General features: G+C 69.7%; 44 protein-coding genes, 7 pseudogenes and 1 riboswitch (2 of these 52 running past the window's edge). Of the genes and pseudogenes, 19 read left to right on the top strand and 32 right to left on the bottom strand.

Annotation, left to right across the window (positions count from 1 at the left end):
* From AAG689_RS00770 to AAG689_RS00740, 7 genes are all read left to right on the top strand, one after another.
* Positions 1-91, top strand: partial view of a PP0621 family protein gene (locus tag AAG689_RS00770; RefSeq protein WP_406624370.1) — the 3' portion only. Its footprint begins 146 nt before the window's first position; 91 of the gene's 237 nt are visible here — the last part of the coding sequence; the start codon falls outside the window, past its left edge; its stop codon occupies positions 89-91.
* Positions 92-102: 11 nt separating this feature from the next.
* Positions 103-1779: a sensor histidine kinase gene (locus tag AAG689_RS00765; protein ID WP_406624369.1), complete on the top strand. Its 1677-nt coding sequence runs from the start codon at positions 103-105 to the stop codon at positions 1777-1779.
* Positions 1779-3251 (top strand): sigma-54-dependent transcriptional regulator, encoded by a 1473-nt coding sequence (locus AAG689_RS00760; RefSeq protein ID WP_406624368.1) that lies wholly within the window; start codon positions 1779-1781, stop codon positions 3249-3251. The genes AAG689_RS00765 and AAG689_RS00760 overlap by 1 nt, the downstream gene beginning before the upstream one ends.
* The gene (gene ampD / locus AAG689_RS00755; RefSeq protein ID WP_406624367.1) at positions 3235-3825 is read left to right on the top strand and encodes a 1,6-anhydro-N-acetylmuramyl-L-alanine amidase AmpD; all 591 of its coding nucleotides are present in this window, start codon (positions 3235-3237) and stop codon (positions 3823-3825) included. The genes AAG689_RS00760 and ampD overlap by 17 nt, the downstream gene beginning before the upstream one ends.
* A 350-nt stretch (positions 3826-4175) precedes the next feature.
* A complete protein-coding gene (locus AAG689_RS00750) occupies positions 4176-7085 on the top strand; it encodes a ribonucleoside-diphosphate reductase subunit alpha (protein ID WP_406624366.1) in 2910 nt (969 codons plus the stop codon).
* A 142-nt stretch (positions 7086-7227) separates the two neighbouring features.
* The gene (locus tag AAG689_RS00745; RefSeq protein ID WP_020230863.1) at positions 7228-8421 is read left to right on the top strand and encodes a ribonucleotide-diphosphate reductase subunit beta; all 1194 of its coding nucleotides are present in this window, start codon (positions 7228-7230) and stop codon (positions 8419-8421) included.
* A 183-nt stretch (positions 8422-8604) separates the two neighbouring features.
* Positions 8605-9231: a histone gene (locus tag AAG689_RS00740; RefSeq protein WP_406624365.1), complete on the top strand. Its 627-nt coding sequence runs from the start codon at positions 8605-8607 to the stop codon at positions 9229-9231.
* A 69-nt stretch (positions 9232-9300) separates the two neighbouring features.
* On the opposite strand, the gene AAG689_RS00735 is transcribed toward AAG689_RS00740, so the two are convergent.
* The 7 genes from AAG689_RS00735 to AAG689_RS00705 all read right to left on the bottom strand — a co-directional run bounded on the left by AAG689_RS00735 (position 9301) and on the right by AAG689_RS00705 (position 15582).
* On the bottom strand, positions 9301-10197 hold the full coding sequence (locus AAG689_RS00735) for a carbohydrate kinase family protein (protein WP_406624364.1): 897 nt from the start codon (positions 10195-10197) through the stop codon (positions 9301-9303).
* 24 nt (positions 10198-10221) lie between these two features.
* A complete protein-coding gene (locus tag AAG689_RS00730; protein WP_406624363.1) occupies positions 10222-11373 on the bottom strand; it encodes a DUF3426 domain-containing protein in 1152 nt (383 codons plus the stop codon).
* A 56-nt stretch (positions 11374-11429) separates the two neighbouring features.
* A complete protein-coding gene (gene prmA / locus AAG689_RS00725) occupies positions 11430-12311 on the bottom strand; it encodes a 50S ribosomal protein L11 methyltransferase (RefSeq protein ID WP_406624362.1) in 882 nt (293 codons plus the stop codon).
* 148 nt (positions 12312-12459) lie between these two features.
* Positions 12460-13809 carry an acetyl-CoA carboxylase biotin carboxylase subunit gene (accC, locus tag AAG689_RS00720; protein ID WP_020230868.1) on the bottom strand — a complete coding sequence of 450 codons (1350 nt, stop codon included), beginning with the start codon at positions 13807-13809 and terminating at the stop codon, positions 12460-12462.
* Between the two features lie 45 nt (positions 13810-13854).
* Positions 13855-14310 (bottom strand): acetyl-CoA carboxylase biotin carboxyl carrier protein, encoded by a 456-nt coding sequence (gene accB / locus AAG689_RS00715; RefSeq protein WP_406624361.1) that lies wholly within the window; start codon positions 14308-14310, stop codon positions 13855-13857.
* Between the two features lie 109 nt (positions 14311-14419).
* On the bottom strand, positions 14420-14974 hold the full coding sequence (locus tag AAG689_RS00710; protein ID WP_406624360.1) for a TlpA family protein disulfide reductase: 555 nt from the start codon (positions 14972-14974) through the stop codon (positions 14420-14422).
* Entirely contained in the window at positions 14971-15582 is a 612-nt protein-coding gene (locus AAG689_RS00705; protein WP_406624359.1) for a hypothetical protein, read from the bottom strand. The genes AAG689_RS00710 and AAG689_RS00705 overlap by 4 nt, the downstream gene beginning before the upstream one ends.
* 194 nt (positions 15583-15776) lie before the next feature.
* Between AAG689_RS00705 and mpl the strand changes: the two are divergent.
* Positions 15777-17176, top strand: a pseudogene (gene mpl / locus AAG689_RS00700) (UDP-N-acetylmuramate:L-alanyl-gamma-D-glutamyl-meso-diaminopimelate ligase).
* A gap of 55 nt (positions 17177-17231) precedes the next feature.
* On the opposite strand, the gene AAG689_RS00695 reads toward mpl, so the two are convergent.
* The 5 genes from AAG689_RS00695 to rodA all read right to left on the bottom strand — a co-directional run bounded on the left by AAG689_RS00695 (position 17232) and on the right by rodA (position 22180).
* A complete protein-coding gene (locus tag AAG689_RS00695) occupies positions 17232-17540 on the bottom strand; it encodes a hypothetical protein (RefSeq protein WP_020230873.1) in 309 nt (102 codons plus the stop codon).
* A gap of 35 nt (positions 17541-17575) precedes the next feature.
* Positions 17576-18691 carry a 3-deoxy-7-phosphoheptulonate synthase gene (locus tag AAG689_RS00690; protein ID WP_406624358.1) on the bottom strand — a complete coding sequence of 372 codons (1116 nt, stop codon included), beginning with the start codon at positions 18689-18691 and terminating at the stop codon, positions 17576-17578.
* 227 nt (positions 18692-18918) lie between these two features.
* Positions 18919-19470 carry a hypothetical protein gene (locus AAG689_RS00685; RefSeq protein WP_406624357.1) on the bottom strand — a complete coding sequence of 184 codons (552 nt, stop codon included), beginning with the start codon at positions 19468-19470 and terminating at the stop codon, positions 18919-18921.
* Positions 19471-19515: 45 nt separating this feature from the next.
* Positions 19516-20976, bottom strand: coding sequence for a metalloprotease TldD (gene tldD / locus AAG689_RS00680; protein ID WP_406624356.1), 1461 nt, complete (start codon positions 20974-20976; stop codon positions 19516-19518).
* Between the two features lie 43 nt (positions 20977-21019).
* Positions 21020-22180, bottom strand: a complete 1161-nt coding sequence (gene rodA / locus AAG689_RS00675; protein WP_406624355.1) for a rod shape-determining protein RodA — start codon at positions 22178-22180, stop codon at positions 21020-21022.
* A gap of 34 nt (positions 22181-22214) precedes the next feature.
* Between rodA and AAG689_RS00670 the strand changes: the two genes are divergently transcribed.
* Positions 22215-22799, top strand: coding sequence for a YqiA/YcfP family alpha/beta fold hydrolase (locus AAG689_RS00670; protein WP_406624354.1), 585 nt, complete (start codon positions 22215-22217; stop codon positions 22797-22799).
* Between the two features lies 1 nt (position 22800).
* On the opposite strand, the gene AAG689_RS00665 is transcribed toward AAG689_RS00670, so the two are convergent.
* Positions 22801-24342: a Wzy polymerase domain-containing protein gene (locus tag AAG689_RS00665; protein WP_406624353.1), complete on the bottom strand. Its 1542-nt coding sequence runs from the start codon at positions 24340-24342 to the stop codon at positions 22801-22803.
* A gap of 67 nt (positions 24343-24409) precedes the next feature.
* On the opposite strand from AAG689_RS00665, the pseudogene AAG689_RS00660 reads away from it, so the two are divergent.
* The 5 genes and pseudogenes from AAG689_RS00660 to ruvC all read left to right on the top strand — a co-directional run bounded on the left by AAG689_RS00660 (position 24410) and on the right by ruvC (position 29659).
* Positions 24410-26469, top strand: a pseudogene (locus AAG689_RS00660) (ribonuclease catalytic domain-containing protein).
* A 94-nt stretch (positions 26470-26563) separates the two neighbouring features.
* The gene (locus AAG689_RS00655) at positions 26564-27418 is read left to right on the top strand and encodes an energy transducer TonB (protein WP_406624352.1); all 855 of its coding nucleotides are present in this window, start codon (positions 26564-26566) and stop codon (positions 27416-27418) included.
* Positions 27419-27440: 22 nt separating this feature from the next.
* A complete protein-coding gene (gene aroE / locus AAG689_RS00650; RefSeq protein ID WP_406626255.1) occupies positions 27441-28244 on the top strand; it encodes a shikimate dehydrogenase in 804 nt (267 codons plus the stop codon).
* Positions 28241-28948 carry a monofunctional biosynthetic peptidoglycan transglycosylase gene (mtgA, locus tag AAG689_RS00645; protein ID WP_406624351.1) on the top strand — a complete coding sequence of 236 codons (708 nt, stop codon included), beginning with the start codon at positions 28241-28243 and terminating at the stop codon, positions 28946-28948. The genes aroE and mtgA overlap by 4 nt, the downstream gene beginning before the upstream one ends.
* 162 nt (positions 28949-29110) lie before the next feature.
* A complete protein-coding gene (ruvC, locus tag AAG689_RS00640) occupies positions 29111-29659 on the top strand; it encodes a crossover junction endodeoxyribonuclease RuvC (RefSeq protein ID WP_034691916.1) in 549 nt (182 codons plus the stop codon).
* Here ruvC and AAG689_RS00635 read toward each other — a convergent pair.
* The 6 genes and pseudogenes from AAG689_RS00635 to AAG689_RS00610 form a co-directional block, all read right to left on the bottom strand.
* Positions 29653-30129 carry an RcnB family protein gene (locus AAG689_RS00635; protein WP_406624350.1) on the bottom strand — a complete coding sequence of 159 codons (477 nt, stop codon included), beginning with the start codon at positions 30127-30129 and terminating at the stop codon, positions 29653-29655. The two genes, ruvC and AAG689_RS00635, sit on opposite strands and share 7 nt — an antisense overlap.
* Before the next feature lie 122 nt (positions 30130-30251).
* Complete coding sequence (locus AAG689_RS00630) at positions 30252-31883, bottom strand: methyl-accepting chemotaxis protein (RefSeq protein WP_406624349.1); 1632 nt, start codon at positions 31881-31883, stop codon at positions 30252-30254.
* A 153-nt stretch (positions 31884-32036) separates the two neighbouring features.
* Positions 32037-33760 (bottom strand): annotated as a pseudogene (locus tag AAG689_RS00625) (acetyl/propionyl/methylcrotonyl-CoA carboxylase subunit alpha).
* Positions 33760-34626, bottom strand: coding sequence for a biotin-dependent carboxyltransferase family protein (locus AAG689_RS00620; protein ID WP_406624348.1), 867 nt, complete (start codon positions 34624-34626; stop codon positions 33760-33762). Before AAG689_RS00620 ends, AAG689_RS00625 begins: the two are co-directional and overlap by 1 nt.
* 232 nt (positions 34627-34858) lie before the next feature.
* Positions 34859-35320, bottom strand: a pseudogene (locus AAG689_RS00615) (allophanate hydrolase subunit 1); the annotation flags it as partial.
* A 73-nt stretch (positions 35321-35393) separates the two neighbouring features.
* Positions 35394-36146 (bottom strand): LamB/YcsF family protein, encoded by a 753-nt coding sequence (locus AAG689_RS00610; protein WP_406624347.1) that lies wholly within the window; start codon positions 36144-36146, stop codon positions 35394-35396.
* A gap of 79 nt (positions 36147-36225) precedes the next feature.
* Between AAG689_RS00610 and AAG689_RS00605 the strand changes: the two genes are divergently transcribed.
* The 5 genes from AAG689_RS00605 (at position 36226) to AAG689_RS00585 (ending at position 41727) form a co-directional block, all read left to right on the top strand.
* Positions 36226-36897, top strand: a complete 672-nt coding sequence (locus AAG689_RS00605; protein ID WP_020230890.1) for a GntR family transcriptional regulator — start codon at positions 36226-36228, stop codon at positions 36895-36897.
* Between the two features lie 245 nt (positions 36898-37142).
* Positions 37143-38126, top strand: a complete 984-nt coding sequence (locus AAG689_RS00600; RefSeq protein WP_406624346.1) for a TRAP transporter substrate-binding protein — start codon at positions 37143-37145, stop codon at positions 38124-38126.
* A gap of 18 nt (positions 38127-38144) precedes the next feature.
* Positions 38145-38651: a TRAP transporter small permease gene (locus AAG689_RS00595; protein ID WP_406624345.1), complete on the top strand. Its 507-nt coding sequence runs from the start codon at positions 38145-38147 to the stop codon at positions 38649-38651.
* Positions 38644-39939, top strand: a complete 1296-nt coding sequence (locus tag AAG689_RS00590) for a TRAP transporter large permease (RefSeq protein ID WP_406624344.1) — start codon at positions 38644-38646, stop codon at positions 39937-39939. Before AAG689_RS00595 ends, AAG689_RS00590 begins: the two co-directional genes overlap by 8 nt.
* A 168-nt stretch (positions 39940-40107) precedes the next feature.
* Positions 40108-41727 carry a methyl-accepting chemotaxis protein gene (locus tag AAG689_RS00585; protein ID WP_406624343.1) on the top strand — a complete coding sequence of 540 codons (1620 nt, stop codon included), beginning with the start codon at positions 40108-40110 and terminating at the stop codon, positions 41725-41727.
* 6 nt (positions 41728-41733) lie between these two features.
* Here AAG689_RS00585 and thiC read toward each other — a convergent pair whose 3' ends face one another.
* From thiC to murF, 13 genes and pseudogenes are all read right to left on the bottom strand, one after another.
* Positions 41734-43578 carry a phosphomethylpyrimidine synthase ThiC gene (thiC, locus tag AAG689_RS00580; protein ID WP_406624342.1) on the bottom strand — a complete coding sequence of 615 codons (1845 nt, stop codon included), beginning with the start codon at positions 43576-43578 and terminating at the stop codon, positions 41734-41736.
* Positions 43579-43658: 80 nt separating this feature from the next.
* A riboswitch (TPP riboswitch) is annotated at positions 43659-43819 on the bottom strand.
* Positions 43820-43823: 4 nt separating this feature from the next.
* Positions 43824-44000 (bottom strand): hypothetical protein, encoded by a 177-nt coding sequence (locus tag AAG689_RS00575; protein WP_406624341.1) that lies wholly within the window; start codon positions 43998-44000, stop codon positions 43824-43826.
* 15 nt (positions 44001-44015) lie between these two features.
* Positions 44016-44939: a UDP-3-O-acyl-N-acetylglucosamine deacetylase gene (lpxC, locus tag AAG689_RS00570; RefSeq protein WP_406624340.1), complete on the bottom strand. Its 924-nt coding sequence runs from the start codon at positions 44937-44939 to the stop codon at positions 44016-44018.
* Between the two features lie 127 nt (positions 44940-45066).
* Complete coding sequence (gene ftsZ, locus AAG689_RS00565) at positions 45067-46290, bottom strand: cell division protein FtsZ (RefSeq protein ID WP_406624339.1); 1224 nt, start codon at positions 46288-46290, stop codon at positions 45067-45069.
* A 159-nt stretch (positions 46291-46449) separates the two neighbouring features.
* Positions 46450-47678 (bottom strand): annotated as a pseudogene (ftsA, locus tag AAG689_RS00560) (cell division protein FtsA).
* A gap of 9 nt (positions 47679-47687) precedes the next feature.
* The gene (locus tag AAG689_RS00555) at positions 47688-48530 is read right to left on the bottom strand and encodes a cell division protein FtsQ/DivIB (RefSeq protein WP_020230900.1); all 843 of its coding nucleotides are present in this window, start codon (positions 48528-48530) and stop codon (positions 47688-47690) included.
* A gap of 9 nt (positions 48531-48539) precedes the next feature.
* Positions 48540-49510, bottom strand: a pseudogene (locus AAG689_RS00550) (D-alanine--D-alanine ligase).
* A complete protein-coding gene (murC, locus tag AAG689_RS00545; RefSeq protein WP_406624338.1) occupies positions 49507-50940 on the bottom strand; it encodes a UDP-N-acetylmuramate--L-alanine ligase in 1434 nt (477 codons plus the stop codon). Before murC ends, AAG689_RS00550 begins: the two are co-directional and overlap by 4 nt.
* The gene (murG, locus tag AAG689_RS00540; protein ID WP_406624337.1) at positions 50937-52001 is read right to left on the bottom strand and encodes an undecaprenyldiphospho-muramoylpentapeptide beta-N-acetylglucosaminyltransferase; all 1065 of its coding nucleotides are present in this window, start codon (positions 51999-52001) and stop codon (positions 50937-50939) included. The genes murC and murG overlap by 4 nt, the downstream gene beginning before the upstream one ends.
* Complete coding sequence (gene ftsW, locus AAG689_RS00535) at positions 51998-53275, bottom strand: putative lipid II flippase FtsW (RefSeq protein ID WP_406624336.1); 1278 nt, start codon at positions 53273-53275, stop codon at positions 51998-52000. The genes murG and ftsW overlap by 4 nt, the downstream gene beginning before the upstream one ends.
* Before the next feature lie 4 nt (positions 53276-53279).
* Positions 53280-55067 (bottom strand): annotated as a pseudogene (murD, locus tag AAG689_RS00530) (UDP-N-acetylmuramoyl-L-alanine--D-glutamate ligase); the annotation flags it as partial.
* The gene (gene mraY / locus AAG689_RS00525) at positions 55064-56242 is read right to left on the bottom strand and encodes a phospho-N-acetylmuramoyl-pentapeptide-transferase (RefSeq protein ID WP_020230906.1); all 1179 of its coding nucleotides are present in this window, start codon (positions 56240-56242) and stop codon (positions 55064-55066) included. The gene mraY and the pseudogene murD, both read right to left, overlap by 4 nt.
* Positions 56233-56896 carry the end of a UDP-N-acetylmuramoyl-tripeptide--D-alanyl-D-alanine ligase gene (gene murF / locus AAG689_RS00520; RefSeq protein WP_406624335.1) on the bottom strand. Its footprint extends 698 nt past the window's final position, so only the last 664 of its 1362 coding nucleotides appear in the window; its start codon lies beyond the right edge, outside the window; its stop codon occupies positions 56233-56235. Before murF ends, mraY begins: the two co-directional genes overlap by 10 nt.

Genomic DNA, 56896 nt, shown 5'->3' with positions numbered 1-56896 from the left:
CGGCCTGCACGTGCCGCAAAGCGAAGCGCTGCGCAAGGGCGCGCGCAGCTACTGCTGCCCGGCCCACCGCGACCAGGGTGCATCGGCGTGAGCGGCCACGCCATGCCTGCAGCCACCGACAACACCCCCTTCCTGCGCCTGTGGACCGGTTTCCTGACGGCACGCGTCATGGTGGCGCTGGCCCTGCTGGCGCTGCAGTTGCTGGGCCTGGCGCTCAACCAGCAGGGCGAGCCCGCGCTGCTGGCCACCAGCTTCGGCTACCTCGTGGCCACTGCAGCGCTGCGCATCCTCGCGCGGCACGCCCCGCCAAACCCGCAGCCCGGCATCCAGTGGCTGCCCTCCATCGGCGTGGACATCCTGCTGGTCAGCAGCCTGCAGTGGCTGCAGCAATCGGGCGCGATGAACTTCACGCCCCTCTTCGGCCTGCCCATCCTGATGGCGGGCGTGCTGGGCACGCTGACCCTGGCGCTGGGCACCACCGCCGGGGTCACGCTGCTGCTGCTGGCCTGGGCCTGGTGGCTGGGCGGGCAAAGCGGCGCGGACAACACCCAGCGCTACCTGCAGACGGCCCTGACCGGCACCGGCTACTTCATCGTCGCCTACCTCGTGCACCAGCTGGCCACCCGGCTGACGAGCGAGCAGCAGGTGGCACACCGCAGCCAGATGGACGCGCGCACCCAGACGGCGGTGAGCGCCCTGGTCATCCAGCACGTGGCCGACGGCGTGCTGGTGCTGGACCGCGCGGGGCTGGTGCGCCTGGCCAACCCTGCGGCGCTGCAGCTGCTGGGCAGCGAGGCGCAGGCCCGCGTGCCCTTCGTGCTGGCGGACGCGCCCGCCTGGAAGCCGCTGGCGGAGCTGGCGCACCATGCATTCGTCCGGGCGCAGCCGCAGACCGCCGACCTGAGCATCCTCCACGAGAGCCAGAGCCCCATGGGGCTGCGCGTGCGCGCCTGGCTCACCGCCGGCGCAGCGGAGGACGGTGAGCCGCTGTGCGTGATGTTCCTGCACGACCTGCGCGAGATGGAAGCGCGGCTGCGCACGGAAAAGCTCGCCGCCATGGGCCGCATGTCGGCGGCGGTCGCGCACGAGATCCGCAACCCGTTGGCGGCCATCGCCCAGGCCAACGAGCTGCTGGACGAGGAACTGACCGACCCCGGCCACAAGCGCCTGTCGCACATGGTGCGGCAGAACGCCGAACGCCTCGTGCGCATCACGGAGGATGTGCTCGATATCGCCCGCGTGCAGCACCAGATCAGCCACAGCGCCTCCACCACCCTGGCGCTGGACGCCATGGTGCTGCAGGCATGGCAGGACTGGCAGTCGCACGACCCCGCGCGGCGCCGGGCGCAGCTGGTGCTGGACGCGGGCGCCGCGCAGGTCGAGTTCGACCCCGAGCACCTGCGGCGCGTGCTGGTGAACCTGCTGGACAACGCCCTGCGCTACATGGGCCCCGAGCCCGATTCGCTCTACATCACCACGCGCGCCACCGCCGCCGGCAAGGCGGGCCTGCAGGTCTGGAGCGACGGCGCCCCGCTGGACAAGTCGGTGGAGCGGCACCTGTTCGAGCCCTTCTTCTCGTCGGAGAGCCGCTCCAGCGGCCTGGGCCTGTACATCTGCCGCGAGCTGTGCCAGCGCCACGGCGCCTCCATCGGCTACCAGCGCATCACCCGGCACCTGGCGCGCGGCCCGGTGCCGGGCAACGCCTTCACCGTCACGTTCCGCGGCACCAGCCGGCCCGCGGACACCACCGCTTCGCTGTTTGACACAATCGTGGTCTGATGTCTGCCTCCGCCACCGCCAATGCCTCCATCCTCGTCGTGGACGACGAGCCCGACCTGCGCACGCTGTACGAGCTGACGCTGCTGCGCGAAGGCTACCGCGTGGAGACCGCCGCCAGCGTGAGCGAGGCGCGCCAGCAGCTGCAGGTGCAGCGCTTCGATGCGGTGATCACCGACATGCGCCTGCCCGACGGCTTCGGCATGGAACTGCTGCGCGACCTGCGCGACCAGCAGCGCCGCGAGCGCTGCGTGGTCATGACCGCCTACGGCTCGGCCGAGAACGCCGTGGAGGCGCTGCGCTCAGGCGCGTTCGACTACCTGACCAAGCCGGTGGACCTGAAGCAGTTCCGCGCCGTCGTGGCCTCGGCGGTGCAAGGCATGGGCGGCGTGCTGCAGCCGCGTGCGCCCCGGCCCGGCCACCCCCCGGCCTCCAGCACGTGGACAGAAACGCAGGACCCTGCGCTGCAAGGCCTCATCGGCGACTCCGAGCCCATGCGCAACGTGAAGCAGCGCATCGCCAAGGTGGCGCGCAGCATGGCGCCAGTGCTCATCCACGGCGAATCGGGCACGGGCAAGGAGCTGGTGGCGCGCGCCCTGCACGCCAGCAGCCAGCGCGCGGACGGGCCGCTCGTCGCCGTCAATTGCGGCGCGATTCCCGAAAACCTGCTCGAGGCGGAATTCTTCGGTGCGCGCAAGGGCTCGTACACCGGCTCCACGCAAGACCGTGACGGCTACTTCCAGGCAGCCCGGGGCGGCACGCTGTTCCTCGACGAGATCGGCGACCTGCCCCTGGCCATGCAGTCCAAGCTACTGCGCGCCATCCAGGAGCGCAGCGTGCGCCCGCTGGGCTCCACGCAGGAAGAATCGGTGGACGTGCGCATCGTCAGCGCCACGCACCGCGACCTGGCGGCGGACGTGCAGGCCGGACGGTTCCGCCAGGACCTGTACTACCGGCTCAACGTGATCGAGCTGCTGATCCCCCCTCTGCGCGAGCGGCGCGAAGACCTGCCCGCGCTGTGCGAGGCCCTGCTGGCGCGCATCGCGCACGAGTCCGGCATCACGCCGCCCCGGCTGACCGACGCCGCGCTCCAGTGCATCGCCCAGCACCCGCTCACCGGCAACGTCCGCGAGCTGGAGAACCTGCTGCACCGTGCCGTCGCGCTGAGCGACGGCGGCGAGCTGCAGCTCGAATGCGCCAGCGAGGCACCGCCCTTCTGCCCCCTGCCGGCAGGGCAGGCACGACCCGCCGCCAGCTCCGTCGTGACGGCCGACATGCCGCTGCCCCACGACCTGCAGGCCTGGCTGGACCAGCAGGAGCGCGAGATCCTGGTGCGTGCGCTGCGCGAGGCCGGCTTCAACCGCACGGCCACCGCAGCGCGGCTGGGCATCAGTCTGCGCCAGATCCGCTACCGCATCGACCGGCTGAATATCGCCGTGCCCCAGGACGGCGACAGCCATGGCGAGACGGAGTGAGCGGCAGCCCCTGTGGAGCGGCGGGTGGTACCGCCCCGCGCGCCACGCCGCATCGCCCAACTTCGGCCCCCGGCCCGCAGGCGCCGAGATCGACCTGATCGTGGTGCACTCGATCAGCCTGCCGCCAGGCCAATACGGCGGCACCGGCGTGCACGACCTGTTCACCAACCAGCTCGACTGGGACGCGCACCCCTACTACGGGCAGATCCGCGGACTGCAGGTGTCGTCCCACTTCTTCGTCACCCGGCAGGGCGCCCTTTGGCAATACGTGGACTGCGACCAGCGCGCCTGGCATGCAGGGCCCTCGCACTACCGGGGCCGCGGCGCCTGCAACGACGACTCCGTCGGCATCGAGCTCGAAGGTCTGGAGGGCTGCGGGTTCGAAGCCGCGCAGTACGCCGCGCTGCGCACTTTGTGCACAGCGCTCACACAGCGCTACCCCATCCGCTATCTCGCCGGGCATGAGCACATCGCCCCCGGCCGCAAGCACGATCCGGGAGCGGGGTTCGACTGGCATGCTCTGCGAAGCGCATTCGCCGGCACGGGCATCCTGCTGCCTCCTGGAACCCACTGACCCTTTTGAAAAAGGGTTTTGACGACACGCAGGCCGCATTCTGGCGACCCGGCACAAGCGCTGGCATGGCAGCGCTTTCGGCGGACAAAGGCCGGGAAACGCGCGCCGTTGCTGGCCCGCACGTGCTCAGCGCAAGCACGCCAAGGGCCTGGAAGCCGGCGAAGGCACCCGCCCAGCAACATTCGGTCACGCATCTTGGCACAGCGCGCACTTGGCACGGATACACTACCGGTAGTGTCTTGAACCCTACCGACACCCTAGATATAGTGTGCAGCGATGCCTGCCACTTCGTGCCCGGCGGTCAGTTCCAGCCCGCTTGGCCATTCCCGACCACACCCAGAGAGGAATACATGCAAGCTGCGCCTCATCCATCCGCCGCCGACACCGCACGGCCCTCGCACGCCTCCGCCCCGGGCGAAGAACAGGGCGCCGCGCCGGAACATCCGTACGCCCACTACCAGATCATCCGCCGCAACGGCGCGGTCGTGCCTTTCGAGCCGCAGAAGATCGCCGTGGCCATGATGAAGGCCTTCCTGGCGGTGCACGGCACGCAGGGCGCGGCCTCCGCCAGCGTGCGCGACGTGGTGGACGAGCTGACCCAGACCGTGGTGCGTGCGCTCATGCGCTCGCGCCCGAACGGCGGCACCTTCCACATCGAGGACGTGCAGGACCAGGTGGAGCTGTGCCTCATGCGCGGCAGCCACCACGAGGTCGCGCGCGCCTACGTGCTCTACCGCGAGCGCCGCGCCCAGGAGCGCGCCCAGCGCCAGGAGCAACTGCTGCCCCAGGCCGCAGCGCTGCACGTGCTGGAGAACGGCCAGCGCGTCGAGCTGGACGTGCTGCGGCTGCAGTCCCTGATCGAAGCCGCCTGCGCCCACCTGGGCGCCGACGTGCAGGCCACGCCCATCGTGGCGGAAACCATGCGCAACCTGTACGACGGCGTACCCATGGAAGAGGTGTACAAGGCCTCCATCCTCGCAGCGCGCACTCTCATCGAGAAGGATCCGGGCTATACCTATGCCACCGCGCGCCTGCTGCTGCACACCATCGTGCGCGAGGTGCTGGCCAAGGACGTCGTGCCCGCCGAGATGGGCCCGGCCTATGCGGCGCACTTCCCCCAATTCATCCACAAGGGCGTGGAGCACGAGCTGCTCGACCCGCGCCTGCTCGATTTCGACCTGCCCCGCCTCGCTGCCGCGCTGAAGGCCGAGCGCGACCAGCAGTTCGACTACCTGGGCCTGCAGACGCTGTACGACCGCTACTTCCTGCACGTGCGCAAGACGCGCATCGAGCTGCCCCAGTCCTTCTTCATGCGCGTGGCCATGGGCCTGGCACTGCAGGAGGACGACCGCAACGCGCGCGCCATCGAGTTCTACGAGCTGCTGTCGTCCTTCGACTTCATGAGCAGCACGCCCACGCTGTTCAACAGCGGCACCCTGCGCTCGCAACTGTCGAGCTGCTACCTGACCACGGTGCCCGACAACCTGGACGGCATCTACGAATCCATCAAGGAAAACGCCCTGCTGTCCAAGTTCGCGGGCGGCCTGGGCAACGACTGGACGCGCGTGCGCGCCCTGGGTGCCCGCATCAAGGGCACGAACGGCGAATCCCAAGGCGTCGTGCCCTTCCTCAAGGTAGTCAACGACACGGCCGTGGCCGTGAACCAGGGCGGCAAGCGCAAGGGCGCCGTCTGCACCTACTTGGAGTCCTGGCACCTGGACATCGAGGAGTTCCTGGAACTGCGCAAGAACACCGGCGACGACCGCCGCCGCACGCACGACATGAACACGGCCAACTGGATTCCCGACCTCTTCATGAAGCGGGTGATGGAAAAGAGCCACTGGACGCTGTTCTCCCCATCGGACGTGCCCGAGTTGCACGACCTGTACGGCCAGGCCTTCGAGCGCGCCTACCTCGCCTACGAAGCCAAGGCCGACAGCGGCGAGCTGCGGCTCTTCAAGCGCATCCCGGCCGTGGATCTGTGGCGCAAGATGCTCTCGATGCTGTTCGAGACCGGCCACCCCTGGATCACGTTCAAGGACCCGTGCAACATCCGCTCTCCGCAGCAGCACGTGGGCGTGGTGCACTCGTCCAACCTGTGCACCGAGATCACGCTCAATACCAGCGACACCGAGACCGCGGTGTGCAACCTGGGCTCGGTGAACCTCGCGCGCCACCTCAAGGACGGCAGCGTCGACCACGACAAGCTGCGCAAGACCGTGGCCACGGCCATGCGCATGCTGGACAACGTCATCGACATCAACTACTACGCCGTGGACAAGGCGCGCGACTCCAACATGCGCCACCGCCCCGTGGGCATGGGCCTGATGGGCTTCCAGGACGCGCTGTACGAGCTGCGCATTCCCTACGCGAGCGAAGCCGCCGTGGAGTTCGCCGACGCCTCCATGGAAGCCATCTGCTACTACGCCTACTGGGCCTCGACCGAACTCGCCCGGGAGCGCGGCACCTATTCCAGCTACCAGGGCTCCCTGTGGTCCCGCGGCATCCTGCCGCTGGACTCGCTGCAGCTCCTGCAGCAGGAGCGCGGCGGCCACGTGGAAGTGGACCGCACCACGCGCCTGGACTGGGATGCCCTGCGCGCCAAGATCGCCCAGGACGGCATGCGCAACTCCAACTGCGTGGCCATCGCCCCCACCGCCACCATCTCCAACATCGTCGGCGTGGACGCCTCCATCGAGCCCTCGTTCGGCAACCTGTCCGTCAAGTCCAACCTGTCGGGCGAGTTCACCGTCATCAACCAGTACCTGGTGCGCGACCTCAAGCGCCTGGACCTGTGGGACGACGTGATGGTCATGGACCTCAAGCACTTTAAGGGCTCGCTGCACCCCATCGACCGCGTGCCGCAGGACGTCAAGGCCCTGTACGCCACTGCGTTCGAGGTCGCACCCACATGGCTGGTCGAAGCCGCGGCACGCCGGCAAAAGTGGATCGACCAGGCGCAGAGCCTGAACATCTACATGGCTGGCGCCTCGGGCAAGAAACTCGACGAGACCTACAAGCTCGCATGGGTGCGGGGCCTGAAAACCACGTACTACCTGCGCACGCAGAGCGCCACGCACGTCGAGATGAGCACCGTGAACACGCGCCAGCTCAATGCCGTGTCGTCGGGCACCGACGCCGGCAAGTCCGGTGCACTCGAAGCCGCAGCGACAGCGGCGCAAGCACAGGCCGCAGCGCTGCCCGCAACGGACGTGAAGTTCTGCGCCATCGACGATCCGACCTGCGAAGCCTGCCAGTAGGCCCGCGCCGCACACACACATGCGGCCAGCGATGAACGCCCACGCACCGCATGTGTGATGAAGCAACAAATCACGGCGCAGCAACGCTTTGGTGCTTTCCATTTTGAAGCACTGCTTCCATAATCCGACCACTGGAAAACCTATGCTCACCTGGGACGACGAAGTCAAGCCCTCATCGCAAGAACATCCGAAAGGCAGTCTCTCCAACGACCGCCCGGTGGAGCTTCCGCCCACGGCTTTCCAGCAGCCCGCGCTGCAAACCGTCGAGGCCTCCACACCGCGCGCCGCCGCCGCGCCCGCCCCCGCGAATCCGCAACACCGCCGCGTCTCCGCGGTCGACAAGCGCATCATCAACGGCCAGACGGACGTCAACCAGCTGGTGCCCTTCAAATACAAGTGGGCCTGGGAAAAGTATCTCGCCACCTGTGCCAACCACTGGATGCCGCAAGAGGTGAACATGACGCGCGACATCGCGTTGTGGAAGGACCCCAATGGCCTGACGGAAGACGAGCGCCGCATCGTCAAGCGCAACCTCGGCTTCTTTGTGACCGCCGATTCGCTGGCCGCCAACAACATCGTGCTGGGCACCTACCGCCACATCACGGCGCCCGAATGCCGCCAGTTCCTGCTGCGCCAGGCCTTCGAGGAAGCCATCCACACGCACGCCTACCAGTACATCGTCGAATCGCTGGGCCTCGACGAAGGCGAGATCTTCAACGCCTACAACGAGGTCGCCTCGATCCGCGAGAAGGACCAGTTCCTGATCCCGTTCATCGAAGCGATCATGGACCCGTCCTTCCATACCGGCACGCCGGAGAATGACCAGACGCTGCTCAAGAGCCTGATCGTCTTCGCCTGCCTGATGGAGGGTCTGTTCTTCTACGTGGGCTTCACGCAGATCCTGGCGCTGGGCCGCCAGAACAAGATGACGGGCGCTGCCGAGCAGTACCAGTACATCCTGCGCGACGAGTCGATGCACTGCAATTTCGGCATCGACCTGATCAACCAGCTCAAGCTGGAGAACCCCCACCTGTGGACGCCCGAATTCAAGGAAGAGGTCAAGGGCCTGTTCCTCAAGGCGGTCGACCTGGAATACCGCTATGCCGAAGACACCATGCCGCGCGGCGTGCTCGGCATGAATGCCTCGATGTTCAAGGGCTACCTACGCTACATCGCCAACCGCCGTGCCACGCAGATCGGCCTGGAGGCGCTGTTCCCGAACGAAGAGAACCCCTTCCCCTGGATGAGCGAGATGATCGACCTGAAGAAGGAACGCAACTTCTTCGAGACGCGCGTCATCGAGTACCAATCCGGCGGAGCTCTGTCCTGGGACTGACCTTCCTTCCATCCAGGCCATGATTTTTCAACCACGCTCCTTGCAGACCGCACCCACGAGAGTGCCGGGGTCCTGGGGCGTTTTCCGCATTCGTGGCGGCGGGCATCGCCTTGTTGCCATGGATCGCTCCCTGCCCAATGCAGGCCGGGAGTGCTCTTTGCAAATCGACCCAAGGAGAAAATGATGGCAACTGCGAAGAAACCCGCTGCGAAGAAGGCAGCACCGGCAAAGAAGGCGGCAGCGCCTGCCAAGAAGGCTGTAGCGGCCAAGAAGGCAGCACCCGCCAAGAAGGCGGCAGCACCTGCCAAGAAGGCCGTAGCGGCCAAGAAGGCAGCACCCGCCAAGAAGGCGGCAGCGCCTGCCAAGAAGGCCGTAGCGGCCAAGAAGGCAGCACCCGCCAAGAAGGCGGCAGCACCTGCCAAGAAGGCCGTAGCGGCCAAGAAGGCAGCACCCGCCAAGAAGGCGGCAACGCCTGCCAAGAAGGCCGTAGCGGCCAAGAAGGCAGCACCCGCCAAGAAGGCGGCAGCGCCTGCCAAGAAGGCGGCAACGCCTGCCAAGAAGGCCGTAGCGGCCAAGAAGGCAGCACCCGCCAAGAAGGCGGCAGCGCCTGCCAAGAAGGCCGTAGCAGCCAAGAAGGCAGCGCCCGCCAAGAAGGCGGCAGCACCTGCCAAGAAGGCCGCCGCCGCGCCCAAGAAGGCAGTTCCTGCCAAGAAGGCGGTGAAGGCTCCCGCTGCCGCGCCTGCCCCTGCGGCGCAGACCACGCTGAACCCGCAGGCAGCCTGGCCTTTCCCCACCGGGGGCAAGCCCTAAGGCGACCTATCGCCTATCGGCCACGACCCGGCGCTCTGCGCCGGGTTTTTTTATGGCCGGCCGCTCCCTTCAGGCGGGGTCGAAATCCAGGACGTAGTTCTGTGGGCCCCGCTGTGCGATCTTGAGCGCGCCCATGCGGTTGCCCAGTGCGGCGCAGCGAACCAGAGGCCAGCCCCGCTCCAGCCCGAACAGCAAGGCGCCACGCCATGCGTCGCCACAGCCCGTCGGGTCCACGACCTGCGCCGGCTGTACTGGCGGCACCACCACCCGCTCGCCACGCTCCCAGACTTCGCAGCCCTCGGCGCCCAGCGTCACGACCAGACCTCGCACCTTGTGCGAGATTTCCGCCAGCGTCCAGCCCGTGCGTTCGCACAGCATCTTGCCTTCGTAGTCGTTCACGGCAACCCATGATGCCTGCTCGATGAAGCGCCGAAGCTCCTCTCCCTGGAACATGGGCAGCCCCTGCCCCGGATCGAAGACGAAGGGGATGCCCGCCTCGGCCATCTGCGCCGCGTGCTGCAGCATCGCGTCGCGCCCATCGGGCGCAATGATGCCGACCCGCAGGTCCGCGTGCGCCGCGACCCGGTTGCGGTGGGCCTGCATCATGGCCCCGGGGTGGAAGGCCGTGATCTGGTTGTTGTCGCGGTCGGTCATGATCATGGCCTGGGCCGTATAGGTATCGTCCACCTGTCCGACCAGGCCTGTGTCGATGCCCAGTTGCGCAAGGCGTGCCATGTAGTCGGCGCCATCGCTGCCCAGCATGGCCATGGGCCGGGGATCGCCTCCGAGCAGCCGAAGGCTGTAAGCGATGTTGCCTGCACAGCCCCCGAAGTCCCGGCGCAGCGACGGTACGAGAAAAGACACGTTCAGGATGTGCAGTTGCTGCGGCAGTATCTGCTCGGCGAACCGCCCCTCGAAGGTCATGATGGTGTCGAATGCCAGGGAACCGCAGATCAGTGCCGCCATGGAAAAAGGTCCAGTACAAAAGTTTCAGGGATAGAAAGCCAGGATGCGGTAGCCCGCCACCTGCGCGGCACCCGACGCCATGCGCACCGCCACGGCGCCGTTCCAGATGCCGCCGGCCGCGAGTTCCGCAGGCGCGGCCACATCGCCGGGCATCAGCACGCGGCGCAGTACCGCCTGGTCTTGCGCATCGGTCAGCGTGAGTTCCAGCGCCGGCATGGCCACCACGGTGGCCGAGGTGTTCTTGAGGCTCACCTGCAACTGGTAGGCAGAGGCATCGTCCCGCGCCTTGGCGAACGACGAGCTGTCGATGACGACGGCGGAGATGCGGCGCGGCGCCTCCAGCACGCAATGCAGGCGCGCGCACAGGTCCGCCAGCCAGGGGCGCGTGGCGGGATACCGTGCAGCCAGCGCATCGCGCTCCTGCAGCGCAACCTGCACGGCCAGCATGCAGGCCAGCACCACCGCAGCGAGCAACACGGCGGCACGTACCACGGGCTGGCGCCAGAAGGCATTGCGACGCGCGGCCCTGACGAATTCCGGCTCATCGGAGTCCGGCTCATCGGAGGGCTCGCCGGCAACCTGGGGCTCCACACCCTCTTCCTGCGCCGGCAGTGGCGCAGGGGTGGATGAAAGTGGCGGCTCTTGCACCGCTTCTGCCTCCTGCTGCGCAAGGGCAGGCGCCTCTTCCACTGATACTGCGGCGGAAGGCGCGTCCTCCACGGCTTCATGCGTCAGCAAGGAAGGCAGGGGAGGCAGGGACTCTTCGAATGGAGCAGCCTGCGGCGCCGCACTCTCCTGCGAGGCGTCAGCGATCAGAAAAGACGGAACCGGCGGATGCGGCACATGCCATGCCGGGGGCGGCGGGACGGGCGGCGCCCAGGAGGCCGATTCGGGCACCGCAACGGCCGGCTCCACGGGGTCTGCCGGCGGGAGAGGCACCCGGGCACTGCCCCAGACCTGCACGGTGTGCAGCGTGGCAGGAGCCGGGAGCGGGCGCAATGCGTCCAGCGGCATCTCCGGCAACAGGGGCGCCTGCTCCACGGCGTGCAAGTGCTGGGAGGCATCGAAGACCTGCTTGCACTGCCCGCAGCGGACCCAGCCATCCGATATGCGCAACTGGTCCGCGACGACCTTGAAGGACGTTTCGCAGAAGGGACAGCGCGTGATCTGGCTCATCGGCTGTGGATTGTAGGTGGGGTGCCCACGCCCGCGCCGCAAGCGAATGCACCGTTCTAACGGCGCGCAGTCATGAGAATCCAGCCGTCCTCGCTGTCGGCCACCTCCAGCGCCAGCCAGGGCGCATAGGCCTCCTGCAGCTCCTGCGCCTGCCGCTCCAGGATGCCGGCGAGCACCAGGCTTCCACCCTGGGCCACGTGGGCGCACAGCAAAGGCGCGAGCACCTTGAGCGGCGTGGCCAGGATATTGGCCAGAACGGTCTGGTAGCCGCCCTGCGCACGCTCGGGCAGCCCGGCGTTCACCTGCACGCCGTTGGCCTGCGCGTTCTGCCGCGTGGCCTCGACGGCCGCCGGATCGATGTCCACGGCATCGATGTCCTGCGCGCCGAACTTGGCCGCGCCGATGGCCAGGATGCCCGAGCCGCAGCCGTAGTCGAGCACGCGGCCCAGGGCGCCGTCATGCCGCGCGATCCAGCGCAGGCACATGCGCGTGGTGGGGTGCGTGCCCGTGCCGAACGCCAGGCCGGGGTCCAGCCGGATGCTGCGGCGGGCCGCCTGCGGCAGTTCGTGCCATGTCGGCACGATCCAGAAATCAGGGGTGATCTCGACGGGCGCGAACTGCGACTGCGTGAGGCGCACCCAGTCTTGCTCCTGCACGGCAGCGACGCCGAGCACGGCACAGCCCTCGAAGAAGTCCTGCGCCTGCAGCAGCCGCTGCGCCTCCTCGGCAGCGGCCTGCGTGGGGAACAGCGCGGTGACGCGGCTGCGCTGCCACCCATCGCGCGGCGCAGGCATGCCCGGCTCGCCGAACAGCGCCTGTTCGGCATCGGTCTGGGCGTCGGCATCCTCCACCGACACGCTCAGCGCCTCCAGCGCGTCGAACGCATCGCTCAGGGTCTCGACCCGGTCTTCGGGACACAGCAGACTCAACTCGAACATGGGGACATCCTTTCCGCACAAAATACATGCCAAATTGGCATCTAGCGCCCGTCCGGCAAGTGCAAGCAGCTATTAAAACAGGAGCATTCCATGAAAAAAGCTGGCACCCGTCTCCGGATGCCAGCGTGCAGGTGCCGGTGGCGGCCGCTCAGCGCTTGCGCTGGGACAGCCACTCTTCGAGATAGTGGATGTTGGTGCCGCCCGCCACGAAGTTGGCGTCCACCATCAGCTCGCGGTGCAGCGGCACGTTGGTGTTGATGCCCTCGATCACCGTCTCGGCCAGCGCCGTGCGCATGCGCGCCAGCGCCTGCTCGCGCGTATCGCCATGGACGATGATCTTGCCGATCATGGAATCGTAGTTCGGCGGCACGTAGTAGTTCGTGTACGCATGCGAATCCACGCGCACGCCCGGACCGCCCGGCGCATGCCACATGGTGATGCGGCCCGGCGACGGGGTGAACTTGTAGGGGTCCTCGGCGTTCACGCGGCATTCGATGGCGTGGCCCTGGATCTGGATCTGGCGCTGGGTGAACGGCAGCTTCTCGCCCGCGGCCACCATGATCTGCGTGCGCACGATGTCCACGCCGGTGATCCACTCGGTCACCGGGTGCTCCACCTGTACGCGCGTGTTCATCTCGATGAAGTAGAACTCGCCGTTCTCGTAGAGGAACTCGAACGTACCCGCGCCGCGGTAGCCGATCTTCTTGCACGCGGCCACGCAGCGCTCGCCGATCTTCTCAATGAGCTTGCGCGGAATGCCCGGCGCCGGCGCTTCCTCGATCACCTTCTGGTGGCGGCGCTGCATGGAGCAGTCGCGCTCGCCCAGGTAGACGGCGTTGCGGTGCTTGTCAGCCAGCACCTGGATCTCGATGTGGCGCGGGTTCTGGAGGAACTTCTCCATGTACACGGCCGGGTTGCCGAAGGCGGCCTGTGCCTCCGCCTTGGTCATCTGCACGGCGTTGACCAGCGCGGCCTCGGTGTGCACCACGCGCATGCCGCGCCCGCCGCCACCGCCGGCGGCCTTGACGATCACCGGGTAGCCGACGCTCTTGGCGATGCGGCGGATCTGCACCGGATCGTCGGGCAACTCGCCGTCGGAGCCGGGCACGCAGGGCACGCCCGCGCGGATCATGGCCTGCTTGGCCGACACCTTGTCGCCCATCATGCGGATGGACTCGGGCGTGGGGCCGATGAACTGGAAGCCGCTCTTTTCCACGCGCTCGGCGAAGTCGGCGTTCTCCGACAGGAAGCCGTAGCCGGGGTGGATGGCCTCGGCATCCGTCACCTCGGCCGCCGAGATGATGGCCGGCATGTTCAGGTACGACAGCGGCGAAGGCGCCGGGCCGATGCACACGGCTTCCTCGGCCAGCTTGACGTACTTGGCGTCGCGGTCGGCCTCGGAATAGACCATCACGGCCTTGATGCCCAGCTCATGGCAGGCGCGCTGGATGCGCAGGGCGATTTCGCCGCGATTGGCGACGAGGATCTTCTTAAACATAAGCAGGCCCTCGCATGGCGGGGGTTGGGAAACTCATCGGGCGGGTCACTCGATCACGAACAGCGGCTGGCCGTATTCGACGGCCTGGCCGTTCTCGCCCAGGATGCGGGTCACCGTGCCGCTCTTGTCGGCCTCAATCTCGTTGAGGATCTTCATGGCCTCGATGATGCAGATGGTCTCGCCTTCCTTGACCTGGCTGCCCACCTCGACGAAGGGCTTGGCCCCCGGGCTGGACGCGCGGTAGAACGTGCCCACCATGGGCGACTTCACCACATGTCCCGTGGGGGCGGCAACAGGTGCGGGCGATTCGGCCGCGGGCGCGGCCGGCGCTGTGGCGGGAGCAGCAACGGGTGCTTGCACGGGCGTGGCAACGAATTGCTGCACGACAGCGCCACCACCCTTGACGATACGCACCTTGCCTTCGGCTTCGGTGATCTCGAGTTCGGAAACATTCGACTCGGAGACCAGATCGATCAGGGTCTTGAGTTTTCGCAAATCCATGGGAGCTCCAACGGCTAAAACGGAATGGGGCGTGAATTTACTCCAATTTCGGCCTATTTCACCGAACTTTCCCCTTTTGCCATCATCTCCTTTTGACGAGACACGGCACTCACAACGTTTTGGACCACTCTTGCAGGTCCTGCGCCGTCAGCTGGCCCATTTTACGCTTCAAAATGTTGCCATCTGCCCCGAACAGCACGGTAAACGGCAATCCCCCTTTTTCGTTGCCCAGCGCACGCCCGATGTCGGATCCTGCCAGGCCACCCAGCGCGACCGGAAAATCCAGCGGCAGCCGCTGCAGGAATTGGCGCACGTTCGAGGGCTGATCGATCGCCAGGCCCACCACCTGCCAGCCCTTCGCGCGGTGCTCGGCGTGGAAGCGGTTGAGCAGCGGCAGCTCGTCCACGCACGGCGGGCACCAGGTGGCCCAGAAGTTCAGCAGCAAGGGTTTGCCCTGAAAGGACGCCATGCGCACAGCCTCGCCCGCGGGGCCGTCGAAGCTCGCGCCCCACAGTGCCTCGGCCGCGCCGTCACGTACCGGCTGGGGCTGCAGGCGCCACAACGCGAAGCCCGCACCGCCCAGCGCCGCGAGCGCACCGATGCCGACGGTGAGCCAGCGGCGGCGCGAGGTGTCGGAAGAAGCAGGAGAGAGCGAATCGTTCATGGAGCAAGAGGGGAAGAAGGCGACTCCTGCAGCAGCTTGCGCACGGCGTCGGCATCGCCGCGCGGCGCGCGGCCGCGCGCGTCGGGGCGCAGGGCACCACGCAGGTCGTCCAGATCGTAGATCAGCAGGTGCACGCCGATCTCCTCGCCCAGGACGGGCGAGCGGCTGCTCAGGCTCAGCGCGTCGACCGGCTCGCCGCGCAAGCCCGTCACCGTGCGCGGCTCGTAGTTCACGTGGTGGTCGATGAGGGCGATCTCCGCGGATTTAGAGTCGTCGCAGAACAAAGACAAATAGATATCCGACAGCCGCGTGGCCGTGCCGTGCCAGACGGCGCCGCCCAGGTAGGGACGGAAGGCCTGCATGCGCTGCATCCACACCAGCGCCAGCTCGCGCAGCGCGCGCAGCTCCATCGGCTGGGTGTCGGCATGGAAGAGGCCGATGTACTCGCGCACCGCATCCTCGACCAAGTCGTTGTCGGGCAAGGGCGTGCGCGCGGACAGGCCCAGTTCCTTGACGGCACGGCGCTTGGCCGGGCCCCACTCCATGCCCTCCTCGACAACCAGGCGGGCGGCGACGTTGGCGATTTCGGTGACGAGGGCGTTTTCCATGGCGGTGGTCCCGGGCAGACGTGGCATTGTGGACCGAATGCCATGGCGCAGCCTTGACACGGCACGGACAACGCGCACGGCACAGGGGCATTGCACGCAGCAGCCGCACGGCTCACTCCGTTTTTCATAGCTGCCTGCGCTTGACCCGCGAGCGCTGCAGGCCCATTCGACACCCCGCCTTAGAATCGGCGCCCATGCATATCCACATCCTGGGCATCTGCGGCACGTTCATGGGCGGCGTGGCCGCGCTGGCCCGCGAGGCGGGCCACCGCGTCACCGGCTGCGACGCCGGCGTCTACCCCCCATGAGCGACCAGCTGCGCGCCCTGGGGATCGAGCTCATCGAAGGCTACGGCGCCGACCAGCTCGCGCTGCAGCCCGACGTGTTCGTGGTCGGCAACGTGGTGAGCCGCGCCCGGCTGCCGGACGGCACGCCGAAGTTCCCGCTGATGGAGGCCATCCTCGACGCGGGCGCGCCCTACACCAGCGGCCCGCAGTGGCTGGCCGAGCACGTGCTGCAGGGCCGCCACGTGCTGGCCGTGGCCGGCACGCACGGCAAGACCACCACCACGTCGATGCTGGCCTGGGTGCTGGAGGCTGCGGGCTTGTCGCCGGGCTTTCTCGTGGGCGGCGTGCCGCTCGACTTCGGCATTTCCGCGCGCCTGGGCGCGCAGGCGGCGGGCCAGGAGCGGCCGCTGTTCGTGATCGAGGCGGACGAGTACGACACCGCCTTCTTCGACAAGCGCAGCAAGTTCGTGCACTACCGGCCGCGCACCGCCGTGCTGAACAACCTGGAGTTCGACCACGCGGACATCTTCGACGACCTGACCGCCATCGAACGCCAGTTCCACCACCTGGTGCGCACCGTGCCGCCCTCGGGCCGCGTGGTGGCCAACGGGCTGGAGGAAAGCCTGGCGCGCGTGCTGCACTTGGGACTCTGGAGCCAGGTGGCCACCTTCGGCGCGACGGTGAGCGACTTCACGGCGCAGGGCGAGCCGCACGATTTCGAGGTGCTGCGGCGCGGCCGCGCCGTGGCGCACGTGCGCTGGTCCCTGTCGGGCGTGCACAACCAGCTCAACGCGCTGGCCGCCATCGCAGCGGCGGAACACGTGGGCGTGGCCCCCGCCCAGGCAGCCGAGGCGTTGGCGCGCTTCCAGAACGTCAAGCGCCGCATGGAGCTGCGCGGCACCGCTGCGGGCATCCGCGTGTACGACGACTTCGCCCACCACCCCACGGCGCTGCGCACCACGCTGGACGGGCTGCGCCGCAGCATCCGGGCGGACAGCCCTGGCAGCCGCATCCTGGCCGTGTTCGAGCCGCGCAGCAACACCATGAAGCTGGGCACGATGAAGGCCCAGTTGCCATGGGCGCTGGAGGCGGCCGACCTGGCCTTCTGCCACACGGCGGGCCTGGACTGGGACGCGGCCGAGGCGCTGGCCCCGCTGGGCGCGCGGGCACGCACGGCAGCGGACATTCCCACGCTGCTGGCGCAGATCGCCGAGGCGGCCCGGCCCGGCGACCACATCGTCTGCATGAGCAACGGCAGCTTCGGCGGCATCCACGCGCGGCTGCTCGACGCGCTCTCAAAAAAATAGCTGCCAGCGCTCGCTGTACAAGCGCTGGCAGCCAATTCGGCTTAAATTTTCTGCTTTAGAAACTGACCGCCATCGCCGGCACGTCCACGCGCACGATTGGCTTGGACAGCGCCGCGACGGTGGCGCGCGCGAACTGGGACGACCAGGCCGCGTCGGCCATCAGCGTGGCGCCTGCCGCATTCGCCACGGTCAACACCTTGTCGGCCAGCAGCACCTTGCCGCTGGCGCGCAGGGGCTCGCACTCCAGGCGGGTGAATTCGTCGTCCAGCCAGCGGCGCGCTTCCTCGTGCGAGAGGGGCGTGCCCTGCGGGTCCAGCTGGAATTCCTGCCCGGGCGCCAGGGTGACCAAAACTTCGCTGTGCATGGTTCGTTGCCTTCCGTGGTAATGAATCCCCGAGCTTACACGGCGCGGCGCGCCTGCACGGCGGCGGCCAGGTCGGCCAGGCAGGCGACGGAGTCGTCCCAGCCCAGGCAGGCGTCGGTGATGCTCTTGCCGTATTCGAGCTGCGCCGCATCGTCCTTGCCGGGCGTGAACTTCTGCGCGCCGGCGTGCAGGTGGCTCTCGATCATCACGCCGAAGACGCTGCGCGAGCCGCCCGCGATCTGGCCGGCGATGTCGCGTGCCACGTCGCACTGGCGCTCGTGCTGCTTGCTGCTGTTGGCATGGCTGCAGTCCACCATCAGCGTGGCCGGCAGGCCGGCGGCCTGCAAATCCTTGCAGGCGGCCTCCACACTGGCCGCGTCGTAGTTGGGGGCCTTGCCGCCGCGCAGGATCACGTGGCAGTCCTTGTTGCCCGCCGTGTGCACGATGGCCACCTGGCCGTTCTTGTGCACGGACAGGAAGTGGTGGCCGCGGCTGGCGGACTGGATGGCGTCGGTGGCGATGCGGATGTTGCCGTCCGTGCCGTTCTTGAAGCCGATAGGTGCCGAGATGCCCGAGGCCAGCTCGCGGTGCACCTGGCTCTCGGTGGTGCGCGCGCCGATGGCGCCCCAGGAGATCAGGTCGCCGATGTACTGCGGCGAGATCACGTCCAGGAACTCGCTGCCCGCCGGCACGCCCAGGCGGTTGATGTCGATGAGCAGCTGGCGCGCGATGCGCAAGCCCTCGTCGATGCGGTAGCTGCCGTCCAGGTAGGGGTCATTGATGAGGCCCTTCCAGCCCACGGTGGTGCGGGGCTTCTCGAAATAGACGCGCATCACGACTTCCAGCGTGTCCTTGTACTGCTCGCGCACGGCCTGGAGCTTGCGCGCGTATTCCAGCGCGGCCGCCGGGTCGTGGATCGAGCAGGGGCCGAGGATGACCAGCAGGCGGTCGTCCTCGCCGGACATGATGCGCTGGATGTTGCGCCGCGTCTGCGCGATCAGCGATTCGATGCCCGAACCGCGGATGGGGAAGAAGCGGATCAGGTGTTCGGGCGGTGGAAGCACGGTGATGTCCTTGATGCGTTGGTCGTCGGTCTGGCTGGTCTTCTCGACGTTGCGGTACCAGGCATCGCTGGAAGCAGGGGCGGTCATGGGGTGTCCTCTCGGGGGTATGGAAGGGGGTCTAGGGGAAAGGCAAAAAAAACCGCCGGGCTTTTCAGCTTCGGCGGTTTTCTTTGAGAAGGGGGCTCAGTCAGGGTGCGCGCATACCTCTCATCCGCCGGGGACAGAGAACCAAAAGTAAAAGTAAAACGCGCTACGGACTGGCATGCGCTTCAATGTAGCACGGTTTGCGGCGGCGCAACATACGGGCAGCGTTGCTATGACGCTACACGCGCCAGCCAGCCACGCAGGCGCGACAGCAGCGGGCGCCTGCGCGCCGGACGCGGCGTGCGGCCCATGCCGGAGTCGCCGGGATGGGCGTCGCCCTGCTCGTACATGTCCAGCACCAGCAGCGCCTCGCCCAGCGTGCGCCAGGCCAGGCGCTCGAATTCGCCGAAGCGCTCGGCCTCCGACGGACTGCGCTGCTGCAGTGCCTCCTGCCAGCGCGCCAGCGCGTCCCGCAGCTCGCGCAGTGCGCGCTGGTAGGCGCCGAATTCGTGCAGCGCGTGCCACGCCGATCCCATGCCGGTGAGCTGGAGCTGGTGCTCGCGGGCGCAGCGCGCCAGCGCCTCGATGCTGCGCGCCACGGCCTGCGCGTCGGCGCTGGTCCGCCGCGCGCGCGTGGCGGCTTCGATGTGCTCCGACAGCGCGCCCAGGCTGCCGCGCAGTTCGCGCGTTTCCTCCTGGGCCACGCCTTCGCGCAGGAAGCGGCTCAGCCCGGCGAACGAGGCAGGCGTGTGGTGCAGCCGGCTGGAGGATGGTGCGGACATGGGGCTGCCCTGCGCCGAGTGTGCGGGCGGGGTGGGCCGCCGCGGTCAGGCGGTGCCGCCGACGGTCAGCCCGTCGATGCGCATGGTGGGCTGGCCCACGCCCACGGGCACGCTCTGGCCTTCCTTGCCGCAGGTGCCCACGCCGCTGTCCAGCCGCATGTCGTTGCCGATCATGCTGACCTTCTTGAGCGACTCGGGGCCGCTGCCCACGATGGTGGCGCCCTTGACCGGGTAGAGGATCTTGCCGTTCTCCACCCAATAGGCCTCGCTGGCCGAGAAGACGAACTTGCCGCTGGTGATGTCCACCTGCCCGCCGCCGAAGTTGGTGGCGTACAGGCCCTTCTTGATGGAAGCGACGATTTCCTGCGGATCCTTGTCGCCGCCCAGCATGTAGGTGTTGGTCATGCGCGGCATGGGGATGTGGGCGTAGCTCTCGCGGCGGCCGTTGCCCGTGGGCTTCACGCCCATCAGGCGGGCATTCATTGAATCCTGGATGTAGCCCTTGAGGATGCCGTCCTCGATGAGCACGTTGCGCTGGGTGGCGTGGCCCTCGTCGTCCACGTTGAGCGAGCCGCGGCGGTCGGCCAGCGTGCCGTCGTCCAGCACGGTCACGCCCTTGGCAGCCACGCGCTGGCCGATGCGGCCGCTGAATGCCGACGAGCCCTTGCGGTTGAAGTCGCCCTCCAGCCCGTGGCCCACGGCCTCGTGCAGCAGCACGCCAGGCCAGCCGGGGCCGAGCACCACGGTCATCTCGCCCGCGGGCGCGGGGCGCGACTCCAGGTTGACCAGGGCCGCGTTCACGGCTTCATCCACGTACTGCCCGATCTGCTCCTCGGTGAAATAGGCCAGGCCGAAGCGCCCGCCGCCGCCCGCCGAGCCCACCTCACGCCGGCCGTTCTGCTCGGCGATCACCGTGACCGACAGGCGCACCAGCGGGCGCACGTCGGCCGCCAGGGTGCCGTCGGCGCGGGCGACGAGCACCACGTCGTACTCGCTCGCCAGGCCCGCCATGACCTGCACCACGCGCGGGTCCTTGGCGCGGGCGCGCTGCTCGGCGCGCTCCAGCAGCTGCACCTTGGCCGTGCTGTCCATCGAGGCGATGGGGTCGATGTGCGGGTAGAGCGAACGGCTGCTTGCTATCTTCTTGGAAGCTACCCGCGCTTTACCAGCCTGCGCCGTGGCCGAAATCGACCGCACGGTGCGGGCGGCATCGAGCAGCGAGGCCTCGGAGATGTCGTCGGAATAGGCGAAGGCCGTCTTCTCGCCGCTCACGGCACGCACGCCCACGCCCTGGTCGATGCTGAAGGAGCCCGTCTTGACGATGCCCTCCTCCAGGCTCCAGCCCTCGCTGCGCGTGTACTGGAAGTACAGGTCGGCGTCATCCACGCGGTGCGCGCGGATCTCCGCCAGCGCGCGGGAGAGGTGGGATTCATCCAGTCCGAAGGGCGTGAGCAGCAGCTCGCGGGCCAGGCCTAAGCGTTCGATGGTGGGTTCGCGGGAGATCATCCGGGGATTGTAGGCAGCGGGGCATGCCCCCGCTTGCGCGCGGCTACGCGTCCTCGGCCTGCTGCTGGGCGCGCGCCACCGACATCAGCACCCCCAGCGCCAGCCCCAGCGTGACCATGGCCGTGCCGCCGTAGCTCACGAAGGGCAGCGGCACGCCCACCACGGGCAGGATGCCGCTGACCATGCCCATGTTCACGAAGGCATAGGTGAAGAAGATCATGGCCACGGCCGACGCCATCAGCCGGCCGAACAGCGTGGGCGCCCCCGCGGCGATGGCCAGGGCGCGCCACACCAGCAGGATGAAGCAGACGATCAGCGTGAGGTTGCCCGCCAGGCCGAACTCCTCGGAATAGGCGGCGAAGATGAAGTCGGTCGTGCGCTCGGGGATGAATTCCAGATGCGTCTGCGTACCGGCCATGAAGCCCTTGCCCCAGACGCCGCCCGAGCCGATGGCGATCATGCCCTGGATGATGTGGAAGCCCTTGCCCAGCGGGTCGCGCGTGGGGTCGAGCAGCGTGCACACGCGCTGGCGCTGGTATTCGTGCAGCACGCGCCAGTCCACGCCGTCGGCGCACAGCTGCGGCTCGAACCACACGATGAGCGCGATGCCCACCACGCCCACCAGCACCGGCGGCACCACCAGCCGCCACGGCAGGCCCGCGAAGAAGATCACCGACAGGCCCGCCGCCATCACCAGCAGCGAGGTGCCCAGGTCCGGCTGCTTCATGATCAGCCCCACGGGCACGGCGAGCAGCACGGCGGCCACCACGAAGTCCAGCGCGCGCAGCTGTCCCTCGCGCTTCTGGAACCACCAGGCCAGCATCAGCGGCGTGGCGATCTTGAGCAGCTCGCTCGGCTGGATGACCACGCCCACGTTGATCCAGCGCTGCGCACCCTTCTTGGTGATGCCGAACAGCGCCACCGCCACCAGCAGCGCCACGCCCAGCGTGTAGAGCGGCACGGCCAGCATCATCAGGCGCTGCGGCGGCACCTGCGCCACCACGAACAGGATGCCCGCCGCCAGCAGCATGTTGCGCCCGTGGTCCACGAACCGCGTGCCGTGGTCGTAGCCCGAGGAATACATGGCCGTGAGGCCGATGGAGGCCAGCACCAGCAGCAGCGCGATGAGCGGCCAGTCGAAGCCGCGCAAGAACGGCAGGATGCGCTGCGCCAGGGTGGGGGAGTCGAAGGTCGCGGTGGCCATGGTGATGTCGTGCGCCCGCGATTATCCTCGCCCCATGCCCGCCACCCACCTGCTCTACCTGCACGGCTTTCGCTCCTCGCCCCAGTCCGCCAAGGCCCGGCTGACGGCCGAGCGCGTGGCTGAACGCCACCCCGGGGTGACCTTCTGGTGCCCGCAGCTGCCGCCTTCGCCGCGCGAAGCCATGGCGCTGGTGGCGGACGGCATCGCGCCCTGGCCCCGCTCGCGCATGGCGGTGATCGGCTCCTCGCTCGGCGGCTTCTACGCGAGCTGGGTCGCGCAGCAGGCGCACTGCCCCAGCGTGCTGCTGAACCCCGCCGTCGATCCGGCGCGCGACCTCGCGCGCTACATCGGCGAGCAGACCGCCTGGCACAACCCCGAGGAGCGCTTCTTCTTCCGCCCGGAGTTCATCTCCGAGCTGCAGGCGCTCGACGTGCGCGGACTGCCGCCCGCGGGACCGGAGCTGCTCATCGCCACGCAGGGCGACGAGGTGCTGGACTGGCGCGAGATGGTGGCGCGCTACCCCCAGGCCGCCCAGCGCGTGCTGCCGGGCGGCGAGCATGCGCTGAACGACTATCCCCGGCACCTGGACGAGGTGCTGCGCTTTTGCAACCTGGTGTGAGTCAATCGCGCTGCGGCGCGCCCGTGGCCGGGGCACCGCTGCGCCAGCGCGCGTAGTCGCGCGGGTAGGCGCGGCGGTAGAGGTCCTCGTGCAGCGCCGCCTCGTCCTCCCGCCCCAGCAGGCGGGCGCTGGCGATGAGCTTCTCGACCACGCGCGGCTCGGGCGAGTAGTGCAGCAGGCGCAGGGCCGTGGCGTGCATGGCCTGCGCGTTGGCGGCCGTGGCGGGCGTGGTGGTGAGCCAGGCGAACTCGGCCGGCGCGCGGAAGAACGTGACGCGCCGCGCCGCCTCCTGCGCCGTGAGCCCGCGCAGCGCGGCGGGGCGCTCGGCCGCGGGACGGTAGAGGGCGCTGACCTGCGCATAGTCGCGCGCCAGCATCCAGGCCAGCACGGGCGCCGCCAGCAGCGCCGCGCCCACCGGCCACCGCAGCACCTGCCACACCTTCGGCGGCAGCAGCACCGCCACGGCCAGCAGCGCCGCCAGCTGGAAGGGGCCGTACCACAGCGGGAACTCCAGCAGGCTGTGCACGCCCACCAGGGCCAGCACGCCCCAGGCCAGCCGGCGCAAGGGCTGCGTCTCGCGCCACGGGCGGGCGCGCCACACGGCCCACAGCGCGCCGCCGCACAGCAGCAGCGCCACGGGCAGGCCCAGCTCCACGGCCAGGTGCAGCGGCAGGTCGTGGGCGTTGTCCAGCAGCACGCAGAAGCGCTCGCCGGGGAAAGCGGTGATGTAGTGCGCGTAGTCCAGCTCGCCCCAGCCCCAGCCCGTCCAGGGCCGCTCGCCGATCAGGTGCAGCACGTTGGCCCAGAGCACGCGGCGGCTGGTGCAGCGGCTGGATTCGTCCGCCAGGCGCGAGAACAGGCTGTCCGCGCGCACGCCCGTCCACTGCGCCAGCAGTTCGGGCAGCCACCACGCGGCCAGCAGGTAGGCCGCCAGCCCCACGGCGGCCACGGCCGGCGCCAGCGCGCCCTGGCCGCGCCGCCACAGCAGCAGCAGGCCCAGGAGCACCAGCCACTCCAGCGCGCCGGTGCGCGAGGCCGTGGCCGCCGCGCAGGCGGCCAGCAGCACCACGGCCCAGGGCACGGCCACGGCCAGCGCCAGCGGCCAGCGGGACGCAGGGCGCTCCCCCGCCACGGCCTGCAGCCGCGCCACCAGCCACAGCAGCGCCCACAGGCCCAGCAGCATCAGGGTGGCCTGCTGGTTGCGCTGGCGCAGGTTGCCCAGCGCCTGGCCGGGCGCGGCGGGGTGGACCCAGGGCGCCCAGCCGGGATCGCCCACGAAATACTGCAGCAGCCCGATGCACGCGCCCGCCACCGCGCCCATTAACAGCCCCCAGGCCAGGCCCCACCCCAGGCGCGTGCCGGGGAGCCGGCCCGCCCAGGCCAGCGCGGCGACGCCCCAGGCGCAGGCGGCGCTGGCCATCAGCGGCCAAAAGCTGGTCTGCGGCGCCTGCGTGACGCCGAAGACGAAGGGCAGCCCCGCCGCCAGCGCCACGAGAGCGACGGCGCCGCCGTGCGGCCAGGGGGATGGGGAAGGGGAATTCATGAAGGCACGCGGCGCCAGGGCATGGCCGGGCATTGTGCATGGGCGTGCATGGGAAAATGCCGTCCCTATGCATGCACTGTTTGAAGACGCCGGCAAGTTCCAGGCCGGCCGCATCCTTTCCGAGGCCGAAAGCTCGGCGCAGATCGAGCTGGACTCGGGCAAGCGCGTCAAGGTCAAGGCCGCCCACATCCTGTTGAAATTCGACAAGCCCGCGCCGGCCGAGCTGCTGGCCGGCGCGCGCACGCTGGCCGCCACCATCGAGCTGCCGCTGGCCTGGGAGTTCGCACCCGAGGAGGAGTTCGGCTTCGCCGATCTGGCGCGCGATTATTTCTCCGCATCCGCGCCCGTGACCGAGCAGGCCGCGATGCTGATCGCCCTTTTCGAGGCGCCGCACTACTTCCGCCGCGCGGGCAAGGGGCGCTTCAGGAAGGCGCCGGCCGACATCCTGCAGCAGGCGCTGGCGGCCATCGAGAAGAAGCAGCAGATCCAGGCGCAGATCGAGGCCTGGGCGCGCGAGCTGGCCGCCGGCACCTGCCCGCAGCCCGTGCGCGAGCAACTCTACAAGATCCTCTTCAGGCCCGACAAGAACGCCCCCGAGTACAAGGCCGTGGTGGAGGCCAGCCGCGCCGCGCAGAAGGCCCCGCTGGCGCTGCTGCAGGCGGCCGGCGCGATCGATTCGCCCTACCAGTTCCACTGGAAGCGCTTCCTGTTCGACCATTTCCCCAAGGGCACGGGCTTTCCCGCCATCGCCGCGCCGCAGCCGCCCGCGGACCTGCCGCTGGCGCCGGTGGATGCGTTCTCCATCGACGATTCCAGCACCACGGAGATCGACGACGCCCTGTCCGTGCAGGGCCTGGGCACGGGCACGGTGACGGTGGGCATCCACATCGCCGCGCCGGGCCTGGCCATCGTGCCCGGCTCGCCGCTGGACCAACTCGGCCGCACGCGCCTGTCCACCGTCTACATGCCGGGCCACAAGATCACCATGCTTCCCGACGACGTGGTGCAGATCTACACGCTGGACGCGGGCCGGGCCAACCCCGCCGTGTCGCTCTACGCCACGGTGGACGAGGCCACGCTGGCCATCACCGCCACCGAGACGCGCCTGGAGCGCGTGCCGGTGGTGGTCAACTTCCGCCACGACCAACTCGACCACATCGTCACCGAAGCCTGGCTGGCCGACCCCGCCTTTGAGCATGAAAACACGCCCCAGCCCTTGCTGGACAAGCGCGAACAGCTCTCCTTTTGCACCGCCTGGCGCGCCAGCTCAAGATCGGACGCGAAGCGGTGCGCGGCAAGCCCGAGAACTTCAACCGGCCCGACTACACCTTCCGCCTGCAGGGCCACGAGGGCGAGCCCGACGGCAGCGAGATGGTGCAGATCGGCACGCGCAAGCGCGGCGCGCCGCTGGACCTGATCGTGGCCGAGGCCGCCATCGTCGCCAACAGCGCCTGGGGCCAGATGCTGGCCGAGCACGGCGTGCCCGGCATCTACCGCAGCCAGGCCAGCCTGGCGCCCGGCGTGAAGGTGCGCATGGGCACCAAGGCACTGCCGCACGCGGGCATCGGCGTGAAGAGCTACGCCTGGGCCACCTCGCCGCTGCGCCGCTACGTGGACCTGGTGAACCAGTGGCAGATCATCGCCTGCGCGCGCCACGGCAAGACCGCGGCGCTGGCCGCGCCGTTCAAGCCCAAGGACGCGGAGCTGTTCTCCATCATCAGCGGCTTCGACGCGGCCTATGGCGCCTACAACGGCTACCAGGCCGGCATGGAGCGCTTCTGGACGCTCAAGTACCTGCAGCAGAACCAGATCACCGAGCTGGAGGCCACCGTCATCAAGGAAGGCGTGAACGGCGGCTTCCTGGTGCGCGCCGACACCCTGCCGCTGGTGCTGCCCGTGCTGGGCGCGCAGCAATTGCCGCGCGGCGCGCGCGTGCGCGTGCGGCTGGGCGAGATCGACGAGATCGCGCTGGACGTGAGCGGCACCCTGGTGGCCCGCCTGGACGATCCGCAGGACCCGTCCGACGACGGCCCGGTGGACGAGGAGGACGGCGGCGAGGACGATGCCGTGGCCGGCCCCATCGCCATCGCCGTCGATATGAACGAGCCCGATAATCCGGCCCCGTGAACATGACCCCCACGCTCCGCCGCTACGCGGGTCGCTGCCCCTACGCCGGGCGCCCCCTGGGAGGGCCGCTTTTTCATCTAGGGGCGGCCCGTCGATGAAAAATTTCCTGCGCCGCTTCTCCACGCTGCAGATCGCCCTGGGCGTCTCCATCGCCGTGCACGCGGCGCTGCTCACCGTGCGCTTCGTCGACCCGGAGGGCTTCAACCGCGTCTTCCAGGACACGCCGCTGGAGGTGATCCTGGTCAATGCCCAGTCCACCGAGCGCCCCGACAAGGCCCAGGCCATCGCCCAGGCGTCGTTCGCAGGCGGTGGCGCCGCCGAGCAGGGGCGCGCCACCAGCCCCCTGCCCTACTCCGCCCTCACCGCCATCGGCGACGACCTGGAGGACGCGCAGCGCAAGATGGACAGCATGCTCGAGCAGCAGAGCCAACTGCTGGCCCAGGTGCGCCAGCAGATCGCCACGCTGCCCGTGCCCGACTTGCGCCAGCCCAGCCAGAGCGCCGAGCGGCAGGACCAGGACGAGAAGCGCCGCCAGCTCCAGAAACTGCTGGCCGAGATCGAGAAGCGCATCAACGAGGAAAACGCCCGCCCGCGCAAGCGCTACGTCAGCCCCGCCACCATGGAGCGCGTGGACGCGGTCTACTACGACGCCCTGCGCCGCAAGATCGAGGACAAGGGCACGCAGAACTTCCCCGAGCAGGCGGGCAAGAAGCTCTACGGCGAGCTCATCATGATCGTCACCGTGAACCACGACGGCCGCGTGCTGGAAACCGAAGTCGTGCAGGGCTCGGGCAACCGCCTGCTGGACCGCCGCGCCGAGGCCATCGCCCGCGGGGCCGGCCCGTTCGGCCACTTCGGCCCCGCCATGCGCGCCCAGGCCGACCAGATCGCCGTGGTCTCGCGCTTCAAGTTCACCCGTGACCAGACCCTCGAAACCAGTGTCCGCTGACCCCACCGACCTCTACTGCGTGATGGGCCACCCCATCGCCCACAGCCGCTCGCCGCGCATCCATGCGCGCTTCGCCGAACTCACGGGCGCGCCGCTGCGCTACGAGGCCCGCCTGGTGCCGCTGGACGGCTTTCCCCAGGCCCTGCGCGACTTCGCGGCGCAGGGCGGGCGCGGCTGCAACGTCACCGTGCCCTTCAAGCTGGAGGCCGCGCAGTGCGCCACCACGCGCAGCGAGCGGGTGCAGTTCGCCGGCGCGGCCAACACGCTGGTCTTCGAGGGCGGCGCCATCCACGCCGACAACACCGACGGCCTGGGCCTGGTCGCCGACATCGAGCGTAACGCGGGCTTCGCCCTCGCCGGGCGCGACGTGCTGCTGGTGGGCGCGGGCGGCGCGGCGGCCGGCGTGCTGGGGCCGCTGATCGCCGCCGGCGCGCGCCACGTCACCGTGGCCAACCGCACGCTGGCCAAGGCCGAGGCGCTCACCGCCAGCCACGCGGCGCTGGCGGCGCTACACAAAACAGAGCTGCTCGCGCTTGTCCCACAAGCGCTGGAGCGTGATTTCGACCTCATCATCAACGCCACCACCAGCAGCCTCGCGGGCGACGCCGTGCCCGTGCCCGCGCACGTGCTGCGCCCCGGCAGCCTGGCCTACGACATGATGTACGGCCCCGCGGCCGCGGGCTTCCTGGCCTGGGCCCGCGCCCATGGCGCCACGCCGCGCGACGGCCTGGGCATGCTCGTCGAGCAGGCGGCCGAGGCCTTCCTGATCTGGCGCGGCGTGCGCCCGCCCTCGGCCCAGGTGCTGGCCGAGCTGCGCAGCGCATGAAGCCCCTGCTGCGCTGGCTCGGCCTCGTGCTGCTCGCCCTTGCCGCGCTGCAACTGTTCTTCGTGCTGCGCATCGCCGCCATGGCGGTGATCGACCCGCAGTCCACGGCCTTCCAGCGCTCCGAAGCCTGGGCGCTGCGCCACGATCTGCGCTGGCGCCAGGAGTGGGTGCCCTACGGGCGCATCTCCGACCATCTCAAGCGCGCCGTGATCGCCTCGGAGGACGACGGCTTCGTCAACCACGACGGCGTGGACTGGAACGCGATCGAACGCGCCTGGGAGCGCAACGCCAAGGCCGAGGAGCAGGCCACCGCCAGGGCCAACGCCCGCGCGCCGAGGATCCGCGGCGGCTCCACCATCACCCAGCAGCTCGCCAAGAACCTGCTGCTGTCGGGCGAGCGCACCTTCGTGCGCAAGGGGCAGGAATTCGTGCTCACGCTGGCCCTGGAGCAACTGCTGCCCAAGCAGCGCATCCTGGAGATCTACCTGAACAACGTGGAATGGGGCGCGGGCGTGTTCGGCGCCGAAGCCGCCGCGCGCCGCTACTACGGCAAGAGCGCCAGCCAGCTCAGCGCGAGCGAGGCCGCGCGCCTGGCGGTGATGCTGCCCGCGCCCAAGCGCTTCGAGAAAGCGCCGGGCTCGGCCTACCTCGCAGGACGCACGCGCACCATCCTGGCCCGCATGGGACGGGCGGAACTTCCATGAAACACCCCCTGAGTCGCTTCGCGCCTTCCCCCTCTCGTAGCGCTACGCGCTACCGGAGGGGGACGCAGCCAGCGCGGCGGGGCGGCCCTGCGCGGCTGCCCGCACATGGGCCGCGCCGATTTCGTGCGCCACCGGCAGCGCGTAGCGTCGTGGATCACTGAAATGAGAATCCTCGGCATCGACCCCGGCCTGCAGACCACCGGCTTCGGCGTGGTGGACGTCGACGGCCACCGCCTGAGCTACGTCGCCAGCGGCACCATCCGCACCACGGGATTGGCGCTGGGCGACCTGCCCGGGCGGCTCAAGGTGCTGTTCGACGGCATCAGCGAGGTCGCGGCGCGCTACCAGCCCGACGCGGCGGCGGTGGAGATCGTGTTCGTGAACGTCAACCCGCAGTCCACCCTGCTGCTGGGCCAGGCGCGCGGCGCCGCGCTGACGGCGCTGGTGAACGCCAACCTGCCCGTGGCCGAATACACGGCCCTGCAGATGAAGAAGGCCGTGGTGGGCCACGGCCGCGCGGCCAAGGCCCAGGTGCAGGAGATGGTGCGCCGCCTGCTGCAGCTGCCGGGCCTGCCCGGCACCGATGCGGCCGACGCGCTGGGCCTGGCCGTCACGCATGCGCACGCGGGCGCGGCGATGGCCCGCATCGCGCAGGTGGCGCCGCTGTCTCGGCGCCAGCACGCGATGTACAAGGGCGGGCGCAGTTACTGACTCAGGATGAGCTGCGCGATCACCCCCGTGGCGATGGCCACCAGCAGGTAGTCCGAGCCGTACTGCACCCAGTGGTAGCCGCGCGGCGGCGGGCGCAGGTGGTGCACGCGCCAGTCGTTCACCACGTAGTGGCGGGTGCGGTATGCGGGCGGCAGGCGGTCGCCCCGGTGCCAGCGGCGGTCCGGACCCGCGCCGCGCCAGGGGCCCTGCGCATGCGGCGGCGGGCCGGGGCGGGGGCGCATCTGCGGCGGCCGGGGCGGGCGGGGCTGCATGTGGCTGGGACGGTGGCGCTGGTCGTAGCGCTGGTCATGCCGCGGATCCTGGCGGTGGTCTCGCGGCTGGGCCTGCGCGCCGACGGCGGACAGCCCCATCAGCAGCGCCATGCAGGCGGCGCCCCAGGCCGCGGCGGGGCGCCGCCGCACGCCTGCGGCAGCGCGAGGGGTTGCGGGAGTGGTCGTGATGGCGGGCATGTCGTGCCTCCTTCCTGGGCAGTGAACACGTCTCCATGGTGCACCCGCCAGTGCCCGCGCGGCACGCCCGGGCAGCGCTTTTACCCAAGATTTGCCGGTGGATTACCTGCGCTTTGCATCCGTTACGCGGCAGCCACCGCCAGCGGAACGGCGGACAGCTCCAGGGCCGCGGCAGGGGCCGGCACGGCCGTGGCGGCGCCGCCGAGCTTGAAGCGGCGGACGGCCCGCGCCAGTTGCTCCGCCTGCTCGCGCAGCGACTGCGAGGCCGCCGCAGACTGTTCCACCAGCGCGGCGTTCTGCTGGGTCATGCGGTCCAGGTCGTTCACGGACTCGCCCACCTGGCCGATGCTGCCGGCCTGCTCCGCCGCCGCGGCGGTGATCTCGGCCACGATGTCCGAAACCTTGCGCACGCTGCCCACGATCTCGGTCATGGTCTCGCCGGCCTGGGCCACGAGGCGCGCGCCGCCCTCCACGCGCTGGGCCGACGCGCCGATGAGCTCCTTGATCTCCTTGGCCGCCTCGGCCGAGCGCTGCGCCAGGCTGCGCACCTCGCTGGCCACCACGGCGAAGCCCCGGCCCTGCTCGCCGGCGCGCGCGGCCTCCACCGCGGCGTTGAGCGCCAGGATGTTGGTCTGGAACGCGATGGAGTCGATCACGCCTGTGATGTCGCCGATGCGCCGCGAGCTGTCGGAAATCTCGCCCATGGTGTCCACCACCTGCGCCACCACGGCGCCGCCGCGCACCGCCACCTCGGCGGCCGACGCCGCGAAGCCGCTGGCCTGCCGCGACGATTCGGCGCTCTGCTGCACCGTGCCGGTGAGCATTTCCATGGACGAGGCGGTCTGCTGCAGGCTGGCGGCCGTCTGCTCGGTGCGCTGGCTCAGGTCCTGGTTGCCGGTGGCGATCTCGGCGCTGGCGGTGGAGATGCTGCCCGCCGCCTGCTGCACCTGGCCCACGAGGGCGCGCAGGGCGTCTTGCATGCGGCCCATGGCGTTGATGAGGCTGCCGATCTCGTCGTCCTGGCGCGCGCGCACCTCGTGCGAGAGGTCGCCGCCCGCGATGCGCTCGGCCAGTTCGCGCGCCTGCGCCAGCGACTGGGTGATGGAGCGCACGCTGAACAGCGTGAGCGGCACCAGCACGGCCAGGCCGAGCACCACGGCGCCCGCGATCAGCACCGCCATGGTGGCCGTGCGCGCGTCCAGCGCGGCGCGCGCCTCGTCCATGCGGTCGCGCGCGTGCGTGGCGAGGCTGGCGAACAGCGCATCGGTGGCCTCCATGTGGCCCTTGAGGCGCTCGGCGTAGGCGCCCGCGCCCGCGCCGTCGAGCTGGGCGCGCTCGATCTGCTCGAAGATCGGCACCAGGCCGCTCTCGTACTGCCGGATCTCCCCCAGCGACTGGTCGATGGCGGCCGTGAAATCGGCCTCGCCCGCCTGCACCGCGCGCACCTGCGCGAGGTCCTTGCGCAGCGCCGCGAGCTGGCGGCCCCAGCCCTCGCGCAGCGCCTCCACCTCCACGGCGTTGTTGAAGTTGATGATGATGTCCTTCTCCGCGCGGCGCAGGTGCCCCAGGCTGGTGCGCAGGTTGGTCATGTCGGTGAGGGTCTGCACGCGCTGCGCGAACAGCTCCTGCAGGATGCCGCGCGTACGGTCGAGCGCGGTGTAGCCCATCGCGCCGACGACGGCCAGCAGGACCAGGGAGAAGACGGTGGCGAAATACAGGCGTGCACGGATGGAGAGGCGCCCCAGGGTGGTCATGTCGTTCCTTTTGGCTGAACACGGTCCGGACAGGACGGCACCCGCCGCGTGCCACAAAGCTCCGCCTTGTGGGCGGACAATTTTGCAACTTTATGTTGCAAGAATCGGTCCTGACAGAGGGTATTCACCGGCTGGCGCCGGGCATCCCCGCGCCTACGGGGTGACGCGCGCCACCACCTGCCCCGCAGCCAGCGCCTCGCCCGCCGCTGCCAGGCACTGCAGCGTGCCCGCCTGCGGCGCGTGCAGGGCGGTTTCCATCTTCATGGCTTCCATCACGCCGATCACCTCGCCGGCCTCCACCGTGTCGCCGGTCTGCCTGTGCCAGGCGACGAGGCTGCCGGTGAGCGGAGCCGGAACGTCGCCGGGTGCGCTGGCCGGCGCGGCGGCGGGCGTTGGCGCAGAAGCACCAGCGGACTGCGGCAGCGCGAGCCCCGCGGGCAAGCCCAGGCGCACGCGCTTGCCGTCGATCTCCACGAAGGTGCGCAGTAACGGTGCCGCGCTCTCGGCCTCGGGCCGCGCGGCGGCGTCGAAACGCGCGGCCATCTCGGTCTCGATCCAGCGGGTGTGCACGGCGAAGCCCTGCTCGCCGGTGAAGGCGGCATCTTCCACCACGGCGCGGTGGAAAGGCAGCACGCTGGCCACGCCTTCGATCTCGAACTCCCGCAGCGCGCGCCGTGCGCGGGCCAGGGCCTGCTGGCGCGTGGCACCGGTGACGACGAGCTTGGCCATCAGCGAATCGAAGCTGCCGGGCACGGTGCTGCCCGCAGCCACGCCCGTGTCCACGCGCACGCCGGGGCCGCCGGGCGCGTCGAACCGCGTGATGCGCCCGGGCGTGGGCAGGTAGCCGCGCCCGGGGTCTTCGGCGTTGATGCGGAATTCGATGCTGTGGCCGCGCGGGGCGGCGCCTCGGTGAAGGAAAGCGGATGGCCGTCGGCGATGCGCAGTTGCTCCACCACAAGGTCCACGCCCGCCGTTTCCTCGGTCACGGGGTGTTCCACCTGCAGGCGGGTGTTGACTTCGAGGAACGAGATCTGCCCGCCCTGGCCCAGCAGGAACTCCACCGTGCCCGCGCTCACGTAGCCCGCCGCGGCGCAGATGTCGCGCGCGGCGCGGTGGATGTGCTCGCGCTGGGCGTCGGTGAGGAAGGGCGCGGGCGCCTCCTCGACCAGCTTCTGGTTGCGCCGCTGCAGCGAGCAGTCGCGCGTGCCGACCACGGCCACGCGGCCGTGCTGGTCGGCGAGGATCTGCGCCTCGATGTGGCGCGGCCGGTCGAGGAACTGCTCCAGGAAGCATTCCCCGCGCCCGAAAGCGGCCGTGGCCTCGCGCACGGCGGATTCATACAGCTCGGCCACCTCCTCCATGCGCCAGGCCACCTTCAGCCCGCGCCCGCCGCCGCCGTGCGCGGCCTTGATGGCGATCGGCAGGCCGTGCCGCTCGGCGAAGGCCAGCACCTCGGCGGCGCTGGAGACGGGGCCGGGCGTGCCCGCCACGAGCGGCGCGCCCACCTGGGCCGCGATGCGGCGCGCGGCCACCTTGTCGCCCAGGGCCTCGATGGTCTCGGGACGCGGGCCGATCCAGGCCAGACCCGCCGCGATCACGGCGCGCGCGAACTCGGCGCGCTCCGACAGGAAGCCGTAGCCGGGGTGTACCGCGTCGGCGCCGCTGCGCCGGGCCACGTCGAGGAGCTTGGCGATGTCGAGGTAGGTGTCTGCCGGGCGCATGCCCTGCAGCGCATAGGCCTCGTCGGCGGCGCGCACATGCAGCGCGTCGGTATCGGGGTCGGCATAGACGGCAACGGAGCGCACGCCGTAGTCGCGGCAGGCGCGGGCCACCCGAACAGCAATCTCGCCTCTATTGGCAATCAGGACTTTGGTAATCATGGTGTGACCTGCTCGAAGAACGGAGCGATGACGTTGAACCGCACGCGGCAGCCCACGGGGATTTGCGCGGCCAGGCCCAGGTGGTGGCTGGCGACGGCGCCGATGACGGGATAGCCGCCGGTCAGGGGATGGTCGGCCAGGAACAGCACGGGCTGGCCGTTGATGGGCACCTGGATGGCGCCGGTCACCGTGCCTTCGCTGGGCAACTCGCCCGCGCGGCTGCGCACGAGTGGCTGCGCGCCCTCCAGGCGCATGCCGACGCGGTTGGACTGGGGCGTGACGCGCCATTCTTGCTCGGCGAAGGTTTGCAGTGCCTCGGGCGTGAACCAGTCGGTGCGCGGGCCGAGCACCACGTCGAGCGTGACCACGTCGCCGGGCCGCGGCAGCGCGGGGCGGGCATCGCCCGCAGCCTGTGCCGCCTCCAAGGGCTGGCCGCCTACGCGCAGGCGCTGGCCGGCCTGCAGCGCAGGCGGGCCGACCTGCGCGAGCGTGTCGGTGGCGCAGCTGCCCAGCACGGGCTCCACCTGCCAGCCGCCGCGCACGGCGACGTAGCAGCGCACGCCCGCCGCGGGCGCGCCGACGATGAGCACGTCGCCTTCGTCCAGCGCCACGCCCTGGTGGCTGGAGACTGGCCACGCGCGGCCATCGGCGGCGCGCAGCGTGAGCGGCGCATCGGCCCCGGTGACGGCCACGGTGGCCTGCCCGTGGCAGCGCAGCTGCAGGCCGCCCAGCACGTTCTCCAGCACGGGCGCATGCACGGGGTTGCCGACGAGGCGGTTGGCCTCGCGCATGGCGGCGGCATCCAGCGCGCCGGAGGGCGACAGGCCCAGGCCCGCCATGCCGGCACGGCCCGCGTCCTGCACCAGCGTCCTGCACCAGCGCCTGCAGGCCTGTCGCTACGATTTCAATAGCTGGCAGCGCTTGCCCAGAAAGCGCTGGAGGCGTTTTTGGCTCTGACTTTCTCAAGGGCGGCAGGCTGACGTGCAGCGCAGCCTGGCCTGCGTCGCGGAACTGCACCTGGAAACCCGGCTGCACGTAGGCAGGCTCGGCGCGGCGCATGTCCCACATGGGCACGCCGGTCACGCCGATCAGCTGCCAGCCGCCGGGGCTGGCGCTGGGATAGACGGCGCTGAAGTCCCCCGCCAGCGCCACGGCGCCCGCGGGCACCCTGGTGCGCGGCGATTGGCGGCGCGGCACGTTGCGAAAGCTCGCGTGCCCGCCCGCCATGTAGACGAAGCCCGGCGCGAAGCCCGCGAACGCGGCCTGCCAGGGCTGGCCGGTGTGGCGGGCGATGACCTCGCGCACGTCGAGGCCGAGCAGCTCGGCCAGCTCGGGCAGGTCTTCGCCGTCGTAGCACACGGGGATTTCGACGGTGCGGCCCGGCTGCGCGCCGGTTTCATGAACGTCCGCCGCTGCGCCGCGCTCGCGCAGCGCCTCGATCAACGCGGGCAGCGCGATGGCGGCGGGCCGGTAGTGCACGAGCAGCGTGCGTGCCGCGGGCACCAGCTCCTGCACGCCCGCGACGGGCCGCGCCAGCAGCGCGCGGTGCAGCGCCATGGCGGCGGCGAGGCTTTCCAGCTCGACGAGCAGCGCCGCGTCGCTGGCGGAGATGAAGCGCATGTGCATGGGGTCAGTCCACGAAGGCGCGCAGCTCCACGCCCGCCTGCGCCAACCGCTCGCGCACGCGGCGCGCCATCGCCACCGCGCCGGGGCTGTCGCCGTGCAGGCAGATGGAGCCGGCCTCCATGCGGATGGTCTTGCCGGTGACGCTCACCAACTCGCCCGTCTGCACCATGCGCAGCATGCGCTCGGCTACCTCGTCGGGGTCGTGCAGCACCGCGCCGGGCAGGCGGCGCGAGTAGAGCGAGCCATCGTCGTTGTAGGCGCGGTCGGCGAACGCCTCGGCCACCACGCGCAGGCCGCGCGCGCGGGCGCGCTCGATGAGCGGCGAGCCCGCCAGCGCCAGCAGCGTGAGGCCGGGGTCGATCTCCAGCATGGCGGTGATCACGTCGTTGCCCTGGCGCTCGTCGTGGGCGATGGTGTTGTAGAGCGCGCCGTGCGGCTTGACGTAGCGCACGCGCGTGCCCGCCGCCTGGGCCAGGCCCTGCAGCGCGCCGATCTGGTAGACCACGTCGGCCACCAGCTCGGTGCTGGTGGGGTCCATGTTGCGGCGGCCGAACCCCACCAGGTCGGGGTACGACACGTGCGCACCCACGGCCACGCCGCGCGCGGCGGCGCCCCGCACGGTCTGCAGGATGCCCGCGGGGTCGCCCGCGTGGAAGCCGCAGGCCACGTTGGCGCTGGTCACCACGTCGAGCATGGCGGCGTCGTCGCCCATGCGCCATGCACCATAGCTTTCACCCAGGTCGCTGTTGATGTCCATCGTTGTATCCTCGTTTTGTCAAATGGGGCCCGTTGATTGTTCAACAGGCAGTGGCAAATTTCCCAGCAAAAGGCATTCCATGCAGTCCCGGCATTTCACCAACCGCTCCGAGCCCGCGAGCCTGACCGACACCGTGGCAGACACCATCCGCCAGCAGCTCATCAACGGCCAGCTGCGCGCCGGCCAGCGGCTGTCGGAGGCCCAGCTCGCCCAACAGCTCGACATTTCGCGCAACACGCTGCGCGAGGTGTTCCGCACCCTCATCAAGGAAGGGCTGCTGCTGCACGAGCCCAACCGAGGCGTGTCGGTGGTGGTGCCCTCGATCGCCGACATCATCGACATCTACCGCGTGCGCCGCCTCATCGAGTGCCAGGCGCTGGAGAAGGCCTGGCCCCTGCACCCGGCCCACAAGCGCATGCGCCAGGCCGTGGAGGACGCCACCGTCGCCCTGGAGGCGCGCGACTGGCAGCGCGTGGGCTCGGCCAACATGGCCTTCCACGCCGCCATCGTCGCCCTGAGCGACAGCGCGCGCCTTTCGGCCATGTTCGAGGACATCGCCGCCGAGCTGCGCCTGGCCTTCGGCATGCTGGACGATCCCGAATACCTGCACGCGCCCTACGTGGACTACAACGCCCGGCTGCTGCAGATGTTCGTGGACGGGCAGACCGCCGCCGCCGCTCGCGAACTGGAGGCCTACCTCGTGCAGTCCGAGCGCATGGTGCTGGCGGTCTACGCCAGACAGGTTCCGTGATGTGCCAAGGTGCATGCCGTCACCAATGCGGTGCAGATGCCCAGGCAATGCACCAAATTTGGTTGAACAATCTCTAATCAAGTTTCCGACAATTCAACACTACAACATCAACGAGCAGGGCGTATCGTTGAAATCCCTGATGACTCCCCACCCACAAGGTGGTACGTTTGGCACGCGAATTGCCTTGGACACAACCGTCCTTGCACAGGCATTCCCCTGAACCCCTACCCTTGAAGGAGCCATCCATGAAGCGTCGAATCCTTTGCGCCACCGCCGCCCTGGCCGCCACCGTCGGCTTTGCAGGCAGCGCGCTCGCCCAGACCAAGTGGGACTTCGCCACGGCCTACCCGGCCTTCAACTTCCACTCCAAGAACAACGAGCAGTTCGTCAAGGACGTGGACGCCGCCACCCAGGGCAAGCTCAAGATCACGCCGCACTTCGGCGCATCGCTGTTCAAGATGCCCGAGATTAAGCGCGCCGTGCAGACCGGCAACGCGCAGATGGGCGAGTTCTTCCTGGTCAGCTTCCAGAACGAATCGCAGATCTTCGGCGTCGATGGCCTGCCCTTCCTGGTCGGCAGCTACGACGAAGCGTTCAAGCTCTACCAGGCGCAAAAGCCTGCGCTGCAGAAGCTGCTCGACAAGCAGGGTCAGGTGCTGCTGTATTCCGTGGCCTGGCCGCCCCAGGGCATCTATACCAAGAAGCCGATCCAGTCCGCCGCCGACCTCAAGGGCATGAAGTGGCGCGTGTATTCGCCCACCACGGCGCGCATCGGCGAGCTGGTGGGCGCGCAGCCCGCCACCATCCAGGAAGCCGAACTGTCGCAGGCGCTGGCCACCGGCGTGGTCGAGGGCCTGATCACCTCCAGCGCCACGGGCGCCGACAACAAGCTGTTCGAGCACCTCAAGCACTACTACAACGTGCAGGCCTGGATCCCCAAGAATGCCGTGACGGTGAGCAAGAAGGCCTTCAACGCGCTGCCCAAGGCCGAGCAGGAGGCCGTGCTGAAGGCCGCCGCCGCCGCCGAGGAGCGCGGCTGGAAGGAATCGCGCGAGGTGGATGCGCGCTCCATCGCCACGCTCAAGGCCGGCGGCATGAGCGTGGAGGAGCCCTCCGCGCAGCTCAAGGCCGACCTCGCCAAGGTGGGCGACGTGGTCATCAAGGAATGGACCGAGAAGGCCGGCGCCGACGGCAAGGCCGTGCTGGACGCCTACAAGGCCGCCAAGTAAACCCACCGGGGACGCACGATGCGCAGATGGCTCGACGGCCTGTACTCCGCCAGCGCCTGGGTGGCGGGGCTTTCCATGATCGGCGTGCTGGCGATGGTGCTGCTCACCATCGTGAGCCGCCTGTTCGGCTTCCACGCGCCGGGCAGCGATGCCTACGCGGGCTACGCCATGGCGGGCGCGGGCTTCATGGCGCTGGCCAGCACGCTCAAGGCGGGCGAGCACATCCGCGTGACGCTGCTGCTGGGCGCGCTCAAGGGCGGCGCGCACAAGGCGCTAGAGGTGGCGTGCCTCGTCATCGCCACGCTGCTGTCAGGCTTCCTCGCGTTCTACTCGGCGCGGCTGGTGTGGCAGTCGTGGGAGATCGACGACATCTCCGTCGGCATCGACGCCACGCCGCTGTGGATCCCGCAGATCTTCATGGCGCTGGGCACGCTGGTGTTCTTCATCGCCTTCTGCGACGAACTGGTGCTGGAACTGCGGGGCCAGCGCAAGCCCCGCGACATCGAGGACGCACACCATGAATGAAATCACCGCCAGCATCGCGCTGATCGTGGTGCTGCTGGCCCTCCTGGGCGGCGGCGTGTGGGTGGGCCTCACGCTCGCGGGCGTGGCCTGGTTCGGCATGGAGTTCTTCACCGCCCGTGCGGCGGGCGACGCCATGGCCATGACCATCTGGGGATCGGCCAGCTCGTGGACGCTCACGGCGCTGCCGCTCTTCGTTTGGATGGGCGAGATCCTCTACCGCACCAACCTGTCGGAGAGCATGTTCCGGGGCCTCGCGCCCTGGGTCAACGCGCTGCCGGGGCGGCTGCTGCACACCAACGTCATCGGCTGCACCATCTTCGCGGCGGTGTCGGGCTCGTCGGCGGCCACCTGCGCCACCGTGGGCAAGATGAACCTGCCCGAGCTGCAAAAGCGCGGCTATCCCGAGGCGCAGACCATCGGCTCGCTGGGCGGACCGGCCACGCTGGGCCTCCTGATCCCGCCGTCGATCATCCTGATCGTCTACGGCGTGTCGGCCGAGCTGTCGATCTCCAAGCTGTTCATGGCCGGCGTGCTGCCGGGCCTGATGCTGGCCGTGCTGTTCAGCGGCTGGATCATGGTCTGGGCGCTGCTCAACCCCGAGAAGGTGCCGCGCGCCGACGGCCAGCTCACCTTCCGCGAGAAGGTCTACGAGGCCCGCCACCTGATCCCCGTGGTGGTGCTCATCGGCAGCGTGATCGCCAGCATCTACACCGGCATCGCCACGGCCACCGAGGCCGCGGGCATCGGCGTGGCCGGCGCGCTGGTGCTCTCGGCCGCGCAGAAGTCGCTCACCTGGGAGAGCTTCAAGGCGTCGCTCTTCGGCGCCACGCGGCTCTACTGCATGATCGGGCTGATCCTCTCGGGCGCGGCGTTCATGACGCTGTCGATGGGCTACATCGGCCTGCCGCGCCAGCTCGCCGAGTTCGTGGGCGGCCTGGGCCTCTCGCCCGCCATGCTCATCATCGTGCTGGGCATCTTCTACATCCTGATCGGCTGCTTCCTGGACGGCATCTCCACCATCGTGCTCACCATGAGCGTGGTGCTGCCCATCATCCAGGCCGCGGGCATCGACCCGCTGTGGTTCGGCATCTTCCTCGTCATCACGGTGGAGACGGCGCAGATCACCCCGCCCGTGGGCTTCAACCTGTTCGTGCTGCAGGGCATGACGGGCAAGCAGATCACCTACATCGCCCGGGTCTGCGCACCCTACTTCCTGCTGATGGTGCTGGCGCTGGTCATCCTGTGGTTCTTCCCCGGCATCGCCACGATGCTGCCGGAAAAGATGTAGCCTGGGAGAGCGCTTCAAGCCTTTTTGGCCGCCAGCGCTTACCCAACAAGCGCTGGCAGCTCCTCTTTCAGGAGCAGCGGAGCACACCGCAAATCCGGATGCGGCGTGCGCTTAAAACAAATTGTCACAACCGCACCGCATAGTGGGCGGGTCCTGATCGACCCGCCCATGACTGCACCAGCATCCGCACCCCGCCCCTCTTCCGCCTCCAGCGCCCTGGGCCGGCGCCTCGTCACCGTCTTCCTGGCCGTGCTCGCCCTCGGCCTCGCGGGCTCGGCCATCGGCGTGCGCTCCCTCGTGCGCATCCACGCCGCCACCCAGGCGATGGTGGAACGCAGCGTAGGCACGGAGCGCCTCGTGGCCGACGCCTTCCGGCTGCAGTCCATCAACGCCGAGCGCGACAAGGCCGTGGCCCTGAGCTCGGAGCCCGAGGTGGGCGAGATCCTGGGCGCCGACATCGCGCGCACCCAGGCGCAGTACGACGCGCTCGTCGCCCAGCTCACGCAGCGGCTCGATGCCGCCGAGGACGCCGAGCGGCTCGCGCGCATCCAGGCGGCCGGCCAGGACTTCCTGAAGGCGCGCACCGAACTCGTCGCGGCACGCGACGCGGGCCTGACCGAGCGCATCCGCAAGACCTATGCCGAGCGCTTCGTGCCCGCCGCCGCGGGCCTGCTCGACGCGCTGCAGGCGCTCACGCAGGCGCAGCGCGCGGCGATCGATGCCGCCGCCGCCGAGGTCGCCCGGCTCAGCGCGCTGGCGCGCATCGCCCAGATCGCCTTCGGCGCGCTCTCGCTCGTGCTGGGCACTCTGCTGGCGCTGTGGCTCGTGCGCAGCATCACCCGTCCCATCGCACTGGCCAGCGCCACGGCCGACCGCGTGGCGGGCCTGGACCTGCGCCAGGAAATCGCAGGCCATGCGCGCGACGAGACGGGCCGCATGCTGGCCTCGCTGGCCGTGATGCAGGACGCGCTGCGCACCGTCGCGCGGCAGGTGCAGTCCGCCGCGCAGAACATCAGCGGCGCCTCGCACGAGATCGCGGGCGGCAGCGCCCACCTCTCCAGCCGCACCGAGGAGGCGGCCGCGAGCCTGCAGCAGACGGCCGCGGCGCTGGAGCACGTGACGCGCAAGGTGCACGAATCCACCGACGCGGCGCGCCGCGCCGAGGCCCTCGCGGCCGAGGCTGCGGGGGTGGCGCGCGAGGGCGGCGGCGTGGTCGCGCAGGTGGTGGGCACCATGGGCCAGATCACGGCCAGCTCGCGCAAGATCGCCCACATCACGGGCGTGATCGACTCCATCGCGTTCCAGACCAACATCCTGGCGCTCAACGCCGCCGTGGAGGCCGCGCGCGCTGGCGAGCAGGGTCGGGGCTTCGCCGTGGTGGCGCAGGAGGTGCGCAGCCTGGCCAACCGCTCGGCCCAGGCCGCCCGGGAGATCAAGGCGCTGATCGGCGCATCGGTGCAGCAGGTGGAGGCGGGCAGCCACCTCGTGGGCCAGGCCGGCGCCACCATGCAGCGCATCGTCGCGGCGGTCGGGCATGCCGCGCAGACCATGGGCGAGATCACCGCCCATGCCCAGGCGCAGGACCGCGACATCGCCGCCATCCACCAGGCCGTCTCGGGCCTGGACCGGATGACGCAGCAGAACGCCGCGCTGGTGGAGGAATCGGCCGCCGCGGCCGAGGGCCTGCACACCCAGGCGCGCGAGCTGAGCGCGCTGATCAGCCGCTTCGTGCTGCCAGCGCCGCGGGCGGGCGAGCCGCCGCGGCTCGCCCTGCTGCCCGGCGCCTGAACGCCGTCAGGCCACGGGCTGGATCGGCACGTACAGCGCGCCGCCCGTGCGGTTGAATTCCGCCGCCTTCTCCTGCAGCCCCTGCTGCGCGAACTCGCGCACCTCCTGCGTGATCTTCATCGAGCAGAACTTGGGGCCGCACATCGAGCAGAAATGCGCCACCTTGGCGGAGTCCTTGGGCAGCGTCTCGTCGTGGAATTCGCGCGCGGTTTCCGGGTCCAGGCCCAGGTTGAACTGGTCCTGCCAGCGGAAGTCGAAGCGCGCCTGGCTCAAAGCGTCGTCGCGCGCACGGGCGCCCGGGTGGCCCTTGGCGACGTCGGCCGCGTGCGCGGCGATCTTGTAGGCGATGATGCCCTGCTTCACGTCGTCGCGGTCGGGCAGGCCCAGGTGCTCCTTGGGGGTCACGTAGCAGAGCATGGCCGTGCCCATCCAGCCGATCATGGCGGCGCCGATGGCGCTGGCGATGTGATCGTAGCCGGGCGCGATGTCGATGGTCAGCGGGCCCAGGGTGTAGAACGGCGCCTCGTGGCAGTGCTTGAGCTGCTCGGTCATGTTGGCCTGGATCATGTGCATGGGCACGTGGCCCGGGCCTTCGATCATGGTCTGCACGTCGTGCTTCCAGGCGGTCTGCGTGAGTTCGCCCAGCGTGCGCAGTTCGGCGAACTGCGCCTCGTCGTTCGCGTCGCTCGCGCAGCCGGGGCGCAGGCCGTCGCCGAGGCTGAAGGACACGTCGTACTGCTTCATGATGTCGCAGATGTCCTCGAAGTGCTCGTAGATGAAGCTCTCGCAGTGGTGCGCCATGCACCATTTCGCCATGATGGAGCCGCCGCGCGAGACGATGCCAGTGCGGCGCTGCGCCGTGAGGTGGATGAACGCGAGGCGCACGCCCGCGTGGATGGTGAAGTAGTCCACGCCCTGCTCGGCCTGCTCGATCAGCGTGTCGCGGAAGATCTCCCAGGTCAGGTCTTCGGCGATGCCGCCCACCTTCTCCAGCGCCTGGTAGATCGGCACGGTGCCGATGGGCACGGGCGCGTTGCGCACGATCCAGTCACGCGTGGTGTGGATGTTCTTGCCGGTGGAGAGATCCATCACGTTGTCCGCGCCCCAGCGGATGGCCCAGACCATTTTCTCCACCTCTTCCTCGATGCTGGAGGTGACGGCGGAGTTGCCGATGTTGGCGTTGATCTTCACCTTGAAGTTGCGCCCGATGGCCATCGGCTCCACCTCGGGGTGGTTGATGTTGGCGGGGATGATGGCGCGGCCGCGCGCCACCTCGTCGCGCACGAACTCGGGCGTGATGAACTTCGGGATGCTCGCGCCCAGGGGGTTGCCGGCTAGGCGCTGCTCGCGCGCCACGTCCTGCATGTACTGCTGCATCCACTCGCGGCGGCCGTTCTCGCGCAGGGCCACGTATTCCATCTCCGGCGTGACGATACCCTTCTTCGCGTAGTGCATCTGCGTGACGTTGGCTCCGCTCTTGGCGCGCAGCGGCCGGCGCTGCAGCGCGGCCGCCTCGGCGCGCAGGTGCGCGAGGCGTTCGCCGTCCTCGCCCTTCTGACCATCATCGAGCGCCTGGCGCACCCGGCCCTCGTAGCTCTCGGTGTCGCCGCGTGCGGCGATCCAGGCGCCGCGCACGCTGGCCAGGCCCTGGCGCACGTCGATCTGCACGGAGGGATCGGTGTAGGGGCCCGAGGTGTCGTACACGCTCACCACCTCGCCGTTGGTGAGCGCGATGTCGCGCACGGGCACGCGCAGGCCCGGCGCGCTGCCGTCGATGTACGACTTGGTGGATGCGGGAAAGGGCTCGCGCGTAAGGGCGAGCAGTTGGGCGAACTTGTCGGGGGCGTTCATGGCGGGCACTCCGGTGAAGGTGGATGGAATGCTCCGCAAATCGGCGGGATGGCCCGCGCGCGTGCCATGGCACACGCACGGATTCCCACTGCAGCTCTTCTTACGCTGGTACTAACCAGATCAAGTTCGCGGTTCCGGCGGTCAGGTCCGCCGTCTCAGCACGCCCAGGAGCCTGTTCAAGGTTTTCTAGAGATCGCTAAAAAACTTGAACAGACTCCTACGTGCACCCCGGAGCGAGGCGCAGTTTACGCCAAACGCTCCAGGACCAGCACCGCGAAGAACATGAAGGCCGCGATGATCGTCCACTTGACGATGACCAGGCCGAAGCGCTTGTAGCGCTGCTGGCCCGTGGCAGCGAAGAAGGCGAAGGAGACGGCCGCCGCGAGCAGCAGCAGCATCACGGCCCAGCGGAAGATCAGCATCGCGCGGGCACTCCGTCACCAGGCCCGCGCGGGCTGCGCGAAGCCCGCGGGGGCGTGGCGCTCGTTCTGGAACGTGACGATCTCCCACGCATCCTCGTGCGCGAGCAGTTCACGCAGCAGCAGGTTGTTCATCGCGTGGCCCGAGCGGAAGGCGCTGTAGGCGGCCAGCAGCGGCTTCCCCACGAGGTACAGGTCGCCCATCGCGTCGAGGATCTTGTGCCGGGCGAATTCGGCGTCGTAGCGCAGGCCGTCGCTGTTGAGCACCTTGTAGTCGTCCATGACGATGGCGTTGTCCAGCCCGCCGCCGAGCGCGAGGCCGTTGGAGCGCAGCATCTCCACGTCCTTGGTGAAGCCGAAGGTGCGCGCGCGCGCGATGTCGCGCGTGTAGTTGCCGCTGCCCAGATCGAACTCCACGCTCTGCCCCGTGGAATCGACGGCCGGGTGGGCGAAGTCGATCTCGAAGCGCAGCTTGAAGCCGTGGTACGGGTCGAGCCGCGCCCACTTGAGGTTGTTGCCCTCGCCCTCGCGCACCTCGACGGGACGCTTGACGCGGATGAAGCGCTTGGGCGCGTTCTGCAGTTCCACGCCCGCGCTTTGCAGCAGGAACACGAACGAGGCCGAGGAGCCGTCGAGGATGGGCACTTCCTCGGCCGTGATGTCGATGTAGAGGTTGTCCAGCCCCAGGCCCGCGCAGGCGGACATGAGGTGCTCCACCGTATGCACCTTGGCGCCGCCCGCGCCGATGGTCGAGGCCATGCGCGTATCGACCACGGCCGTCGCGGTGATGGGGATGTCCACCGGCTCGGGCAGGTCGACGCGGCGGAACACGATGCCCGTGTCTGCTTGAGCCGGGCGCAACGTCAACTCGACCCGCTGGCCGCTGTGCAGGCCTACGCCGACGGCGCGGGTCAGGGTCTTGATGGTGCGTTGCTGGAGCATCCGGCGATTTTACCGGGCGCACCCTTGTGGGGCACGGGAAATCCCGCTATCGGCGCGATAGCCGCACAGACAAAAAAACCGGCCGCGCCCCGGAAGGCGCGGCCGGTTCGTGCAAGGCCGCAAAGGCTCAGTCGGCCTGCTTGCGCAGGAAGGCCGGGATCTCCAGGTCGTCCATGCCGCCCGAGGACAGCGCGTCCACGCGCGCCGCGGCCTGGGTGCGGTTGGTGCGCCACACGCTGGGCACGGCCATGTTGCCGTAGTCGGCCTGGGCCGTGCCGCCCAGCACGCCGCCGGCCACGGCGGCGCCGGCCATGGGCATCTGGTAGGCCACGTTGTCGGTGCCGGTGCGCAGGCTGCCCTGCACCACCTGCATGGGCTGGCGGCGGGCGTTGGCGCGCGACAGGCCGGTGGCCACGACGGTCACGCGGATCTCGTCGCCCAGCGTGTCGTCGTAGGCGGCGCCGAAGATGACGTGCGCATCGGGCGAGGCGTAGGCGTTGATGGTGTTCATCGCGAGGCGCGACTCGGACAGCTTCAGGCTGCCCTTGCTGGCCGTGACCAGTACCAGCACGCCCTTGGCGCCCGACAGGTCGATGCCCTCCAGCAGCGGGCATGCGATGGCCTGCTCGGCGGCGATGCGCGCACGGTCAGGACCGCTGGCCGTGGCCGTGCCCATCATGGCCTTGCCGGGCTCGCCCATGACGGTGCGCACGTCCTCGAAGTCGACGTTCACCTGGCCGTATTCGTTGATGATCTCGGCGATGCCGCCCACGGCGTTCTTGAGCACGTCGTTGGCGTGCGCGAAGGCTTCGTCCTGGGTGATGTCGTCGCCCAGCACCTCGAGCAGCTTCTCGTTGAGCACGACGATCAGCGAGTCGACGTTGGCCTCCAGCTCGGTCAGGCCCTCGTCGGCGTTCTTCATGCGGCGGCCGCCCTCCCAGTCGAAGGGCTTGGTGACCACGCCCACGGTGAGGATGCCCATCTCCTTGGCCACGCGCGCGATCACGGGCGCAGCGCCCGTGCCCGTGCCGCCGCCCATGCCGGCCGTGATGAACAGCATGTGCGCGCCGGCGATGGCTTGGCGGATGTCTTCCTGCGCGGCCTCTGCGGCTTCGCGGCCCTTGTCGGGCTTGCTGCCGGCGCCAAGGCCGTTGCTGCCCAGCTGGATGGTGCGGTGCGCCGGGCTGCGTGCGAGCGCCTGGGAATCGGTGTTGGCGCAGACGAATTCCACGCCCTGCACGCTGCGCGCGATCATGTGCGCGACCGCATTGCCGCCGCCGCCGCCGACACCGATCACCTTGATCTGCGTGCCCTGGTTGAACTCTTCGGACTCGATCATTTCGATGGTCATGTTGGTGCTCCTGAAACTTGCGTTGTGATGTGCGAATAGGGGTTGTGTGCTTGCTTGTGGCGGGTGGTCCCGTCGGGCGGCGGCGCGGTACTTCGCCATCGCCCTCTCTTGCGGCGGGGCGGGCCCGCACGGGCCAGCCAGAGCTGTGTGGCGGCCATGTCAGAAGTTCCCCACGATGAAGTCCTTGATGCGGCCGAACGCGGTCTTCACCGAGCCGCTCTTGGCCGCCACCTTGAAGCCGCGCAGCCGCGCCAGGCGCGCCTCTTCGAGCAGGCCCATGACGGTGGCCGCACGCGGCTGGGCGATCATGTCGGCCAGCGCGCTCGAATACTTGGGAATGCCGCGGCGCACGGGCTTGAGGAAGATGTCCTCGCCCAGCTCCACCATGCCCGGCATGACGGCGCTGCCGCCCGTGAGCACGATGCCCGAGGACAGCACTTCCTCGTAGCCCGACTCGCGCACGACCTGCTGCACGAGCGAGAAGATCTCTTCCACGCGCGGCTCGATCACGCCGGCCAGCGCCTGCTTGCTGAGCATGCGCGGGCTGCGGTCGCCCAGGCCCGGCACCTCCACCTGCGCCTCGGGGTCGGCCAGGAGCTGCTTGGCATAGCCGCTCTCGACCTTGATGTCCTCAGCGTCCTTGGTGGGCGTGCGCAGCGCCATGGCGATGTCGCTGGTGATGAGGTCGCCCGCGATCGGGATCACGGCCGTGTGGCGGATCGCGCCGCCGGTGAAGATGGCCACGTCGGTCGTGCCCGCGCCGATGTCCACCACGGCCACGCCCAGCTCGCGCTCGTCGTCGGTCAGCACGGCCTGGCTGCTGGCCAGGGGTTGAGCATGAGCTGCTCCACCTCCAGCCCGCAGCGGCGCACGCACTTGATGATGTTCTCGGCCGCGCTCTGCGCGCCGGTCACGATGTGGATCTTCGCCTCCAGGCGGATGCCGCTCATGCCGATGGGCTCCTTCACGTCCTGCCCGTCGATCACGAATTCCTGCGGCTCCACGAGCAGCAGGCGCTGGTCGCTGGAGATGTTGATGGCCTTGGCCGTCTCCACCACGCGCGCCACGTCGGCCTGGGTGACTTCCTTGTCCTTCACGGCCACCATGCCGCTCGAATTGAGGCCGCGGATGTGGCTGCCGGTGATGCCGGTGTAGACGCGCTGGATCTTGCAGTCGGCCATCAGCTCGGCCTCCTTCAGCGCCTGCTGGATGCTCTGCACCGTGGCGTCGATGTTCACGACCACGCCGCGCTTGAGGCCGTTGCTCGGGGCCACGCCCAGGCCGGCGAGCTTGAGCTCGCCGCCCGGCATCACCTCGGCCACCACGGCCATGACCTTGGCGGTGCCGATGTCCAACCCCACGACTACGTCTTTGTATTCTCTTGCCATCTTTGAGTCCTACCCCCGGTGGTTGTTCTGTGCGGGCCTGGCGGGCGCCTTGGGCTTGGCCGCCGGCTTGGGTGCGGGCGCATCGCCGCTCACGGTGGTCACGCCGCGCAGCCGCAGCGCGTAGCCGCTGGCGTGCCGCAGGTCCGCGTATTCCAGGGCGTCCACGCGCCGCCCCTGCTGCTGCGCCACGCGCGGCAGGGTGTTCACGAGCCGGCGCACGCGCTCCATCAGCGCGGCCTCGTCGCCGCCGCCCAGCTCCAGCACCGCGCCGCTGTCCAGCGTGGCGCGCCAGCCGCCCTGGCCGGTGCGCTCCAGCGTGTCGATGTCCGATTGCAGGGGCGCAAGCACAGGCGCCAGGCGCTGGTACACGCGCAGCATCTCGGCCGAGCGCTCGGGCACGCCCACCAGGCGCGGCAGGTTGTCCTGCTCCAGATCGTCGCTGCCGGCCTCGAACACCTCGCCATGGCTGTTGACCAGCGTGGCGCTGCCCTCTGCGCCCCAGTAGGCGACCGCGTCGTGCTCCTGCAGCTGCACGCGCAAACCGCTCGGGAATTCGCGGTGCACGTAGGCGCGCCGCACCCAGGGCACCTGCTCGAACGCGCGGCGCGCAGCCTCCAGGTCCAGCGTGAAGAAGTTGCCCACGAGCTGCGGCGCCACGTTGGCGCGCAGGGCCACGGCGCTGGTGTGCACCAGCTCGCCCTCCACGGCGATGCGGCCGATCGCGAAGGCCGGATGCCGCAACAGCCAGCCGCCGCCCGCCGCCAGCACACCCACGACCGCGCCCATGAACAGGACCGTGGCGGTCAGGTTCATGAGCTTGACGTCGAGCGGTGCGGGCAGCGCGGTGGCCATGCTTGGCTCCTAGCCCCGTCCCTGCAGCGCGTCCAGCGACGCGCCCGCGAGGATGCGCAGGCACAGGTCCTCGTAGCTGATGCCGGCCGCGCGCGCCGACATGGGCACGAGCGAGTGGCCGGTCATGCCCGGCGAGGTGTTGATCTCCAGCAGGAAGGGCTTGCGGTCGCCGGCGCGGATCATGATGTCCGCGCGCGCCCAGCCGCGGCAGCCCAGCGTGCGGAAGGCCGCGACGACGATGCGCTGGATCTCGCGCTCCTCGTCCTCGGGCAGGCCGCTCGGGCAGTGGTACTGCGTGACGTCGGTGAAGTACTTGTTCTGGTAGTCGTAGTTGCCCTCGGGCGCGACGATGCGGATCACGGGCAGCGCCGTGACGCCGGCGCCCTGGCCCAGCACGGGGCAGGTGGTTTCGTCGCCTTCGATGAACTGCTCGCACAGCACCTCGGGGTCGTGCTGCGCGGCGAGGCGGTAGGCCTGCTCGCACTGGCCGAGCGAGGTCACCTTGGTCAGGCCGATGGTGGAGCCCTCGCGCGAGGGCTTGACGATCATCGGCGAGCCCAGCTCCCGGAACGCCTGTGCCGTCTCGGCGCTGCCGGCGACCAGGCGCCAGTCCGGCGTGGGCAGGCCCTCGAAGCGCCAGATGCGCTTGGTCATGATCTTGTCCATGGCGATGCTGGAGGCCATGACGCCCGGGCCCGTGTAGGGAATGCCCAGCAGCTCCAGCGCGCCCTGCACCGTGCCGTCCTCGCCATGGCGGCCGTGCAGCGCGATGAAGCAACGCGCGTAGCCGTGGGTCTTGAGTTCGGACAGGTCGGCGTGCGCGGGGTCGAACGCATGCGCATCCACGCCGCGCGCGCGAGCGCCTGCAGCACGCCGCCGCCGGACATCAGCGACACCTCGCGCTCGGCGGACGAGCCGCCCATGAGCACGGCCACCTTGCCCAGTGCACGCACGTCGATTTTTGAATCAAATTGGCTCATAACGCCCGTCCTTCAAGCGCAGGCAGCTCATTTTTTCGAAGCAACTCCACCACCTTGGCGGGCACCGCGCCGATGGAGCCCGCGCCCATGCAGAGCACCACGTCGCCGCCCTGCGCGAGCGCGGCAATGCGCTGGGGCAGGTCGGCCACCGTGTCGATGAACACCGGCTCCACCGCGCCCGCCACGCGCAGCGCGCGCGCCAGCGAACGGCCGTCGGCCGCGACGATGGGCGCCTCGCCCGCCGCATAGACCTCGGTGAGCAGCACGGCGTCGGCTTTGCCCAGCACCTTCACGAAGTCCTCGAAGCAGTCGCGCGTGCGGCTGTAGCGGTGCGGCTGGAAGGCCAGCACCAGCCTGCGGCCGGGGAATGCGCCGCGCGCGGCGGCCAGCGTGGCGGCCATCTCGACCGGGTGGTGGCCGTAGTCCTCGATCAGCGTGAAGCGGCCCCCGCCCTGCGCGGGCAGGTCGCCATGGCCCTGGAACCGCCGGCCCACGCCGGTGAAGGTGGCCAGCGCCCGCAGCAGCGCGTCGTCAGGCACGTTGAGCTCCACCGCCACCGCAATGGCCGCCAGCGCGTTGAGCACGTTGTGTTCGCCCGCGAGGTTGAGCTTCACCTGCAGGTCGGGCAGCGTGACGCCGTTGCGCCGCTGCACGGTGAAGTGCATCTGCGTACCCACGGCGCGCACGTCGATGGCGCGCACCTCGGCATCGTGAGACAGGCCGTAGCGCGTGACCGGGCAGGTCACACTCGGCAGGATGTCGCGGATTGCCGGACTGTCTACGCACAGGATGGCCGTGCCGTAGAACGGCATGCGGTGCAGGAAGTCCACGAACGCCTGCTTGAGCCGGCCGAAGTCGTGGCCGTAGGTCTCCATGTGGTCGGCGTCGATGTTGGTCACGACGGCCATCACGGGCAGCAGGTTGAGGAAGGAGGCGTCGGACTCGTCGGCCTCCACCACGATGTACTCGCCCTGGCCCAGCTTGGCGTTGGTGCCCGCGCTGTTGAGGCGCCCGCCGATCACGAAGGTCGGGTCCAGCCCCGCCTCGGCGAGCACGCAGGCGACGAGGCTGGTCGTGGTCGTCTTGCCGTGCGCGCCGGCGATGGCGATGCCGCGGCGCAGGCGCATCAGCTCGGCGAGCATGATGGCGCGCGGCACCACGGGGATCTTCTTCTCGCGTGCGGCCAGCACCTCGGGGTTGTCCGCCTGCACCGCCGTGGAGGTGACCACCGCATCGGCGCCCTCGATGTTCGCCGCCGCGTGGCCCACGTGCGTGGTCACGCCCAGCGACTGCAGGCGGCGCAGCGTGGCACTGTCGGAAAGATCCGAGCCCGAAATCCGGTAGCCCAGGTTGTGCAGCACCTCGGCGATGCCGCACATGCCCGCGCCGCCCAGGCCGACGAAATGGATGTGGCGAATCGCGTGCTTCATGCGGCCAGTTCCTCGCAGGCGGTCGCCACCTCGCGGGTGGCGTTGGTCTTTTGCATCCTTTTGGCCTCCAGCGCTTTCTGGACAAGCGCAGGGCGCTCTGTATTCAATAGCAGATCGGCGAGCCAGCGCGGCGTCAGGTCGGGCTGCTGCACGAGCCAGCCCGCGCCCGCATCGACGAGGAAGCGCGCGTTGGCGGTCTGGTGGTCGTCCACCGCGTGCGGGAAGGGCACGAACACGGCCGCCGCGCCCACGGCGGCGATTTCAGTCACCGTGCTCGCGCCCGCGCGGCAGACGATCAGGTCGGCCTCGGCATAGGCCGTGGCCGTGTCGTCGATGAAGGGCGTGCACTCGGCCTGCACGCCCGCGGCTTCATAGTTCGCGCGCAGTGCGTCGATCTGCGTGGCGCCGCTCTGGTGCGTGACGGTTGGGCGCTGCCCCTCGGGGATCAGCGCCAGCGCCTGCGGCACGATCTCGTTGAGCGCGCGCGCGCCCAGGCTCCCGCCCACGACGAGCAGCCTGAGCGGCCCCGTGCGGCCCGCGAAGCGCTCGGCGGGGCCGGCCTTCTGCGTGAACGCCGCGCGCAGCGGGTTGCCCACCCATTGGCCCCTCTTGAACACGCCGGGGAAGGCCGTGAAGATGCGGTCGGCCACACCCGCGAGCACCTTGTTGGCCATGCCGGCCACGGAGTTCTGCTCGTGCAGCACCAGCGGCTTGCCGGCCAGCACGGCCATCATGCCGCCGGGGAAAGTGACGTAGCCGCCCAGGCCCACGACCACGTCGGGCCGCACGCGCCGCACCACGGCCAGGGCCTGCCAGAACGCGCGCAGCAGCTTGAGCGGCAGCAGCGCCAGCGTGACGAGGCCCTTGCCGCGCACGCCGGAGAAGTCGATGGTCTCCAGGGCGAAGCCATGCGGCGGCACGATGCGCGACTCCATGCTGCCCGGCGTGCCCAGCCAGTGCACGCGCCAGCCGCGCGCGCGCAGCTCCTCGGCCACGGCCAGGCCAGGGAAAATGTGGCCACCGGTGCCGCCGGCCATGATGAGGGCGGTCTTCTGCGTCATGCGCGGCCTCCCCGCATCAGCAGCTTGTTCTCATAGTCCACGCGCAGAACGACCGCGATGGCGACAAGGTTCATGAGGATGGCCGAGCCGCCGAAGCTCATGAGCGGCAGGGTCAGCCCCTTGGTGGGCAGCGCGCCTAGGTTCACGCCCATGTTGATGAACGCCTGGAAGCCGATCCAGATCGCCACGCCTTGCGCCACGAGCCCCGAGAACACGCGGTCGAGCGCGATGGCCTGGCGGCCGATGTGCATGATGCGCCGCGTCATCCAGAGGAAGGCCACGATGAGCGTGAGCACGCCCACCAGGCCGAACTCCTCGCCGATCACGGCCAGCAGGAAGTCGGTGTGCGCCTCGGGCAGCCAGTGGAGCTTCTCCACGCTGCCGCCCAGCCCCACGCCGAAGATCTCGCCGCGGCCGATGGCGATCAGCGCGTGCGAGAGCTGGTAGCCCTTGCCCAGCGCGTGCTTCTCGCTCCACGGGTCGAGGTAGGCGAAGATGCGCTCGCGCCGCCAGTCCGAGAACCAGACCATGGCCGCGAACGCCATCACCAGGATGAGCGCGATCAGGAAGAACATGCGCGCGTTCACGCCGCCCAGGAACAGGATGCCCATGGCGATCACGGCGATCACCATGAACGCCCCCATGTCGGGCTCGGCCAGCAGCAGCGCGCCCACCACGGCCACGGCGGCGGCCATGGGCAGCACGGCGCGGAAGAACCGCTCCTTGACCTCCATCTTGCGCACCATGTAGTCCGAGGCGTAGACCAGCACCGCGAACTTGGCCAGCTCGGACGGCTGGAAGTTCATGATGCCCAGCGACAGCCAGCGCCGCGCGCCGTTGACCACCGTGCCCACGTGCGGGATCAGCACCGCGATCAGCAGCACGATGGACGCCACGAACAGCCACGGCGCCATGCGCTCCCAGGTGTTCATGGAGATCTGGAACGCGATGAGCGCGCCCACGAAGCCCACACCGATCGCCAGCACATGGCGCACGAGGAAGTGCGTGGGCGCGATCTTGCCGAAGCGCGGGTTGTCCGGCATGGCGATCGAGGCCGAATACACCATGACCACGCTGAACGCGAGCAGCAGCACCACCACCCAGCACAGCGCCTGGTCGAAGCCCAGCACGCGCGCGGGCGTGGCGGTGGTGCGGCGGTATTCGGTGCCGCCCACGCGCACGGGCAGCACGTCGGCGGTCTTGGCGGGCAGCGCGCCCAGCCAGCCCAGCAGGCGCTGCCAGGCACTGGTGCGCGGTGCGGCGGCAGCGGTCATGCGAGCCCCCTTCCAGCGGCTGCCCGGCCTCGTGGGCCAGGGCCTCCACGGCCTCGCGGAAGACGCGGGCGCGATGGCCGTAGTTGTCGAACATGTCCAGGCTGGCGCAGGCGGGCGAGAGCAGCACCGCGTCGCCCGCGTGCGCGCGCTGCGCGGCGGCCTGCACGGCCTCGGGCAGTGTGGCGCAGTCGGCCAGCGGCACGCCCACGCCCTGCAGCGCGGCGCGGATCTGCGGCGCGTCGCGCCCGATCAGCACCACGGCGCGCGCATGGCGCGCCACGGGCGCGGCCAGCGGCGAGAAGTCCTGCCCCTTGCCGTCGCCGCCCAGGATGACCACCAGGCGCCGGTCCGCGCCCAGGCCCGCGAGGGCGGCCACGGTAGCGCCTACGTTGGTGCCCTTGCTGTCGTCGAAATACTCCACCTCGCGCACGATGCCGATGGGCTCCACGCGGTGCGGCTCGCCACGGTATTCGCGCAGGCCGTACAGCATGGGCGCGAGCGGGCAGCCCGCGGCCTGCGCCAGGGCCAGCGCGGCCAGGGCGTTGGTAGCGTTGTGCCGGCCGCGGATGCGCAGCGCGTCGGCGGGCATGAGGCGCTGCACGTGCAGTTCTTCCTCGTGCGCCTTGGAACGCTTGGCGGTTTCGTCCGCGTCCTGCGCGCGCACCAGCCAGGCCATGCCTTTAAGCACCTCGATGCCGAAATCGCCCGGGCGCTGCGGCATGTCGGCGCCGAAGGTGACGTGGGCGCGCAGCTGGGGCTTCTGCAGCTTCACGCGCACGGGCGGGGGCAGCATGTCCATGACCAGCGCGTCCTCGCGGTTCAGGACCATCAGGCCGGCCTCGCCGAAGATGCGCGCCTTGGCCTGCGCGTAGGCCTGCAGGCTGCCGTGCCAGTCCAGGTGGTCCTGCGTGACGTTGAGCACGGCGGCTGCCGCAGGCGCGAAGCCGCGCGCACCGTCGAGCTGGAAGCTGGACAACTCCAGCACCCAGACCTCGGGCAACGTGCCCGCGTCGATGCGCTGGCCCAGCGTATCGAGCAGCGTGGGGCCGATGTTGCCCGCCACGGCCACGCTCCTGCCCGCGCATTCGACGAGCAGGCCGGTGAGCGAGGTGACCGTGGTCTTGCCGTTGGTGCCCGTGATGGCCAGCACGGCGGGCGCATAGCCGTGGCGCGCGCGCAGTTCGCGCAGCGCCTCGGAATACAAGCCCAATTCGCCCTCTGCGCTTATCTGGCAAGCGCTGGCAGCTACCATTACAGGAGCAATATCCGCTGGCGCCAGGCCCGGCGAGCGGTACACCGCATGCAGCGCGCGGCCTTCGACCAGGGCCGCGTCGAACGGCCCGGCAAGGAACTGCGCCTGCGGCAGCTCGGCACGAAGCTGGGCGAGCTGCGGCGGGTTCTCGCGCGTGTCGGCCACCGTCACCTGCGCGCCGCAGCGCGCGCACCAGCGCGCCATCGCCAGGCCCGAGGCGCCCAGGCCCAGGATGAGCACGCTGCGGCCCGCCATGTAGTCCAGCGCTTCGCCGGGGCGGATGGCGGGAAGCGGGCTTTCGGGAGGCGCCTCGGCCGCCGCGCCTTCCGTGGCTTCCTGCTGCGCCTCGGCGGGATCGTCGGCGGCGCCCACGTCCGCGAAGATGCGCGCGACGAACTCCTTGGCCTGCGTCGCGGCGGACACCGCGGGGGCCGTGTAGTCGAACGCGGGCGCCGGCACGGGCGCAGGCGCAGGCGCCGGGGCCGCCGCTTCGGGAGCGGGCACCTCGGGGTTCGGGAGGTCGTGGCGCTCGTCGTTCATCGCAGTTTCAACGTCGTGAGGCCTACGAGGCACAGCAGCATGGTGACGATCCAGAAGCGCACGACGACCTGCGTTTCCTTCCAGCCGCTCTTCTCGAAATGGTGGTGCAGCGGCGCCATCTTCAGCAGGCGCCGGCCTTCGCCGTAGCGGCGCTTGGTGTACTTGAACCAGGTGACCTGCAGCATCACCGACAGCGCCTCGACCACGAAGATGCCGCCCATGATGGCCAGCACGATCTCCTGTCGCACGATGACGGCGATGGTGCCCAGCGCCGCGCCCAGCGCCAGCGCACCCACGTCGCCCATGAAGACCTGCGCGGGATGGGTGTTGAACCACAGGAAGGCCAGGCCCGCGCCCGCCATGGCAGCGCAGAAGATCAGCAGCTCGCCCGAGCCCGCGATGTAGGGGAACAGCAGGTACTTGGCATGGCCCGCGTTGCCCGTCACGTAGGCGAAGATGCCCAGCGCCGAGCCGACCATGATGACGGGCATGATCGCCAGGCCGTCCAGCCCGTCGGTCAGGTTGACCGCGTTGCTCGACCCCACGATGACGAGGTAGGTCAGGATCACGAAGCCCAGCACGCCCAGCGGGTAGCTCACCTCCTTGAAGAAGGGCACGAGCAGCCCGGCCTGCGGCGGCAGGTCCAGCGAGAAGCCCGACTGCACCCAGGTGATGAACAGCTCGAACACGCGCGCATTGGAGTTCTCGGAGATGCAGAACACGAGGTAGAGCGCCGCCGCCAGGCCGATCAGCGACTGCCAGAAATACTTCTCGCGCGAGCGCATGCCCTCGGGGTCCTTGTTGACCACCTTGCGCCAGTCGTCCGCCCAGCCGATGGCGCCGAAGCCCAGCGTGACGGCCAGCACGATCCACACGAAGCGGTTTGAAAGATCGAACCACAGCAGCGTCGAGAGGGTGATGGCACCCAGGATCAGCACGCCGCCCATCGTGGGCGTGCCGCTCTTGGACAAGTGCGACTGCATCGCATAGCCGCGGATCGGCTGGCCGATCTTGAGCGCGGTGAGCATGCGGATCACCTTCGGCCCCACGAACAGGCCGATGAGCAGCGCTGTCAGGGCCGCCATTACCGCGCGGAAGGTGAGGTACTGGAACACGCGCAGGAAGCTGAATTCCGGCGACAGGCCTTGCAGCCACTGCGACAGCATCAGGAGCATGCGGCCTCCCCCTGGGTTTCGATGGCCTGCACCACCTGTTCCATCTTCATGAATCGTGATCCCTTCACCAGCACGCTGCCCACCTCGGGCAAGCATGCACGCACCGCCGCGATGAGCGATGCCATGTCGTCGAAATGCCGCGCGCCCGCCACGTGGGCGCTCAAGGCGCCCAGCGCGAACACCTGCTCGATGCCGCTCGCGCGCGCATGCGCGCCGGCCTCGGCGTGGAACTGCGGGCCCTGCTCGCCCACCTCGCCCATGTCGCCCAGCACCAGCAGGCGCGGGCCGGGCAGGCCGGCCAGCACGTCGATGGCCGCACGCACGGAGTCGGGGTTGGCGTTGTAGCTGTCGTCCACCACGGTGATGCCACGCACGCTGAAGGCGCGCGAGCGGCCCTTGACCGGCACGAAGGCCGCAAGGCCCTGCGCGATCGCATCGAGCGGCACACCCGCCGCGACGGCGCAGGCAGTGGCAGCCAGCGCGTTCGTCACGTTGTGGCGGCCCGCGATAGACAGGTGCGTATCGAAGACGCCCTGCGGCGTGGCGATGCGCACGGCCCAGCCGCCGTCCCGCCACCGCGCGGATGCGCAGCGCACCTCGCCCGCATCGCCGAACGTGACGCAGCGGCGCGCGCCCGCCAGTTCGCGCCAGAGC

Origin of the sequence: Acidovorax sp. SDU_ACID1, assembly GCF_045291395.1 — a bacterium.
GTDB lineage: Bacteria > Pseudomonadota > Gammaproteobacteria > Burkholderiales > Burkholderiaceae_C > MR-S7.
The sequence above is the reverse complement of the archived record's forward strand: the minus strand, read 5'-3'. Positions and strand labels throughout refer to the sequence as shown.

Bases quoted from the DNA above. Each gene is read 5' to 3' on its own strand.
- AAG689_RS00765 (WP_406624369.1), top strand. From the start codon at position 103: ATGCCTGCAGCCACCGACAACACCCCCTTCCTGCGCCTGTGGACCGGT.
- AAG689_RS00760 (WP_406624368.1), top strand. From the start codon at position 1,779: ATGTCTGCCTCCGCCACCGCCAATGCCTCCATCCTCGTCGTGGACGAC.
- ampD (WP_406624367.1), top strand. From the start codon at position 3,235: ATGGCGAGACGGAGTGAGCGGCAGCCCCTGTGGAGCGGCGGGTGGTAC.
- AAG689_RS00750 (WP_406624366.1), top strand. From the start codon at position 4,176: ATGCAAGCTGCGCCTCATCCATCCGCCGCCGACACCGCACGGCCCTCG.
- AAG689_RS00745 (WP_020230863.1), top strand. From the start codon at position 7,228: ATGCTCACCTGGGACGACGAAGTCAAGCCCTCATCGCAAGAACATCCG.
- AAG689_RS00740 (WP_406624365.1), top strand. From the start codon at position 8,605: ATGGCAACTGCGAAGAAACCCGCTGCGAAGAAGGCAGCACCGGCAAAG.
- AAG689_RS00735 (WP_406624364.1), bottom strand. From the start codon at position 10,197: ATGGCGGCACTGATCTGCGGTTCCCTGGCATTCGACACCATCATGACC.
- AAG689_RS00730 (WP_406624363.1), bottom strand. From the start codon at position 11,373: ATGAGCCAGATCACGCGCTGTCCCTTCTGCGAAACGTCCTTCAAGGTC.
- prmA (WP_406624362.1), bottom strand. From the start codon at position 12,311: ATGTTCGAGTTGAGTCTGCTGTGTCCCGAAGACCGGGTCGAGACCCTG.
- accC (WP_020230868.1), bottom strand. From the start codon at position 13,809: ATGTTTAAGAAGATCCTCGTCGCCAATCGCGGCGAAATCGCCCTGCGC.
- accB (WP_406624361.1), bottom strand. From the start codon at position 14,310: ATGGATTTGCGAAAACTCAAGACCCTGATCGATCTGGTCTCCGAGTCG.
- AAG689_RS00710 (WP_406624360.1), bottom strand. From the start codon at position 14,974: ATGAACGATTCGCTCTCTCCTGCTTCTTCCGACACCTCGCGCCGCCGC.
- AAG689_RS00705 (WP_406624359.1), bottom strand. From the start codon at position 15,582: ATGGAAAACGCCCTCGTCACCGAAATCGCCAACGTCGCCGCCCGCCTG.
- AAG689_RS00695 (WP_020230873.1), bottom strand. From the start codon at position 17,540: ATGCACAGCGAAGTTTTGGTCACCCTGGCGCCCGGGCAGGAATTCCAG.
- AAG689_RS00690 (WP_406624358.1), bottom strand. From the start codon at position 18,691: ATGACCGCCCCTGCTTCCAGCGATGCCTGGTACCGCAACGTCGAGAAG.
- AAG689_RS00685 (WP_406624357.1), bottom strand. From the start codon at position 19,470: ATGTCCGCACCATCCTCCAGCCGGCTGCACCACACGCCTGCCTCGTTC.
- tldD (WP_406624356.1), bottom strand. From the start codon at position 20,976: ATGATCTCCCGCGAACCCACCATCGAACGCTTAGGCCTGGCCCGCGAG.
- rodA (WP_406624355.1), bottom strand. From the start codon at position 22,180: ATGGCCACCGCGACCTTCGACTCCCCCACCCTGGCGCAGCGCATCCTG.
- AAG689_RS00670 (WP_406624354.1), top strand. From the start codon at position 22,215: ATGCCCGCCACCCACCTGCTCTACCTGCACGGCTTTCGCTCCTCGCCC.
- AAG689_RS00665 (WP_406624353.1), bottom strand. From the start codon at position 24,342: ATGAATTCCCCTTCCCCATCCCCCTGGCCGCACGGCGGCGCCGTCGCT.
- AAG689_RS00655 (WP_406624352.1), top strand. From the start codon at position 26,564: ATGAAAAATTTCCTGCGCCGCTTCTCCACGCTGCAGATCGCCCTGGGC.
- aroE (WP_406626255.1), top strand. From the start codon at position 27,441: ATGGGCCACCCCATCGCCCACAGCCGCTCGCCGCGCATCCATGCGCGC.
- mtgA (WP_406624351.1), top strand. From the start codon at position 28,241: ATGAAGCCCCTGCTGCGCTGGCTCGGCCTCGTGCTGCTCGCCCTTGCC.
- ruvC (WP_034691916.1), top strand. From the start codon at position 29,111: ATGAGAATCCTCGGCATCGACCCCGGCCTGCAGACCACCGGCTTCGGC.
- AAG689_RS00635 (WP_406624350.1), bottom strand. From the start codon at position 30,129: ATGCCCGCCATCACGACCACTCCCGCAACCCCTCGCGCTGCCGCAGGC.
- AAG689_RS00630 (WP_406624349.1), bottom strand. From the start codon at position 31,883: ATGACCACCCTGGGGCGCCTCTCCATCCGTGCACGCCTGTATTTCGCC.
- AAG689_RS00610 (WP_406624347.1), bottom strand. From the start codon at position 36,146: ATGGACATCAACAGCGACCTGGGTGAAAGCTATGGTGCATGGCGCATG.
- AAG689_RS00605 (WP_020230890.1), top strand. From the start codon at position 36,226: ATGCAGTCCCGGCATTTCACCAACCGCTCCGAGCCCGCGAGCCTGACC.
- AAG689_RS00600 (WP_406624346.1), top strand. From the start codon at position 37,143: ATGAAGCGTCGAATCCTTTGCGCCACCGCCGCCCTGGCCGCCACCGTC.
- AAG689_RS00595 (WP_406624345.1), top strand. From the start codon at position 38,145: ATGCGCAGATGGCTCGACGGCCTGTACTCCGCCAGCGCCTGGGTGGCG.
- AAG689_RS00590 (WP_406624344.1), top strand. From the start codon at position 38,644: ATGAATGAAATCACCGCCAGCATCGCGCTGATCGTGGTGCTGCTGGCC.
- AAG689_RS00585 (WP_406624343.1), top strand. From the start codon at position 40,108: ATGACTGCACCAGCATCCGCACCCCGCCCCTCTTCCGCCTCCAGCGCC.
- thiC (WP_406624342.1), bottom strand. From the start codon at position 43,578: ATGAACGCCCCCGACAAGTTCGCCCAACTGCTCGCCCTTACGCGCGAG.
- AAG689_RS00575 (WP_406624341.1), bottom strand. From the start codon at position 44,000: ATGCTGATCTTCCGCTGGGCCGTGATGCTGCTGCTGCTCGCGGCGGCC.
- lpxC (WP_406624340.1), bottom strand. From the start codon at position 44,939: ATGCTCCAGCAACGCACCATCAAGACCCTGACCCGCGCCGTCGGCGTA.
- ftsZ (WP_406624339.1), bottom strand. From the start codon at position 46,290: ATGACCATCGAAATGATCGAGTCCGAAGAGTTCAACCAGGGCACGCAG.
- AAG689_RS00555 (WP_020230900.1), bottom strand. From the start codon at position 48,530: ATGGCCACCGCGCTGCCCGCACCGCTCGACGTCAAGCTCATGAACCTG.
- murC (WP_406624338.1), bottom strand. From the start codon at position 50,940: ATGAAGCACGCGATTCGCCACATCCATTTCGTCGGCCTGGGCGGCGCG.
- murG (WP_406624337.1), bottom strand. From the start codon at position 52,001: ATGACGCAGAAGACCGCCCTCATCATGGCCGGCGGCACCGGTGGCCAC.
- ftsW (WP_406624336.1), bottom strand. From the start codon at position 53,275: ATGACCGCTGCCGCCGCACCGCGCACCAGTGCCTGGCAGCGCCTGCTG.
- mraY (WP_020230906.1), bottom strand. From the start codon at position 56,242: ATGCTCCTGATGCTGTCGCAGTGGCTGCAAGGCCTGTCGCCGGAATTC.